This is a genomic window from Cupriavidus sp. IK-TO18, from assembly GCF_015549295.1.
GTDB lineage: Bacteria > Pseudomonadota > Gammaproteobacteria > Burkholderiales > Burkholderiaceae > Cupriavidus > Cupriavidus oxalaticus_A.
Genome location: NZ_JADGMP010000035.1, coordinates 1 through 56,734, shown reverse-complemented (window position 1 = coordinate 56,734; position 56,734 = coordinate 1). Strand labels below are relative to the sequence as shown.

Here is a 56,734-nt window from a genome sequence, read left to right as displayed (position 1 = left end):
GACACGCGCGAGAAGTTCCAGGCGCACCGTCTCACGCTGGCGCAGCACGAATGGGCCCGCTTCAAGGCCAACGATTCGCTGGAATGCCGCAACTGCCATGACTACCAGTCGATGGATTTCACGCGGCAGAGCCCGCGCGCGCAAGCCATGCACTCGACCTACCTGGCCAACAAGGAAAAGACCTGCATCGACTGCCACAAGGGGATCGCGCACCACCTGCCGGACGTATCCAAGGCCGAGGAGAAATGACGCGTGCTGCCACCCGCCGCCCGGCCCGGTTCGATCCCTCCCGCGCTGAGCGGTGAAGGGCTCGGGCTGTCGCGCGCCGGCCGCCCGGTGCTGCGCGGCATCGACCTGGCGCTGTCGCCCGGCTGCCTGCTGCAGGTACTGGGCGCCAATGGCAGCGGCAAGACCAGCCTGCTGCGCGTGCTGTGCGGCCTCGCCGTGCCGGACCAAGGCACGCTGCACTGGCACGGCCGGCCGCTGCGCGCCGGCGATCCTGCCTACCTGCAGGCGCTGGCCTATGTCGGCCATGCCAATGGCATCGACCCGGACCTGAGCCCGGCTGAAAACCTGCGCTTTGCCGCGCGCATGGCCGGCACCGACGCGGCCGGCACGGTCGCGAGTGCCCTGGCCGCGCAGGCGCTGGAGCGTGTCGCGCACACGCCGGTGCGCGCGCTGTCGCAAGGGCAGCGGCGGCGCGTGGCGCTGGCGCGCCTGTCGCTGGCGCGGCGCGCGCTGTGGCTGCTCGACGAACCGGTGGCAGCGCTGGATGCCGACGCCTGCGCGCGCTTCGACGCGCAGCTCGACGCGCACCTGGCAGCGGGCGGCATGGCCGTGATCGCCACCCACCAGCTGCTGCGCGCCGGCGGCACGGTGCTGCGGCTGGAGGCGATGGCATGACCCGCACCCTGGCCGCCATCGTCGCGCACGACGTGTCGCTGTCCTGGCGCCGGCGCGCCAGCCTGTTCGGCAGCGTGGTGTTCTTTGTCATCGCGGCGAGCCTGTTCCCGCTGGCGATCGGTCCCGAGCCGCAGCAGCTGCGCGCGCTGGCGCCCGGGATCCTGTGGGTCACGGCGCTGCTGGCGTCGATGCTGTCGCTGTCGCGGCTGTTCGCGCAGGAGCACGCCGATGGCAGCCTCGACCAGCTGCTGCTGTCGCCGCATCCGCTGGCGCTGCTGGTGCTGGCGAAGATCGCGGCGCACTGGCTGACCAGCGGGCTGCCGCTGTTGCTGCTGACACCGTTGCTGGCGCAGCAGTACGGGCTGCCATGGGGTGCATCGCTGCTGCTGTCGGCCTCGCTGCTGGTTGGCACGCCGGCGCTCTCCCTGATCGGCGCGGTGGGCGCCGCGCTGACGCTGGGCGTGCGCGGCGGCGCGGTGCTGCTGTGCATCCTGGTGCTGCCGCTGTGCGTGCCGGTGCTGGTGTTCGGCGCCAGCGCCGCGGCCGCGGCCGACGCCGGGCTCGACGTGGTGCCGCAGTTCTCGTTGCTGGGCGCGTGCCTGGCGCTGTCGCTGTTCCTGTGCCCGCTGGCCACTGCCGCGGGGCTACGCATCGCCATGGAGACACCGGCATGAGCCAGCCGCTGCCATCGCTGCCCACTGCCGGGGCGCCGCGGGCGCGTTTTGCCTGGACGGCATACGCGGCGCCAGTACGGTTCTATCCGCTGGCCGGACGCATGGCGCCGTGGTTCTTCGCCGCGGCGGCGGTGTTCGCCCTCGCCGGCTTGTATGTCGGCTTTGCCCTGGCGCCCACCGACGCGCAGCAGGGCGAGGTCTACCGCATCATCTTCATCCACGTGCCGGCGGCATGGATGTCGATGTTCATCTACCTGGTCATGGCCGGCTACTGCGCGCTGGCGCTGGTGCTGCGCACACGGCTGTCGTCGATGATGGCCTCGGCGCTGGCGCCCACCGGCGCGCTGTTCACGGCGCTGGCGCTCTGGACCGGTGCGCTGTGGGGCCAGCCGACCTGGGGCACGTGGTGGGTCTGGGATGCGCGGCTGACCTCCGAGCTGATCCTGCTGTTCCTGTACCTCGGCTTTATCGCACTGGAATCTGCCATCGACGAGCCGCGCCGCGCCGAGCGCGCCTGCGCGGTGCTGGCGCTGGTGGGCGTGGCCAATATCCCGGTGATCTACTTCTCGGTGCAGTGGTGGAACACGCTGCACCAGGGCGCTTCGGTCAGCCTGACGGCGGCGCCGTCGATGGCGGCCACCATGCTGGCGGGCATGCTGCTGATGACGCTGGCGTGCTGGATGTACACCATCGCCGTGGCGCTGGTGCGCGTGCGCTGCATCCTGCGCGAGCGCGGCGAAGTGCCGGTTACCGGAGAGACATCATGACCCATTCGCTGCTCCCGCAGGTGCTGCCATACGGGCACCATGGCCTTTTCATCGCCGGCGCGTTCGGCATGAGCGCGCTGCTGCTGGCGCTGGAACTGGTGCTGCTGGCGCGCCGCTGCCGCGCCAGCGCGCGACAGGCCAGCACGCGCCAATGACGCCGCGCCAGCGCCGCTTCGGCATGCTCGCCGCGGCCCTGGCCTGCGGCGGCATCGCGCTGGCGCTGGTGCTCAATGCCTTCCGCTCCAACCTGGTGTTCTTCTTCAGCCCCAGCCAGGTGGCCGCGCAGGAAGCGCCGGTGGCGCGCAGCTTCCGGCTTGGCGGACTGGTCGAACCCGGCTCGATCCGGCGCGAAGGCGACGGCATGACCGTGCGCTTCGTCGTCACCGACACCGCGCGGCAGGTGCCGGTGCGCTACCGCGGCCTGCTGCCCGACCTGTTCCGCGAGGGCAAGGGCGTGGTCGCGCGCGGCAAGCTGGAAGCCGACGGCACCTTCGTCGCCAGCGAGGTGCTGGCCAAGCACGACGAGAACTACATGCCGCCCGAAGCCGCCGATGCTCTCAGGCAGGCTGAACAGGTGAACCGCCGCATGGCCGGTGCGCCGACGCAGGGAGCGCGTCAATGATTGCCGAACTGGGGCACTTCGCGCTGATCGTCGCGCTGCTGGTCGCACTGGTGCAGGCGGCAGTGCCGCTGGCCGGCGCGGCAAGCGGCAGGCTGGCGTGGATGGCGGTGGCGCGGCCGGCGGCGCGCGTGCAATGCGTGCTGGTGGCATTGTCGTTCGCGGCGCTGGCATGGAGCTTCGCCGCCAGCAACTTCAGCGTGCGCTATGTCGCCGCCAACTCCAACAGCGCCCTGCCGCTTGCCTACCGCATTGCAGCGGTATGGGGCGGGCATGAAGGCTCGATGCTGCTGTGGACGCTGATGCTGGCGCTGTGGTCGCTGGCGGTGGCGCGCTACAGCCGGCAACTGCCACTTGCGGCGGTGGCGCGCGTGCTGGGCGTGATGGGGGCGATCAGCGCGGGCTTCCTGCTGTTCCTGCTGTTTGCCTCCAACCCCTTCATACGGTTGCTGCCGCCGGCGATGGCGGGGCGCGACCTCAATCCATTGCTGCAGGATCCCGGCATGGTCTTCCACCCGCCGCTGCTCTACATGGGCTATGTCGGTTTCTCGGTGACCTTTGCCTTTGCCGTGGCGGCGCTGCTGGCCGGGCGCGTCGACGCCGCCTGGGCGCGCTGGTCGCGGCCGTGGACCACGGTGGCGTGGGCGTTCCTGACGCTGGGCATCATGCTGGGCAGCGCGTGGGCATATTACGAGCTGGGCTGGGGCGGCTGGTGGTTCTGGGATCCGGTCGAGAACGCCTCGTTCATGCCATGGCTGGCGGGGACCGCACTGATGCATTCGCTGGCGGTCACGGAGAAGCGCGGCGCGTTCCGCGCGTGGACCGTGCTGCTCGCCATCTTCACGTTCTCGCTGAGCCTGCTCGGCACCTTCCTGGTCCGCTCCGGCGTGCTGACCTCGGTGCATGCGTTCGCGGTCGATCCCAGGCGCGGCATCTTCATCCTGGCGCTGCTCGGCCTGCTCACCGGCATCGCGCTGGCGCTGTACGCATGGCGCGCCCCGCGCTTGTCGTGCGTGTCGCGGCGGGCCGAGTTTGCCGCGGTCTCGCGCGAATCGCTGCTGCTGGCCAACAACGTGCTGCTGGCGGTGGCGGCGGCGACGGTGCTGCTCGGCACGCTCTACCCGTTGCTGGTCGATGTGCTGGGACTGGGCAAGATCTCGGTCGGCCCTGCCTACTTCGAACAGGTGTTCGTGCCGCTGATGGCTCCGGCGGTGCTGCTGATGGGCGCGGCGCCGCTGGCGCGCTGGCGCCATGGCAGCCTGCCCGACATGGCACGGCGGCTGCGCTGGGCCGGCATCGCCAGCGTGGCCATCGGCCTGGGGCTGCTGCTGGTGCTGCGCAACGCCTCCGCCATGACCGGGCTGGGGCTGCTGCTGGCGGCATGGTGCGTGCTGAGCGCGGTGGCGAGCCTGGCGGCCCGGCTGCGCCACCAGCAGGGGCGCAGGTTCAGCGCGCTGCGCCAGCTCGCGCCCAGCTACTGGGGCATGCTGCTGGCGCATGCCGGCGTCGGCATCTTCATCGCGGGCGTGACGCTGGTCACCGGGCAGGAAAGCCTGCGCGAACTGCCGATGCGCGCGGGCGATACCGTCAGCGTCGGCGGCTACGACTTCCGCTTCGCCGGCGTGAGGCAGGTCGCCGGTCCCAACTACGACGCGCTGCGCGGCACGCTGTCCGCATCGCGCGACGGCAAGCGCGTGGCGGTGCTCCATCCCGAGCGCCGCATCTACCGCAGCCAGGACATGCCGACCACCGAGGCCGCGATCGACAGCGGCCTGACGCGCGACCTGTATGTGGCGCTGGGCGAGAACGTGGCCAACAGCGTCGATGGCAGCGCCTGGGCCGTGCGCATCCACGTCAAGCCCTTTGTCGACTGGATCTGGGCCGGCTGCGTGCTGATGGCGCTGGGCGGATTGGTGGCCGCGTGCGACAAGCGCTACCGGCTGCGCCGCCGCGTCGCGGCCGAAGCCGCGCCCGCACCGGTGACTGAACCTGCCGCGCCCGCGCTGGCCTCCACGCGCGAGGAGACGCCGGCATGACCCGCTTCCTGCTGCCGCTCGCCGCCTTCCTCGCGCTCGCCGTTGCGCTGGCGGCGGGGCTGCGCCACGATCCGCGCGAGCTGCCCTCGCCGCTGGTAGGCAAGGCCGCGCCGGCCTTCACGCTGCCGCTGCTGGAACCGGAAGGCCGCACGCTGGCGTCCGCCGACATGCGCGGCAAGGTGTGGCTGCTGAACGTGTGGGCCTCGTGGTGCGCGGCCTGCCGCACCGAACATCCGGTGCTGGTCGACTTCGCCGCGCACGCGCCGGTGCCGCTGTACGGCCTGAACTACAAGGACGAGGCCGGCGCCGCACGCGACTGGCTGCAGCGGCTCGGCAACCCCTACACCGCATCGCTGGTCGACGCCGACGGGCGCGTGGGCATCGACTACGGCGTCTATGGCGTGCCCGAGACCTTTGTCATCGACCAGCAGGGCGTGGTGCGCTACCGCCAGGTCGGCCCGGTCACCCGCGAGGTGCTGGAGCAGAAGCTGATCCCGCTGATCGAGCGGCTGCAGCGCCAGGGAGGCGGCCATGCGTAGGCTGCGCGCTGCGCTTGCCCTGTGGCTATGCTGCCTGCCGCTGCTGGCGGCTGCCGCGCCGACCGAGGCCGAGCTCGATGCGCGCGTGCATGCGCTGTCCAATGAACTGCGCTGCCTGGTGTGCCAGAACCAGACGCTGGCCGATTCCAACGCCGACCTGGCCGTCGACCTGCGCCGCCAGATCCGCGAGCAGCTGCGCGGCGGCGCCAGCGACCAGGCGGTCAAGGACTACCTGGTGCAGCGCTATGGCGACTTCGTGCTGTACAAGCCGCCGCTGCGGCCGCTGACGTGGCTGTTGTGGTTTGGTCCGCTGCTGCTGGTTGCCGGCGTCGCATGGGCAATCGTGCGGGCTCGCGCGCGTCACTGCGGCACGGGCGCTGCACTTGACGACAGCGCGCGGCGCGACCTCGAAAGCCTGCTCAACGCCTCCGCCGATCCTGCCCGCCCCAGACAACCATGACGACCTTCTGGCTGCTCGCCGCCGCGCTGATCGCCGCCGCCATGGCCGGACTGCTGTGGCCGCTGCTGCGCCGCCACGCCATTACCGACCCTGGCACACCGGAGCGCACGCTGCTGGTCGACCTGTACCGCGACCAGTTGCGCGAACTCGACGCCGACCTGCGCACCGGCACGCTGAGCGCGGCCCGGCATGCCGAAGCCCGCGACGAACTCGGCCGCCGGCTGCTGGATGAAGCCGCGGACACCGCCACCGGCACACCCCGCGCGAGCACGTCTGCACTGCTCGCCGCGGCGTTGCTGGCGGCGTTGCCGAGTGCCGCCATCCTGCTCTATCTGCACCTGGGCAACCCCGTCGCTCTCTGGCGCGCCGGCGACATGCCTGAGGCCGGCGGCAGCCAGCACCAGCTCAGCGGCGCGCAGGTAGAAGGCATGGTCAACCAGCTGGCGCAGCGGCTTCACGAAGCGCCGGCCGATCCCGCAGGCTGGGCCATGCTGGCGCGCTCCTACAGCGTGCTGGAGCGGTATGCCGACGCGGCCGCGGCCTACGCCCGCGCAGTCGAGCTGGCGCCCGAGGTGGCATCGCTGCGCGCCGATTACGCCGACGTGCTGGCCAGCCTCAACAACGGCTCGCTGCAAGGCGCGCCCATGGCGGAGATCAGCCGGGCACTGGCGCTGGATCCGGATGACCCCAAGGCCCTGGCGCTGGCGGCCAGCGCTGCGGTGGAGCGCGGCGACAAGCAGGCGGCGATCGGCTACTGGGAGCACCTGCACCGGCTGCTGCCCCCGGACTCGCAGACCGCGGCGCGCGTGGCCGCCAACCTCGCCGCGGCGCGCGGCACGTCCGCCGCGCAGCCGGCGCAGATTACCGGCATGGTCACGCTCAGCGAAAAGGCCGGGCGCACGCCGCAGCCAGGCGACACCCTCTTCGTCTACGCCCTGCCCGCCGACGGCTCGCGCATGCCTCTGGCGGTGCTGCGCCGGCAGGCGCGCGACCTGCCGCTGACGTTCACGCTGGACGACGCGATGGCGATGCGGCCCGACCGCAAGCTGTCGGCACACACGCAGGTGGTGGTGGAGGCGCGCATTTCCGCGAGCGGGAATGCCATGCCGCAGTCGGGCGACCTGGTCGGGCGCAGCGGTCCGCTGGCAGTCGGCAGCGAAGGCGTGCGGATCGCCATCGACGCCGCCGTGCCATAGCACTCAGGCGGCCAGCGCCGTCCTCAGGTTGGCCAGCATGTCCGCGACCATTTCCTCCAGGCCGTACTGCGCCTTCCACCCCCAGTCAGCGCGCGCCACCGAATCGTCGATCGAATCCGGCCAGCCTTGCGCGATCGCCTGGCGGTAGTCGGGTTCGTAGCGGATCTCGAAGTCCGGCACATGCTTGCGGATCGCCGCGGCGATCTGCGCGGGCGTGAAGGTGGTGCCGGCGATGTTGTAGCTGCCGCGCTCGCCCAGCCGTTCCGCCGGCGCCTCCATTAGTTCGATGGTCGCGCGCAGCGCGTCGGGCATGTACATCATCGGCAGGGCCTCGTCTTCCTTCAGGAAGCACGTGTAGGGCTCGCCCTTCACGGCTGCATGGAAGATGTCGACCGCATAGTCCGTGGTGCCGCCGCCCGGCGGCGTCTTGTGCGAGATCAGTCCCGGATAGCGCACGCTGCGCACGTCGACGCCGTGGTTGGCGTGGTACCAGCGGCACCAGCCCTCGCCCGCCTGCTTGGAAATGCCATAGACGGTGGTCGGCTCCATCACGGTCTTCTGCGGCGTATCCACGGCTGGCGTGGTCGGTCCGAACGCAGCGATCGAGCTGGGCCAGAACACGCGCTCCAGCCCGGTCTGCCGCGCCAGCTCCAGCACGTTGAGCAGGCTCGTCATGTTCAGGTTCCATGCCCACTGCGGCGCCTTTTCGCCGGTGGCCGACAGCGCCGCCGCCAGCAGGTAGACCTGCGTGATGCCATGGCGCTCGACCACGGTCGCGAGTTCGCCGCGGTCGGTGGCGTTGAGCATCTCGTGCGTGATGTGCACGTGGCGGCCGGTCGGCACTACGTCGGAGGTGATGACGCTGGTACGGCCGTAGCGCTCGGCCAGCGCCAGTGCCAGCTCGGAGCCGATCTGGCCGTTGGCGCCGACGATCAGGATCCTGGGAGTGCTGTCGGCCATCAGATCAGCCCCAGTTCGCGGCCGGCCGCGCCGAACGCATCCAGCGCCGCCTGCAGCGCGGCCTCGTCATGCAGCGCGCTCATCTGCACGCGGATGCGGGCCTGGCCCTTGGGCACCACGGGGTAGAAGAAGCCCACCACGTACACGCCCAGTTCCAGCAGCCGCTGCGCGAGCTGCTGCGCCTTCTCCGCGTCGTAGACCATGATCGGAATGATGGGATGCTCGCCCGCCTTGACGTCGAAGCCCAGCTTGTCCAGCCCCGCGCGGAAGAACTTCGTGTTGCGCTCCAGCCGGTCGCGCAGCTCGGTGCTGCCTTCCAGGATATCGAGCACCGCGATCGATGCCCCGACGATGGCCGGCGCCACGGTATTGGAGAACAGGTACGGCCGCGAGCGCTGGCGCAGCAGCGCCACCACTTCCTGGCGCGCGCTGGTAAAGCCGCCGGACGCGCCGCCCAGCGCCTTGCCCAGCGTGCCGGTGATGATGTCGATCTTGCCGAACACGCCGCGCAACTCATGCGTGCCGCGCCCGCGCGCGCCCAGGAAGCCAGTGGCGTGGCATTCGTCGATGCCAAGCAGCGCGCCATGCTCGTCGCAGATCGCGCGCATCTCGTCCAGCCGCGCGATGGTGCCGTCCATCGAAAACGCGCCGTCGGTAAATACCAGCACGAAGCGCGCGCCGTCCGCGCGCGCCTGCGCCAGCTGCACGCGCAGGTCGTCGAGGTCGTTGTGCTGGTAGCGGTAGCGGCGCGCCTTGCTCAGGCGGATGCCGTCGATGATCGAGGCATGGTTGAGCGCATCGCTGATGACTGCATCCTCGGCTCCCAGCAGCGTCTCGAACAGCCCGCCGTTGGCATCGAACGCCGAACCATAAAGGATGGTGTCCTCGGTGCCCAGGAACGCCGACAGCCGCGCTTCCAGCGTCTTGTGCAGGTCTTGCGTGCCGCAGATAAAGCGCACCGAACTCAGCCCGAAGCCATGCGTGCGCAGCGCCTCGTGCGCGGCCTCGATCACGCGAGGGTGCGACGACAACCCAAGGTAGTTGTTGGCGCACAAATTGATCACCTCGCGGCCGTCGGTGGTGCGCACCCGCGCGCCCTGCGGCGTGGCGATCACGCGCTCCTGCTTGAACAGCCCGGCCTCGCGGATCGCGTCGAGTTCGGTGCGGATGGATGCGTAGAATGCCTCGGCATTCGACATGGCTGGCTCCCGGTGAGGTGCAGTGGTGTGCTGGGGATATGCTACGATTCGATCGATAAATCGAACGTGTTCTGTATATCGAACATTTTGCGCAATATAACGAACATTCATCCATGACGCAAGCCCCGGTCCAGACTCCGCAAGCCGAAGGCCCGCCGGCAGTCGGCCTGGCGCTGCAGGCATTGCGCCAGCAGCAGCGGCTGTCGCTCGACGAACTGTCCCGCCGCGCCGGCGTATCCAAGTCGATGCTGTCGCAGATCGAACGCAACCTGGCCAACCCGACCGTTGCGGTGCTGTGGCGGCTGGCCAATGCGCTGGGCGTGAGCCTGGCCGACTTCCTCGCTGGCGGCGCCGCCGAGCGTCCCGGCGCCGGTATCACCGTGCTGCAGCCGCACGCGATCCCGTCGCTGAAAAGCCCCGATACCCGCTGCGACCTGCGCATCCTTGGCCCGATCGAACTGGCCGGGCGCTTCGAGTGGTATGAACTGACCATCCAGGCCGGCGGCGTGCTGGCCTCCGAGCCGCACGAGGCCGGCACGCAGGAACACCTGACGGTATTGGGCGGGTCGATGACGGTGCGCGCCGGCGCCGACGAGAAGAAGCTGCGGCACGGCGAGACCGCGCGCTATGCGGCTGATGTCGCACATGCGATCTCCAATGGCGGCAAGACCACTGCCACCGCACTACTGGTTGTAGTGCATCCGGGGTAAGGCGGGCAAGGGAGGCCACGCCCCTACCTTCCCCCAACCCGGCCAGCGTTGTTCAGCGGGCGCCGAACAAGCGCTTCACACGCTCCCACAGTACGCCGAAGAACACTGCCACCGGATTCAGGCGCACGGCCTGGTTCCGTTCGGCGTCGGAGAGCGTCGGGTCCATCCTGCGCGATACCGATTTGCCGAAGTCGGCGATCATCCGCCGCACGAAGTCCCGCACCAGCCCCGAGCGCGAGAACTGGGCCAGCGGCCCTTGCAGCGAATACTGCAGATCGACCGCGACTTCGGTCCCGCCGGCGGACAAGGCCCTGAGCTGGTAAGCGATATCGCCCGCGGCCTTGGAATTGCTGAGCGAGTCCTGTCCCGCACCCTTCAGCACGCCGCGCTTGTTCGCATCATCGCGCTGCAGGCGCGCGGCCCCCTCGAACCTTGCCGACATAGGGCCGAACTTGATCGCGATATGGCCCCTTACCTTCTCCCCGGCCACTTCCGTCAGCACCGCGCCGGGCAGGCAGCCGGCCACGGCCGGCAAATCCGCCATGAAGGTCCATACCTCGTCCAGCGCGTAGGGCACGTTAAAGCCGCCTTCGATGCGCGACCAGCCCTTGCGGTCGGCCGAGCGCTCGGGCTCGGCGCTGCCCGCCGCAGCCAGGTGCGGCTGCGTGCCGAGCGCCTCGTCCGCGACCGTGAAGCCCGCAAACGCCAGCGGTGCGGCGGCCGCGCCGGCATGCCGCGCGATCACGCCGGCGGCCGCGCGGCGCGCGTCCAGCACCGAACGGATCGCGGCGACGATGCCCATATAGCCGGTGCAGCGGCACAGGTTGCCCGACAACTCATGCCGGATGGTGGCTTCGTCGGCATCGGGCAGGCGCAGCACGATATCGCGTGCGGTGGCCAGCATGCCGGGCGTGCAGTAGCCGCATTGCAGGGCGTGGTGCCGGTTGAAGGCGGCGCGCAGGTCGGCCATGACCGCGTCGTCCTCGTAGCCCTCCACCGTGACGATGTCGGCGCCCTGGCAGGCGGCGGCAAAGGTGATGCACGAGCGCACCGGCTTGCCATCCACCAGCACGGTGCAGGCGCCGCACACGCCATGCTCGCAGCCAAGGTGCGTGCCGGTCAGACGATGCGTGTCGCGCAGGTAGTCGCCCAGGTGCGTCCGGTCCGCGCACGCGCCGGACACCCGGCGGCCGTTGACGGTGAATTCGATGGTCTGCACGGGGTGCTCCTCAGTTCAGCAGTTGCGCGACGCAGCGCGTCACGACGGTTCGGTACAGCTTGCGGTCGATGGCGTCCTTGCCCGGCGCGGCTTGCGCGACGGCTTCGGCCACGGCGTCAGCCGTCAGGGCGGCCGCGCCCTGCGCCGCAACGGCGCGCGTCAGGCCGGGCAGCACCATGGGCGGGCCGTCCAGCGCGCCGAGCACGATGCGGGCAAAGCGGCGGCTGGCGTCGAAGTACGCGGCGCAGCTGGCCTCGGCGAATTCGCCGGTCTTGCGGCACAGCTTCTGGTAGCCCCAGCGGCTGTGCGCGGTCTTCGGCGGCACCCGCACCGCGGCGATCAGTTCGCCGTCGGCCAGCACCGTGGTGTAGGCGCCGAGCATGAACGACTCCATCGGCACTTCGCGCGTGCCGGCGGCGGACGCGATCTCGATATGCGCGCCCAGCGCGGTCATGGCCACGACCCAGTCGGCTGCAGGGTCCGCATGCGCGAGGCTGCCGCCAACGGTGCCGCGGTTGCGGATCGCCCGATAGGCGATGCCGCCGGCAACGGCCTGCAGCATGGTGCCGCGCAGCGGCTCGAACACGCCGTCCTCGATCTGCGCGTGGGTCACGCAGGCGCCGATGCGGATGCCGTCGGCGGTTGCGGTCACGTCGCGGAGTTCGCGCAGCGCCGACACGTCGACCACCGTATCGGGCCGGGTCAGGCGCAGGTTCAGCATCGGCCCGAGCGATTGCCCGCCGCCCATGGCCTTGGATACATCGGTGCCCGCGCCCAGCCGGGACAGCGCCTCCGGCAGCGAGCCGGGTGCGTGGTAGGAGAATGCAACGGCTTTCATCGGTCAGGCTGCCTTCCGGTTATGCGCATCGGCCTCGGCCGCTTCCAGCGCTTCCAGGATCTTGCGCGGCGTCAGCGGCGTCTCCTTCAGCTCGACGCCGAAATCGCGCAGCGCGTCGTTGACGGCATTGAAGATGGCCGCCGGCGGCGCGATCGCCCCGCCCTCGCCCATGCCCTTGGCGCCGAACTCCGTATGCGGCGACGGCGTCTCGAAATGATGGATGCGGATCGACGGGATCTCGGTCGGCCCCGGCAGCATGTAGTCGGCCAGCGTCGATGCCAGCGGCTGGCCGTTGCCGTCGTAGTGCATGGCTTCGAACATCGCGGTGCCGATGCCCTGCGCCACGCCGCCGTAGGTCTGCCCTTCCACCACCATCGGGTTGATCATGGTGCCGCAGTCCTCCACCACGACGTAGTCGAGGATCCCGACATGGCCGGAATCGATATCGACCTCTACCGCCACGGCATGCGTGGCGTAGGTGAAGCTGCCGGTATCGACGGCCGGCTTGAAGCCCATCGTCACTTCAAGACCTTGTGCGTCGACGTCCGGCGGCAGCAAATGCGGGTTGATGTACCAGGCGTTGGCGATGCGCGCGATATCGGCTGCGGTGCCCGCGTTCCCGGACGCCACGGCGCCATCACGGAACGCCACGGCATCCTGCGGCTGGCCGAGCATGTGCGCGCCGATCTTCAGCAGGCGGGGCAGCAGCGCCTTGCATGCGCGCGACACCGCACCGCCCGACATCACCAGCGAGCGCGACGCATATGTGCCCGTCGAGAATGGCGTCAGGCCGGTATCGCCGTGCACCACCTTGATCCGCGCGATATCGATGCCAAGGATCTCGTTGGCGATCTGCGCGAAGGTGGTCTCCATGCCCTGCCCGTGCGAATGCACGCCCACGCGCACCTCCAGCCCGCCGTCCGGCGTGATGCGTACCGTCGCCGAATCGAAGCCCGGGATCACCGGCGTGCCCCACGCGGCAAACACCGAGGTGCCGTGCGCCGATTGCTCGGTGTAGGTGCCAAAACCCACGCCGACATAGGTGCTGCCCTGCGGCCCCGCCTGCTTGCGCGCGCGGATCGCGGGCAGGCCGATCATCTCCATGGCCTTGCGTACGCTGGCCGGGTAATCGCCGCCGTCGAAATGCTTGTTGGTGACGTTGACATAGGGCATCGCTTCGGGCGGCACCAGGTTTTCGCAGCGCACCTCCCACGGTTCGCGTCCCACTTCGCGGGCGATGGCGTCGATCATCAGTTCCATCGCAAAGCAGACGCCGGTGCGCGCCACGCCGCGATAGGGCACGAAGCCCGGCTTGTTCGTCGCCACGCAAGTGGTCTCGCAACGGTAGCCGTCAAAGGCGTACGGCCCCGGCAGGTTGCCAATCGCCTGCCCGGGCTCCAGCCCGATGGTGAACGGCCACACCGAATAGGCGCCGCCATCGATCACGATCTTCGCATCGAGGGCCAGCAGGCGGCCGCGCGCATCGGCATACGCGGTCAGGTCGTAGTGATGCTCGCGCGAGTTCGCGCCGGCGGTCAGGTGCTCGCGCCGGTCCTCGATAAAGCGGAACGGGCGCTTGTACGTCAGCGCCAGCCACGCGACGCACAGCTCTTCCTGCTGCAGCACGCACTTGTAGCCGAAGGCGCCGCCCACGTCGGGCGAGATCACCCGCACGCGCTCCTGCTCCAGTCCCAGGCAATGCGCCAGGATCGTGCGGATCATGTGCGGCACCTGCGTCGCGCTATAGACCACCAACTGGTCGAACTGGTGGTCCCAGTAGGCCAGCACCGCCTTGCCTTCCATCGGCACCATGCACTGGCGCGCCAGGTCGATCTTGCGGCGCACCACGACCGTGGCCTCGTGCTGGCGCGCCTCGAAGTTCTTGTCGGCGGTCAGCGTCAGGAAGGTGTTGTCGCGCCAGTGCTCGTGCACGCGCACCTCGCCGGCGAGCTGGCGCGCCTGGGTCACGTCGGCCAGCGCGGGCAGTTCGTCGAACGACACGGCAACCTGCTCGGCAATGTCTTCGGCCTCGGCGCGCGTAGGTGCGAACGCCATCGCCACCGGCTCGCCGACGAAGCGCACCTTGCCGCTGGCCAGCGGTGGCTGCGCCGAGGGCTGGTAGGACGGAAAGGCCGAGTCGGCAACGATGTCGCTGGCCGCCGCCATGTCTTCACGCACGATCACCGCGGCGGCGTGATTGGACGGCTTGGTCACCGACAGCAGCCGGGCGTGCGCCACCGGGCTGCGCAGGAACGCCACTTCCTGCAGGTCCGGCATGGCGATATCCGCGACGAAGCGGCCCTTGCCGTGCAGGTGCCGCGCGTCCTCCTTGCGCGCCACGCGGGCGCCGACCCCCTGGCCGCGCGGGCTTTCCGGGTAATCCGGTTCCATCGACGATGTCATTGCCCTGTCCGTTCCGATGATAAGCGTGGTTTATTCAGCATACTGACCAAAATCCTATGGAAATGCGGGCGGCCCTGTCAATTGCGGCTTTACCGCATCCCGGCGGCCGCCCAGCGCCATTCAGGCGGCTATTCCCGCACGCCGATGGCGGCAAGCCCCTCGGCACGCGTGGCGACGGTTGCGTACTTCTGCGCCATGTCGAACAGGTTGGCCTCATGCGGCCCCAGCGCGCGGTCGCCCACGCAGTCGGACAGCACGAGCGGGCGGAAGCCGTACTGCATCGCATCGACCACGCTGGCGCGCACGCACCCGCTGGTCACGGCGCCGGCCACCACCAGCGTGCGCACGCCGCGCTGCGTCAGCCACGCCGCCAGCGACGTGCCGAAGAACGCCGACGGCACAGTCTTGCGCACCACCAGTTCGCCCGGCTGCGGCGCCAGTTCCGCCACGATGGCGCTGTTGAAGGCACGCTCCTTCAGCGTCAGCATGTTCGGCACCTTCATCGAGAAGACGTTGTGGTCGGCACCATCGTCGGCATAGACGATGCGGCTGTGCGCGACCGGCCAGCCTTCGCGCCGCGCCACCGCGAGCAGCGGCACGGTGCTGGCGATGGCGTCGCGGATATTGCCGCCGCCGAAGACCGCCGGATCGGCAAAGCCATTGACGAAGTCCACGATCAGCAGCCCGAAGGGCCCATCCATCTCCAGCGCATTGCCGAAGCCCTGGCGCTGGTACGCGCCGATTTCCTTGTGCATCACGACTTGTCCTCCGGGTAGCGGAAACCGTCGGTCACCTTGCCCGCCGTCACCACGTCGACGCCGTCCAGGCGCACGGTGCAGCGCCGCACCGGGATGTCGATATGGCAGGCCGTGGTGCGATGGCCGCCGGCCTCGTTGTTCGGGCCGAGCGAGAACAGGAAGTTGCCCTCGAACGCGCGCGCATCCATGCCGATGGTGGCCTCGCGGTCGTAGAGGCCCAGCGTCGACCAGTGCGCGCGCGGCTGCAGCCCCCAGCCGATATGCGAGATCGCGTACGCTTCCGGGTCATTGAACGACGCCATGTACTCGCTCAGCAGCTCGGCATGGAGCCCGCCTTCGATGCGCGTCGCAAAGCCCGCTTCGACCGTCAGGCGGATCGGTTCGGTGACGTAGGTCTTCTGCGGCAGCAGGATGTCGCCTTTGTCCAGCACGATGGTGCCGTGGGCGGCGCCTTCGTTCGGCCAGGTGAGCGCGAAGCCGCTGGGCCAATGGTCCCAGCGTCCGGGCTCGTCGACAAAGCCGTACTCGCTGATGGCAGGGAATTCACCCAGCGGGCAGCGCAGGTCGGTGCCGGCGGGCGAGACGACGTGCATTTCCTGCGCGCTTGCCAGCCGCTGCGAGGCCGCCTTCACCCGTTCGCGATCGGCCTCGCAGGGCACCATGCGGGCCAGCACCTCGGGCGGCTCGACGGCCAGCAGGATTTTGGTGCCGCCCTGCAGGATCTCGTGCTGCTCGGGCGAGAACAGCAGCGTCATCAGGTCCAGCACCAGGTCGCTCGCCTTCAGCGCGGCGATGGCGGCCGGGTTGCCGGTCAAAGGCGTGGTGCCGAGGTAGGCGAGCGCATCGCGGCTCAGCGCCTTTTCGCCGTTGACGGGCGGCAAGTCAAGCCGGTTGACGATGGCGCCCATCGACTGCGTGGCGGTAAGCGCCGTGGACAGCGTCTGCGGGTAGGTGGCGGCGCTGGTCAGGATGGTGACGGTCTGTCCCGGCTCCAGCCGGGACAGCCGCAGCACCTTGCGCCAGGCCTCGATCATCTGGTGGTCACTTACCGGCATGTCGGCTCCTTGCTCGCTGATTGCGCCAGCGGCGCGCCGAGAAAATCATCTAGCGCCGCGTAAAAGCCCGCTTCGTCGTCCCACGGGATCATGTGGCCGGCATTGGCGACGTGGCTCACCAGCACGCCGGGCAGCAGGGTGCGGATTTCCGCGACGTCTTCGGGCCGCACCACGTCGCCACGGCCCGCGGTCATCAACAGCGTGGGCACCCCGACCCGCGGCATGTCGGCGTGGATGTCGTCACGGTGGAAGTCCTCGAAGCTGCGCACCACCGCGTCTGCGTTGCAGGTGTGCAGCCATTCGGCGCGCAGGCGCAGTTGCGCGTCGGTCCAGGTCGGGCAGAAGCGGCGCATGCCTTCCAGATCGGTGCCTTCCCGGGACAGCCGGATCGAATCGACGTACCACGGCAGTTGCGAAGGATATGGGCGACGCCCGGGGCCCGAGACAGGCGGGTCGACCATCACCAGCCGCGCCAGCCCGTGCGGCTTTCCCGCCGCGGCACGCAGGCCGATCCGAGCGCCCATCGAATGGCCGACCACGCTGTAGCGTCGCAGGCCCAGCGCTTCGGCAAAGGCGACGACGTCGCGCGCCTGCGCATCGAGGCCATAGTCGAGCCCCGGCTCCGCCGACGACAGCCCGCGGCCGCGCACGTCGAGGATGTAGGTGTCAAAGCGCGTGCCGAACTGCTCGCCGACAAAGCCCCACGTGATCGCGGGGCTGGTGATCCCCGGCACGATAACGACCGCGTCGCGCTCGGCACGCCCGCCCTCATTGCCGCCGTAGCGCAGGTAATGCTGGCGGATGCCATTGGCATGAACCTGGCCTCCGTACTGGAAGGTACTCATGGCCGCTCCTCAGTATGCGCCGGACAGCAGCGCACCCGCGCCCGGCACGACCGGCTCGAGGTCGAGCGCACGCAGCATCGCGTAGGTGGTGGCAATGGCGGCGGTCAGCACCGGCTTGCCGGTCATCGCCTCGACCTTCGCCACGGCCGGCAGCGACGGCATCTGCACGCAGGCAGACAGCACGATCACGTCGGCATCCCGCGCGTTCATCTGCGCGACGATGCCCGGCAGCCGCGCGGGATCGTGCCGGGCGACTTCCAGGTTGTCGGGGATTTCCAGCGCGCGATAGTCCACGACTTCATAACCCTCGTTGCGGATGTAGTCCACGACCAGTTCGGTCAGCGGCTTCATGTAGGGCGCGACCACCGCAATGCGCTTCGCGCCCATCACCTTCAGCGCATCCACCAGCGCGCCGGCACTGGTGATGACTGGCGCGTCGCCGCCGTTCGCGGTGGTATGTGCCTTCAGTCGCTGTTCGGATTGCCGGTGGTAGCCACGGCCCATCGCCATGATCGCGACCAGGCAGGCGTAGCCGAGCACGTCAACGCGGGCATCGCTCAGTTCCACCGCGCAGCGGTCGGATTCGGCATCCATTGCCGCCAGTTCTTCCTTGACCACCTTCTTCATCCGCATGCGGCTTGAATGGAAGGTGAAGCGTTCCGGGCGGATCTGCTGGCGCGCCATCAGCATGGCGGGGATCTCGGTTTCCATCGTCGTGTTCGAGCTGGGGACGATCTGGCCGATACGAAAGACTTTTTGCATGGGGTTTCCAGGTTGTGCGATCAGAGCTTGAGCAGGCGTTGCGCGTTGCCGTGGCAGACCAGTGCGCGCGTGGTGCCGTCGAGCGGCGCGCTGTCGATGAACCGCGCAGCCACTTCGGTGGATTCATAGGGATAGTCGACCGAGAACATCACCGCCTCGGGTCCCAGTTCGGCGATGGCGCCCATCAGCGCGCCGTGCGAGCACACACCCGAGGTGGTGATGACGATATTGCGGCCGATGTACTCGGACGGCGCGCGCTCCAGCTTGACGCCGTGTGAATAGACCGCGAAGCGGCTGTCGAAACGCCAGCGCTGGTAAGGCAGGCCCTCGCCCATATGGCCGAGGATCAGCTTGAGGCGCGGGAACCGGTCGAACACGCCGCTGAACAACAGCCGCAGCGCGTGCGAGGCGGTTTCCACACCCCACCCCCACGCGGCCCCGGCCAGCTCCGGATGGCCGGCGAGCACTTGCGGCGACACGAAGGCATCGGTCGGATGCAGGTACATCGGCACGTCCAGCGCCTGCATGCGTTCCCAGAACGCGTCATACGCCGGGTCGTCGTAATAGCGGCCATGCGTATGGCCGTTCACCAGCGAGCCCTTGAAGCCGAGCTGCAGCACGGCGCGCTCCAGCTCGGCCGCTGCCTGTCCGGGATCCTGCATCGGCAGCGCGGCAAAGCCGGCATAGCGCGTCGGATGGCGGGCGATCTGCGCCGCCAGGAAGTCATTGCTTTCGCGCGCCCGTGCCAGCGCCAGTCCGGTATCGGCTTCGCCCTGCACGCCGGGTCCGGTTTGCGACAGCACGGTGATGTCGATGCCGCACCGGTCCATCTCGGCAAGCCGCTCCTCGTCGAAATCGGCAAGGCGGCGGCCAAGCCCGGCGAACACCGCCGGATCGATATGCTGTGTGAACCCTTTGGAATAAGCCTGGAAGCCGGGGGTCATGAAATGCTCTTCCAGGGCGATCTTCTTCACGTTGGTCATGCTGGTGGGGGCTCCTGATGAGTGGAATCGCTGCGTGCCGAGCTTGTCCCACGTGCGCAAACGCGTTGCCTCGTTAATTGCTCAGTACACTGATTAGTTTCGGATTCTAGTCAGCGGATTTTCAAAAGTCCAGACGCCGCGCGGAGGGTTAACACCTATAACGATGGCCGGGGGCGCTCAGTACACTGATTCCAGATGCTCAGTATGCTGACAATATGAAATAGCCATTTAATTCGGGCTTTCCGGCGCCTTCGCTAGACACCACGCGGCGCCGGTGTTGGCCCGCATTTTGCTCAGCATACTGCGTATCTCATCAGCATACTGACTGATGCACCGGCAGGATGCGGCGCTGCACATTGGCGGGTCATGGATGACCCTCACCACCGGCGCCGGCACCTCCGGGAAGCAAACAAACAATAGAGACAACGGCCTGACCAAGGAGCCCCCGCCATGACGATCAGCCTGACCCGCGCCAAAACACGCGCCGAAACGCGCGCCCCCGCCTCCGGCATGACCGCCGAAGAACGCAAGGTCATCCTTGCCTCATCCTTCGGCGCCCTGATGGAGTGGTACGACTTTTACATCTACGCGGCGCTGGCGGTGTACTTCGGCGCACTGTTCTTTCCGCCGGGCAATGAAACGGCCGCCTTCCTGGCCAGCCTGGCCACCTTCGGCGCCGGCTTCCTGATCCGGCCGGTGGGGGCGCTGCTGTTCGGCCGCCTGGGCGACCTGATCGGCCGCAAGTACACCTTCCTGGTCACCATCCTGCTGATGGGCGTGGCCACGGTGGGCGTGGGCGTGCTGCCGACGTACGGGCAGATCGGCATCACTGCCACGGTGCTGCTGGTACTGCTGCGCTTGCTGCAGGGCCTGGCGCTTGGCGGGGAAGTGGGCGGAGCGGTCACCTACGTCGCCGAGCACTCGCCAACAAGCAAGCGGGGCCTCTACACCAGCTCGCTGCAGACCACCGCCACGCTGGGGCTGCTGTCCTCGCTTTTCGTGGTCTACCTGCTCAAGACCTTCCTGACCGAGGCGGAGTTCCGCGCATGGGGCTGGCGTATCCCGTTTATCGTGTCGCTGGTGATGCTGGTGATCTCGGTCTATATCCGCGGCAAGCTGCATGAATCGCCTGTGTTCGCGCGCATGAAGGCGGGCAACGCCACCTCGAAGTCACCGATCCGCGAAAGTTTCACACAGTGGCAGAACCTGAAGTCGGTGCTGCTGCTGTTCGTGGTAGCCGCCGGGCTCGGCGCGATCTTCGGCACCGGCCACTTCTACAGCATGTTCTTCCTCAACAAGACGCTGCACGTGCCCATCGAAACCGTGCACAAGCTGATCGCGATCGCACTGGTGGTGGCCACGCCCTGCTACCTGTTCTTCGGCTGGCTGTCGGACCGCATCGGCCGCAAGTACATCATGATGGCGGCATGCCTGCTGGCTGCGCTGTGCACCCAGCCGGTGTTCAAGGGACTGACTCACTACGCCAATCCGGCGCTGGAGCAGTTCCAGCGGCAAGGCACGGTGCAGGTGACCGCCGGCGACTGCAAGGCGCGCCTGTTCGGCGAGCCGGTGTCGGCCTGCGACAAGATCCGCGGCTACCTGACCGACCTGGGCGTGGGCTACACCTTCGTGCCTGCCAGCGATCCGGCACAGGCGGAAGTGCGGATCGGCGAGCGCACGCTGCAGGGCTTCGACCGCGCCGGCATCAAGGGCGCGCTGATCGAGGCCGGCTGGCCGGAGCGCGCCGATCCCGCCAGCATGAATACGCCGATGGTGTTCATGCTGCTGCTGGTGCCGATCCTGTTCCTGGCCATGGTCTATGGTCCGATGGCCGCCTTCATGGTCGAGCTGTTCCCGGCCAGGGTGCGCTACACCTCGCTGTCGCTGCCCTTCCACCTTGGTGCGGGCTGGGTCGGCGGCATGCTGTCGTTCGTGGTCACGGCGATGAACGTGTCCAGCGGCGACGTGTACTTTGGCCTGTGGTATCCGGTGGTCATCGCCGGACTCGCCTTCGTCATCGGCATGGTGTTCGTGCCAGAGACGCGAGGCCGTGACCTGTCCACCTGAGCTGCTTCCCGGCGCAATTGCAGGGCGGAGAAATCCGCCCTTTTCATCGGCACATATTCAGCATGCTGACTTGTTTCCCGAGCGAGCACGGCGATGGCGCCCGCGTCGGGCGAATGCAGCCGTCGCCAACTTCCATCCCTTCGCGCAGACAACCTGGAGCCCCCATGTCCACCTCTCGCATCCTCCGCACCCTTGCCGCGTCATCCGCCCTGCTCGGCCTGGCGCAGGCCACGCCCGCCCTGGCCGACGCCAGCGGCGTGAAGATCGGCGTCATCACCGATATGTCCGGCTCCTATGCCGACCTGTCCGGCAAGGGCTCGGTCGTCGCCGCCCAGATGGCCGTCGAGGAGTTCGGCGGCAAGGCGCTGGGCAAGCCCGTCACGGTGCTGTCCGCCGATCACCAGAACAAGGCCGATATCGCCTCGTCGCTGGCGCGTCGATGGTTCGATACCGACGGCGTCGACATGGTGATCGACTTCCCCAACTCATCGACGGCGCTGGCGGTGCAGGAAGTCGCGCGCCAGAAGCAGAAGATCGACATCGTCTCCACCGGCGGCGCCATGGCGCTGACCAACCAGAACTGCTCGCCCACGGGGTTCCACTGGGCCTGGGACACTTACTCGGTGTCGTATCCGCTGGTCCGGCGCCTGATCGACCAGGGCCGCAACAGCTGGTACTACATCACGGTGGACTACGCCTTTGGCCAGTCGCTGGAAGCCGATTTCCGCAAGGCGGTGGATGCCGGCGGCGGCAAGAACGTGGGCAGCACGCGCCATCCGCTCAATGCCAGCGACTTCAGCAGCCCGGTGGTCGCGGCCTCGGCGTCCAGGGCCAAGGTAGTGGTGCTGGCCAATGCCGGCAATGACATGATCAACGGCGTCAAGGCCGCCGGCGAGTTCGGCCTGATCAAGGCGGGCCAGACGGTCATCACGCCGTCCACCTTCATCACCGATATCAAGAGCCTGGGCCTGCCCGCCGCGCAGGGCCTGACCTATGTCGATCCGTTCAGGCTCGACCTCGACGCGAAGTCGAAGGACTTCGTCGAGCGCTACTACAAGCGCCACAAGGCGTATCCCACGCACGGCCAGATCGGCGTCTATTCCGGCGTGCTGCACTACCTGAAGGCCGTGGAAGCCGCCAAGACCGTCGAGGGCCCCGCGGTGGCGGACAAGATGCGCGCGCTGCCCGTCAACGACGCCTTCGTGCGCAATGGCAAGGTCCGGATCGATGGCCGCATGGTGCACGACATGTACCTGGCCCAGGCCAAGACGCCGGCGGAATCGAAAGGCCCGTGGGACCTGGTCAAGTACATCGGCACGATCCCCGGCGACGAGGCCTTCCGCCCCCTCTCCGCCAGCGAATGCCCGCTGGTCAAGAAGTGAGCGCGCCAATGCCTGAGCAAGACGTGATCCTGCGCACGCAGGGGCTGACCAAGGCGTTCAAGGGCTTTACCGCCGTCAGCCATGTCAGCCTGTCGGTGCGGCGGGGCTCGATCCATGCGCTGATCGGGCCCAATGGCGCCGGGAAGACCACCTGCTTCAACCTGCTGACCAAGTTCCACGATCCCTCGTCGGGCTCCATCCATTTCAACGGTGCCGACATCACCGCGCTGCGCCCGGCGCAGATCGCCCGCATGGGCGTGATCCGTTCGTTCCAGATTTCCGCGGTGTTCCCGCAGCTGACCGTGCTGGAGAACGTGCGCATCGCGCTGCAGCGCAAGCTGGGCACGTCGTGGCATTTCTGGCGCGGCAGGCGCTCGCTGTCGCAGCTGGATGCGCGCGCCATGGAGCTGCTGGACGACGTGGGCCTGGCCGGCTTCGCGCACCTGGGCACGGCCGAACTGGCCTATGGCCGCAAGCGCGCGCTGGAGCTGGCCACCACGCTTGCCACGGATCCCGAGCTGATGCTGCTGGACGAGCCCACGCAGGGCATGGGCCATGAGGACGTCGAGACGGTGACCGCGCTGATCAAGCGCGTGTCGGCGGGACGGACCGTGCTGATGGTGGAGCACAACATGAGCGTGGTGTCGTCGATCGTCGATCGCATCACGGTGCTGCAGCGCGGCGCCGTGCTGGCCGAGGGCACGTATGACGAGATCTCGCGCAATCCGCAGGTGAAGGAAGCCTATATGGGAACCACGGAAGACCAGCAGGAGGCCGCATGACCGCAACCGCCACCCCAGCCCTGGAACTGCGGGGCCTGCATGCCTGGTATGGCGAATCGCACATCCTGCACGGCGTCGACCTGTCGGTCCAGCCGGGCGAAGTGGTGACGCTGCTGGGCCGCAACGGCGCGGGACGCACCACCACGCTGCGCGCCATCATGGGCCTGGCCGGCACGCGCAAGGGGTCGGTACGCGTATTCGGCAAGGAAACTATCGGCATGAAGACGCACCGCATCGCGCCGCTGGGGCTGGGGTATTGCCCGGAGGAGCGCGCCATCTTCGCCAGCCTGTCGTGCGAAGAGAACCTGATGCTGCCGCCGGCTTTCGAGGCAGGGCCGGGCGCGACGGGGCTGCGCGAGCCCATGTCCGTTGCAGAGATCTACGAAATGTTCCCCAACCTGCATGAGCGGCGCAAGAGCCAGGGCACGCGCATGTCGGGCGGCGAGCAGCAGATGCTGGCGGTGGCGCGCATCCTGCGCACCGGCGCCAGCGTACTGCTGCTCGACGAGATCTCCGAAGGGCTGGCGCCGGTGATCGTGCAGAAGCTGGCGAAGATGATCGCCACGCTGCGCCGCCGCGGCTACACCATCGTCATGGTGGAGCAGAACTTCCGCTTCGCGGCACCTCTGGCGGACCGCTTCTTCGTGATGGAGCACGGCCGCATCGTCGAGGCCTTCGGTGCCGGAGAACTGGAACGGAAGATGCCCGCGCTCAATGCCCTGCTGGGCGTGTAAGGAGACCTTGTCATGGAATTGTTTGGAGTGCCCCTGCCCGCGCTGCTGAGCCAGCTGCTGCTGGGGCTGGTCAACGGATCGTTCTACGCGATCCTGAGCCTGGGGCTGGCAGTGATCTTCGGCCTGCTCAACGTCATCAACTTCGCGCATGGCGCGTTGTTCATGCTCGGCGCTGTGCTGGCCTGGATGGGACTGAACTACCTCGGCATCAACTACTGGGTGATGCTGCTGCTGGCGCCGCTGGTGGCCGGCGCGCTCGGCGTGGTTCTGGAGCGCACCATGCTGCGCCACCTGTACCGCTTCGACCACCTGTATGGGCTGCTGCTGACGCTAGGCATCTGCCTGCTGATCGAAGGCTTGCTGCGCTCGGTCTACGGAGTTTCCGGCCTGCCCTACCCTACGCCGCAAGCGCTGACCGGTGTCAGCCAGCTCGGTTTCATGGTGCTGCCCAACTACCGTGCCTGGGTCGTGGTGGCTTCGCTGGCAGTGTGCTTTGCCACCTGGTACATGATCGAGAAGACCCGGCTGGGCGCGTACCTGCGCGCCGGCACCGAGAATCCGCGCATGGTCGAGGCCTTTGGCGTCAACGTGCCGCTGCTGGTGACGCTGACCTATGCCTTCGGCGTGGGCCTGGCGGCGCTCGCCGGCGTGCTCGCCGCCCCGGTGATGCAGGTGTCGCCGCTGATGGGGCAGAACCTGATCATCACGGTGTTCGCGGTGGTGGTGATCGGCGGCATGGGCTCGATCCTCGGCTCGATCTTTACCGGCCTGGGGCTGGGTGTGTTCGAAGGCATTACCAAGGTCTACTACCCCGAAGCTTCCGCGACCGTTGTCTTCGTCGCCATGGTCTGCGTGCTGCTGGTGCGGCCGGCCGGTTTGTTTGGAAAGGAGAAATGATGGCAAGCCCCACTTACGCAACGCGGCCGCTGCTCGCGTACGGACTGGTGCTGGCAGCACTGCTGCTCGCGCCCTGGCTGGGCGCCTACCCGGTGCTGGTGATGAAGCTGCTGTGCTTCGCGCTGTTCGCCTGCGCCTTCAACCTGCTGCTGGGCTATACCGGGCTGGTGTCGTTCGGCCATGCCGCCTTCTTCGGCGGCGCGGCCTACGCCTGCGGCTACGCGATGAAGTCGCTGCAGCTCACGCCGGAACTGGCGCTGCTGGGCGGCACCGCCTTCGGCGCCCTGCTGGGGCTCGTGTTCGGCGCGCTGGCGATCCGCCGCCAGGGCATCTACTTCGCCATGATCACGCTGGCGCTGGCGCAGATGTTCTACTTCTTCTGCCTGCAGGCACCGGTCACCGGCGGCGAAGACGGCATGCAGGCGGTGCCGCGCGGCGAGCTGTTCGGCGTGTTGCCGCTGGCGTCCGACCACACCATGTACTACGTCGTGCTGGCGATCACCGTGGCTGCCTTCCTCGGGATCATGCGCATCGTCAACTCGCCCTTCGGGCAGATCCTGCGGGCGATCAAGGAGAACGAGCCGCGCGCGGTCTCGCTGGGCTATGACGCGGACCGGTTCAAGCTGCTGGCGTTCGTGCTGTCCTCGGCGCTGGCGGGGCTGGCGGGGGCGCTCAAGACGCTGGTGCTGGGCTTCGCCACGCTGACCGATGTCCACTGGATGATGTCGGGCTCCGTGATCCTGATGACCCTGGTCGGCGGCATGGGCACCCTGTCCGGCCCGCTGGTCGGCGCGCTGGTCATCGTCGCGCTGGAGAACAAGCTGGGGGATGCGGGCAACGCGCTGGCGGCGATGACCGGGATCGGCTGGTTCGATACGTTGGGCGAGTCGGTGAGCATGGTGACAGGGCTGATCTTTGTGGTCTGTGTGCTGACATTCCGCCGCGGCATCATGGGCGAGATCCTGGCGCGGTCGCAGGCACGTCCGACGCTGCAGCACAATGCCGCGGCTACGCCAGGGACGGCACGCACCAGCCAGGGTTAACGAGGATATTTCGCGCCCAAAACATCAGTACACTGATCTCATATATTCAGCATACTGACAAATTAGATTCACGGAGATGACCATGGCATGGATTCACATCGATGCGGCCGACACGCTGCAGAACGACGAGGTGATGCCGCTGACGCTGGGCGATCGCCAGCTTGCCGTCTATCGCAGCGATGACGCGTACTTTGTCACCGACAACGTCTGCACGCACCAGTACGCGCTGCTGTCGGACGGCTACCTGGAAGACGGCTGCATCGAATGCCCGCTGCACCAGGCCCGCTTCGACATCCGCACCGGCAAGGCGATGTGCGCGCCCGCCACCGGCGATATCCGCACCTACCCGGTCAAGATCGAAGACAGCCGGGTGTGGGTCGAGCTGTAAGGGAGCCGGTCATGACACAGCACACGCCCATCCTGATCGTCGGCGCCGGCCAGGCCGGGGCCATGGCCGCCGCCGCGCTGCGCGGCCTTGGCTATGGCGGCCGCATCGTCATGGCAGGCGGCGAACGGCACGCGCCATACGAGCGCCCGCCGCTGTCCAAGTCCGTGCTCGCCGACGCCGGACAGGACGGCAAGATCGGCGTGCACCCCGCCAGCTTCTATGCCGACCAGGGCATCGAGCTGCGGCTCGGCACCTGCGTCACCGCGCTCGATGCCGCGCGGCAAGTCGCGCACCTGGCCGACGGCAGCGCCATCGGCTATGGCGCCTGCCTGCTCGCCACCGGCGGCAATGCCCGCGCGCTGCCCGCGCTGCCGCCCGGCACGCCCCATGTGCATTACCTGCGCTCGCTGGATGACGCGGCGCGCCTGCGCGACGCCATGCAGCGCGCAGGCGAACTTGCGGTGATCGGCGGCGGCTTCCTTGGCCTGGAGACCGCTTCGACCGCTGCAGGCATGGGCCTGAAGGTCACGCTGGTCGAGAGCGCGGACCGCCTGCTGGGTCGCGCGCTGCCGCCGGAGCTTGGCGCATGGCTGGCGGATCGGGTGCGGGCGCAAGCCGTGACCCTGCGTCTTGGTTGCGGCATCGCTCACTGCGATGTCCAGGGCGATGGCGTGCAAATGCGGTTCGACGACGGCTCCGCGCTGCCCGCTCCGCTGGTGGTGGTCGCGATTGGCCTGATACCGGAAGTGGCGCTCGCCGCCGGCGCTGGCCTGGCGCTGCATCCGCAGAATGGCGGCATCCAGGTCGACGAACAGTGCCGCACCAGCGCGCCGTCAATCTATGCCGCTGGCGACTGCTGCAGCCAGTACCAGCCGCTGTTCGGCGCCGAGATGCGGCTCGAGTCCTGGCAAAGCGCCAATGAACAGGCGCGCATCGCGGCGGCGGCGATGCTGGGCGTGGCGGCGGAGCCCGCGGCGCTACCGTGGTTCTGGACCGACCAGTTCGGATGCAACGTGCAGATGCTCGGCGCCGCGCATCCGGATATCCGCTATGCCTGGCGCGGTATCGCGGCCCACGATGCCGCCGCCCCGAAGTTCATGCTGCTCGGCACCCGCCACGGCCGCCTGCGCCATGCCATTGCCGTGAATGCCGGCGGCGACCTGCGCCAGCTGCGCGCACTGGTCGGACACGACGTCTCGGCGCATCTGGCACGCCTGTGCGACGACACATTGCCGCTGCGGCAGGTCGTCCGCGAACGGCAGGCGGAAGCAGACAGCTCCATCACACTCTGAGAGGACTCCCACATGTACCAGACACAAGCGGTGATCCAGCACACGCTGGGCAAGAAGAACCCGGGACTGGATGAATGCCGATGGCCCGAGGACGGACTGCACTACATCCCGGACTGGGTCTACACCAGCCAGGCCGTCCATGACCTGGAGCTGCAGAAGATCTTCCGCGGCCGCTCATGGAACTATGTCGCGCTAGAAGCCGAGATCCCGAACGCCGGCGACTTCAAGCGCTCGTATGTCGGCGCGACGCCGGTGGTCGTGTCGCGCGCCGAGGACGGCTCGATCCATGTCTTCGAGAACCGGTGCGCGCACCGCGGCGCGGAGTTCTGCCGCCACAGCCAGGGCAATGCCAAGGAATTCGTCTGCCCTTACCACCAGTGGTCCTACGATCTCAAGGGCAACCTGCAGGGCGTTCCGTTCAAGCGCGGCGTCAACCGCGCCGGCGGCATGCCCCGGGATTTCCGCAACGAAGACCACGGGCTGGTAAAGCTGCACGTGGCGACGCGCAACGGCGTGATCTTCGCCTCCTACGCAGCTGACATGGAAAGCCTGGAAGACTACATGACGCCGGAAATCCTGAAGGATTTCGACGTGGTCTTCAACGGCAAGCCGCTCAAGGTGCTCGGCTACTACAAGAACGAACTGCCGTGCAACTGGAAGATGTACCACGAGAACCTGAAGGACCCTTACCACGCCACGCTGCTGCACTCCTTCCTGGTGGTGTTCGGCCTGCTGGTGGCGGGCAACGAGTCGGCAATGATCGCCGACCCCGTGCACGGCCGCCACGGCACCATGGCATCGGCCAAGAAGGAGGACAAGTACGCGGCCGTCAGCGACGAGAACAAGAAGGAGATGCGCTCGTACCACGAAGGCATGCGCCTGGAGGACGAGCGCTTCCTGGAGTACGTGCGCGAGTTCGACTCGCCGTGGTCGGTGACGATGCAGACGATCTGGCCGAACCTGATCGTGCAGCGCGAGATGAACACGCTGGGCGTGCGCCAGATCGTGCCCAATGGCCCGGACAGCATGCTGATGCTGTGGACCATGTTCGGCTACGAGGACGATACCGAGGAAATGACGCAGCACCGCCTGCGCCAGGGCAACCTGATGGGCCCCGCCGGCTTCCTCGGTCTGGAGGACAACGAGGCGATGAAGTTCGTGCAGGAAGGCGTGCGCCGCTCCAGCAGCGACCTCAACGTGCTCAAGCTTGACGCGCAGCAGGTCGGCACGTCCAGTTCCCTGATCTCCGAATCCGCGATCCGCGCGATGTACCAGTACTACCGCGGCGTGATGGGGTTCTGAGGGCGGCCTGACGGGAATCCAAAAGCATATGAAACCGATGAACTACTCCCTCTATCGCGAGAGCACCCTCGGCACCGCGCGCGCGATCGAACTGCGGCTGGAGATCGATGCCTTCCACGCGGACTATTGCGCGGCACTGGACGCCGGCGTGGTCGAGCGCTGGCCGGGCTTCTTCACCGACGATGCGCTTTACCGCATCACCGCGCGCGAGAACGCCGAACGCAACCTGCCCGTCGGGCTGGTCTATGCCGAAGGCATCGGCATGATGCGCGACCGCGCCGCGGCGATCGCCAGTACGCAGATGTTCGCGCCGCGCTACAACCTGCACCTGGTGACCAATACGCGGGTCAGCGATGAAACCGCCGACGGCGACATCGTGGCGCAGGCCAACTTCATGCTGTTGCAGACGCTGGTGGAGGGGCCCACCACGATCCATCTCGCTGGCACCTATCACGACCGCTTCCGCCGCCAGGGCGGCAGGCTGCTGCTGCGCGAGCGCCAGGTGGTGTACGACACCACCATCATTGCGAACGACCTGGTCTATCCGGTCTGAGGCAGCTGACAGGTCAAACCGGCGATGGTGGTCTCCCCTCTGCCGCAAGCGGGAGAGGGGAGCAAACCGACGCCCGCCGTTGTTGCTTACTTCATTACATGCTCCGCAGCACCGTGCGGCTGTACTGGTTGTTGGCTTCCACCAGCGTCGCCAGCAATTCCATGAACACCTCCCGCTGCGCCGGCTTCAATGGAGCCAGCATGCGTTCCTGCGCGCGCGCCATGTCGGCGCGCAGCGACGTGACCACGCTCTTGCCTTCGCGCGTCAGGTGGACATGGCGCGTGCGCCGGTCCGCGGGGTTCTCGCGGCGCTCGACCAGGCCGCGGTCTTCCAGCCGGCGTACCACGTCCATCGTCGTGGTCCGGTCCAGTCCCACTTCCTGTCCAAGCGAAGTCTGGTCCAGTCCCGGCAGCACCGACAACACGGTCAGGATGGCGTACTGCACCGGCGTGATATTGGGCGCCTTGCACTCCTCGAAGAACATCGCCACGTGGATCTGATGAAGCCGCCGCACAAGAAACCCGGGACGTGCCCAGAGCAACTCCTTGGCGGGATCCGCTTCCGGCACCGCAGTTGCCGTACTGCCGTTTTCACTCGTTGCGCTGCGCTTTGCTCTCGGAGACATCGCCTTCACCATTTTGTATGCACACTGACAGTATATATGAGGCACGGTGAAGACGACTCGCCCTGAACGGGCCAACAGCGCGTCGCGTGGATGGCCCGAAGCGCCGGCGCCTCAGCGCGCGCCAGCGGCGCTGAGAATGCGCTCGATCTGCGCATGGCCGCGCTGGCGCGCATGCTGCAGCGGGGTGACGCCCTCGCCGTCGGCGAGATTCACATTGGCGCGCGCCTGCACCAGCAGGCGTACGATCTCGGTATGCGCGGCGCCGCCGTTGCCGAGGATGATGGCCTCGAGCAGCGCCGTCCATTTCAGCCGGTTGACATGGTCGACGTCCACGCCCGCCGCGATCAGCATGCGCACGGTCTCGACATGCCCGCGCTCGGCGGCGGGAATCAGCGCGGTGCCGCCGTAGCGGTTGGTGCTGCGCAGGTCTGCGCCGTGGGCCAGCGCCATGCGCAGGATCTCGTTGTGGCCGCGCGCGCCGGCGTAGAGGTAGGGGCTGTCCTGGATCGCATCCTTGGCATTGACGTCGGCGCCGGCCTCGATCAACGCCTTTGCCGCCTGCACCTGGTTGTGATGCGTGGCGACCAGCAGCGCGGTACGTCCCTGCGCGTCGCGGGCGTCGATGGTAGCGCCGCTGGCAAGCAGCGCCCGCACGCGTGCGGCGTCGCCGCTGGCAGCGGCGGCATGGAGTTCGGTGGCCGGCAAAGCGCCGGCCGCGGAGGAAACGTGGGTCAGCATGGCAATGACAAAGGCAAGGCAGAGGAGCAGGCGCGCGGCCAGCATGCAGGAACTCCGTGCGAAATGAGAATGAGAAGATAGCGGCCATGGTCGCGCAGCAGGAGCGGCCTGGCCGCGCATTCTGTCACGCCGGCACCGCGCGCCGGAAGTTAAGGTTCTGAATGGGATCCAGTGCCAAAGCGAATGGCTGGCCGCGTGTGTCACTGGCCAAGCCCACGCCACCGGCATGGCCATCACACTGTCATCGTCGCTGGCCGATAATGGCTCCGACACCGGTGCCCGCGAGGCAACTTGTAACGGCAAGTACTGGCAAGGAACCGTGCGCCACCGGTGCCGTCAAACAAGCTAGCCGCTTGAGACCGGACATGCCACCGGGCACCGCGCTGCAGCATTCGTGCCGCAACGCAGCACGCACGGCCGCACGTGCCAGGGTCTCCACGGCGCGCTTCTTCGCGCGGGCGCCGCGTGCGCCCTGCAGACTCCCAGCAAACGCCCCCTCTAGCCAAGGAGATGAACGTGCTGAGCCCGCATGAATTTGCCACGCTATTGCTATTGAGTGACGGCCCCGACTCCCTCGATTCGAGCGATTCCCGCCAGATAGATCCCACCGACCTGAAGGCCCTGGTCGAAAAACAATTGGTCCAGCTGGAAGTCCTGCACGGTTGCCGGCAGGAACCGCGCATCACCAGCCACGGCTATTCGATGCTGAAAGCCATGGGACGCTGAGGCGTCCCGCCCATCACCCAACCGGCTGACCCACATGGACGTGCGCCCTGCCGCCGGTATTGTCGGGACAGCCCATTCCGACACCGCGCGCCGCCGCTTCCTGCAAGAACTTGCGGGCCTGCTCGCGCTCGTCGGCGCCGGCACCGCAGGAGCGCAGGCGCCGGCAGCGTGCCTGCTCACCCCCGAGGCAACCGAAGGACCCTTTTACCTTGACGACGCGCTGCTGCGCGCCGACATCCGCGACGGCCGCCCCGGCCAGCCGCTGCGGCTGCGGCTGCGCGTGGTCGAGGCACGGCGCGGCTGCGCGCCCGTCCAGGGCGCGCTGGTCAGCGTGTGGCACTGCGACGCCAGTGGCAGCTACAGCGGCGAGAGCGCCACCAATCGCCAAACCCGCTACCTGCGCGGCGTGCAGCCCACCGGCGCCGACGGCGTGGCGACGTTCACCACGATCTATCCCGGCTGGTATCCGTCGCGCGCCATCCATATCCACTTCAAGGTGCTGCTGGCGCACGCGGAAGTCCTGACCAGCCAGCTGTATTTCGACGATGCGCTCAGCCGCCAGGTGCTAGGCAGCCACCCTGCCTACCGCGCGCATGGCGTGCCGACGCGCCCAACCACAGGGGATCCGATTGCCGGCAGCAGACCCAGCACTGTGCGCGTGAACCAGCCCGGGGAAGCCGGCGGCGCGCTCGAGGGGGAGTTCACGATAGGGATTGTGCGCGCCTGAATCTTGCGGCAATGCCGCATCGGCGTCCGCGCTGCAACGCCAAAGTGAGCCAGCCCTCACCGCCCGGGTAATCCCTACATTGTGGTTCTCTGTCCATTTCCTACCATGAAGGGAATCAAGGGCCACCCTGCGCAGCGCGAGCGCAGCCTCCTGGTCCAGCGCTTTCCCGATTTTCCCGACTTTTCCGGTGTTCAAGACAGTGGCGAGCTGCCTCGGCCCATGGCCGGCGCTCGCGGTCATCCACCCACACATGGAGGCAATCATGGCATCCAGGACGAGGAAAACGCAGGCGAAGCAGGCTGCTGCGGAGACTGGCGGCGGGGGTGGCGTCTCGCGGCGCGGCTTTCTCGGCGGCGCCGCCGGGGCAGCTGCCGGCGCTGCGGCAATGGGATTCCCCGCGGTCGTCAAGGCACAGGGCCCGATCACCATGCGCTGGCAGAGCACATGGCCGACCAAGGACATCTTCCACGAGTTTGCCGGCGATTTCGTCGCCAAGGTGAACAATATGTCGGGCGGCGACCTGAAGATCGAACTGCTGCCCGCCGGCGCGGTGGTCAAGGCGTTCGACCTGATCGATGCCGTCAGCAAGGGCACCCTCGACGGCGGCCACGGCGTGATCGCGTACTGGTACGGCAAGAACTCCGCCCTGGCGCTGTGGGGCTCCGGCCCCGCCTGGGGCATGGATCCGAACATGCTGCTGGCCTGGCACAAGTACGGCGGCGGCAAGCAGCTGCAGGAAGAGATCTACCGCAGCCTGAACCTCGACGTGGTCTCGTTCCTGTACGGGCCGATGCCGACGCAGCCGCTGGGCTGGTTCAAGAAGCCAATCACCAAGCCGGAGGATTTCAAGGGACTGAAGTTCCGCACGGTCGGTCTGTCGATCGATATCTTCACCGGGCTGGGCGCCGCCGTGAACGCGCTGCCCGGCGCCGAGATCGTGCCGGCCATGGACCGCGGCCTGCTCGACGCCGCCGAATTCAACAATGCCAGCTCCGACCGCGCGCTGGGCTTCCAGGACGTGTCCAAGGTCTGCATGCTGCGCAGCTTCCACCAGGCCTCGGAGCAGTTCGAAATCCTGTTCAACAGGAAGCGCTATGACGCGCTGCCCGCCAAGATGAAGGCGCTGATCGCCAACGCGGTGGAAGCGGCCTCGGCGGATATGTCGATGAAGGCGATCGACCGCTATTCCAAGGACTACCAGGCGCTGCAGGCGCAAGGCGTGAAGTTCTACGCCACGCCCAACTCGGTGCTGCAGGCACAGCTCAAGGTCTGGGACGAGATCGTGGCGCGCAAGGAAAAGGAAAACCCGATGTTCAAGAAGGTCAACGACTCGATGAAGGCCTTCGCGCAACGCGCCACCCGCTGGCAGAACGACACCAACGTCGACTTCCGGCTGGCGACAAGCCACTACTTTTCCAAGCGCAGCTGAGCGGCGCCGGGGCACCATCGTGCAACGCCTGCTGTTCGGCATCGACCGGGTCAGCACCTTCGTCGGCCAGGCCGGCTCGTGGCTGATCATCGCGCTTACGCTGATGATCAGCTACGAGGTGTTCTCGCGCTACGCGCTCGGCGCTCCGCACGCGTGGGTGTTCGATGCCAGCAACATGATGTACGGCACACTGTTCATGCTGGCCGGCGCCTACACGCTGGCCAAGCGCGGGCACGTGCGCGGCGATATCCTGTATGGCTTCCTGTCGCCGCGCATGCAGGCGGCGATCGACCTGGTGCTGTACCTGGCCTTCTTCTTTCCCGGTGTGATCGCGCTGGCCTGGGCCGGCATCGACTTCTTCGAGGTCTCGCTGGCGCAGAACGAACACTCATCGATCGCCGCCGACGGCCCGCCGATCTACCCGTTCAAGGCAGTCATCCCGATTGCCGGCGCGCTGTTGCTGTTGCAGGGAGTGGCCGAGACTATCCGCTGCATCCTGTGCCTGCGGCGCGGGCAATGGCCGCCGCGCGAAGGCGATGTCGAGGAAGTGGACGTCGACAAGCTTAAGGAAATGGTGCAAGGCACGCCGACCGCCGAGCTGGTTGACACGCCCCCGCCACCCCACCGCGAGGACGCCGCGCGATGAGAAAGGAACTCTGGTTCGGCGTGACGCTGATGGCGCTGATTGTCGGCGCCGTGATCTGGTTCATGCCCGCGCCCGGCGACTGGACCAACGGGCATCTCGGCCTGCTGATGCTGGCGCTGATCGTGGTGGCGATCATGCTGGGCTTTCCCACCGCGTTCACGCTGATGGGCATGGGCGTGCTGTTCTCATGGCTGGCCTATCGCCACGCCAACCCCGAGATCGCGGTGCAGCAGACGCTGGACCTGATGGTGCAGCGGGCCTATGCCGTCATGACCAATGACGTGCTGATCTCGATCCCGCTCTTTGTCTTCATGGGCTACCTGGTCGAGCGCTCCAACCTGATCGAGAAGCTCTTCCGCAGCCTGCACCTGGCGCTGGCCTGGATTCCCGGCTCGCTGGCGGTGGCCACGCTGGTGACGTGCGCGATCTTCGCGACCGCCACCGGCATTGTCGGCGCGGTGGTCACGCTGATGGGCCTGCTGGCATTTCCCGCGATGCTGCGCGCCGGCTACAGCACGGCGCTGTCGGCCGGCGCGGTCACTGCCGGCGGATGCCTGGGCATCCTGATCCCGCCGTCGGTGCTGCTGATCGTGTATGGCGCCACGGCGGGCGTCTCGGTGGTGCAGCTCTATGCCGGCGCGTTCTTCCCGGGGCTGATGCTGACCGGCCTCTACATCCTGTACATCCTGCTCATCGCCAAGCTCAGGCCGCAAATGGCGCCGCCGCTGCCCGAAGACGAACGTGCGGTGCCGCTGCCGGCACTGGCCGGCACGCTGCAGGCTGGCGGCGCGGTGCGCGCACTGCCCGCCTTCGGCGCCGGCATGCTGCGCGCACTCAAGGGCCCGCGCAATGCAGACGTATCCACCGCGGCGTTCGCGCGCCAATTGGGCATCGTCTTGCTGCCCGCGCTGGCCGTGGCAGTGATCATGGGCACGTTGTACGAGGCCATCACCGCGCCCGCCGCCAGCGTCGCCGCCGAAGCGCCGCTGGCGCTGGGCGGTGCCGAGGAAAGCAGCGCGCCGCTCGATGAGCTGCAGGCGCCGCCGGAGGAAACTCCGATCCCACCGGGGACCGTGCCGGCACCGGCGGCGGATACGACCGCCGCCGCGGCTTCCGCGCCGCAGGATGTACAGCCGGCGCCCGCAGCGGCCGCGGCATCACCCGCGCCGCGCTGGTTCTGGGTCACGCTAGGTGTGGTCGTGGTGCTGATGGTCTATTTCTACTGGCGCTTCAGCTTTGCCCGGCTGGAGATCTTCAAGATGCTGCTGTCGTCGTTCTTCCCGCTGGCGCTGCTGATCCTGGCGGTGCTGGGCTCGATCGTTTTCGGGCTGGCCACGCCGACAGAAGCGGCCGCGGTGGGATCGCTGGGCGGCGCGTTGCTGGCAGCCGCCTATCGCCAGCTCAATTTCCGCGTGGTCAAGGAATCGGTACTTCTGACGGCCAAGACCAGCGCCATGGTGTGCTGGCTGTTCGTGGGCTCGTCGATCTTCTCGGCGGCGTTCGCGCTGCTGGGGGGGCAGGCGCTGGTCGAGCAATGGGTGCTGTCGCTGAACCTGTCGCCGGTGCAGTTCATGATCCTGGCCCAGATCATCATCTTCCTGCTCGGGTGGCCGCTGGAATGGACCGAGATCATCATCATCTTCATGCCGATCTTCATCCCGCTGCTGGATAACTTCGGCATCGATCCGCTGTTCTTCGGCCTGCTGGTGGCGCTGAACCTGCAGACCGCGTTCCTGTCGCCGCCGGTGGCAATGGCCGCGTTCTACCTGAAGGGCGTGGCGCCGCCGCACGTGACGCTGAACCAAATCTTCCTCGGCATGCTGCCATTCATGGGCATCCAGCTGATCGCGCTGGCAATGCTGTACGTCTTCCCCGGCATCGGCCTCTGGCTGCCCACGGTGCTGTACCGCTGAAGCCGGGGGGGCGCCGCGGCGCCTATACTGGTTGGCAATGCCGAACGCAACGCCAGCCGATAGCGCGCTCGCCACCCTTCCGCTCGATACCGCATTCCGCACCGACATCCCCGGGCGGCTGGACCGCCTGCCTTGGTCGCGCTGGCACTGGCGCGTCACCATGGCGCTGGGCATTGCCTGGGTGCTCGACGGGCTCGAAGTCACGCTGGTGGGTTCGGTCGGCGCCGTGCTGGAGCGTCCGGACACGCTGGGGCTAAGCGCGACGCAGGTCGGCTGGACCGGCTCGCTCTACATCCTCGGCGCGGTCATCGGCGCGCTGGTCTTCGGCCGCATGGCCGACCGGCTCGGGCGCAAGCGGCTGTTCCTGGCCACGCTGGCGGTCTATATGCTTGCGACGCTGGCCACCGCGTTCGCGCCGGGCTTTGCCTTCTTTGCCGCTTGCCGCTTCCTGACCGGGCTGGGCATAGGCGGCGAATACGCGGCAATCAATTCCGCCATCGACGAACTGATCCCCGCGCGCGTGCGCGGGCGCGTCAACCTGGCGATCAACGGCAGCTTCTGGCTCGGCGCGGCATTGGGCGCGGGCCTGAGCCTGCTGCTGCTCGATGCGCGCGTGCTTGGGCCGGTATGGGGCTGGCGCGCTTGCTTTGCGCTGGGCGCGCTGCTGGCAGTGGCGATCGTGCTGGTGCGCCGGCACGTGCCCGAGAGTCCGCGCTGGCTGGCCACGCACGGACGTCTGGAGGAAGCCGAGCGCGTGGTCGCCACGATCGAAGCCGAGGTGCGCGCGAGCCATGGGCCGCTGCCGCCGGTTGCTTCCGATTGCGCCGCGGTCGCGATGCGCCCGCGCGCTGCCCCCGGCGTGGGCGAGGTCTTGCGCCTGCTGCTGCGGCGCTATCGCCAGCGCAGCACGATCACGCTGGCGCTGATGGTGGCGCAGGCGTTCTTCTACAACGCCATCTTCTTTACCTATGCGCTGGTGCTGACGCGCTTCTACCACGTGCCGGAAGCGAGTGTGGCGCTCTACATCTTCCCGTTCGCGCTGGGCAATGCCGCCGGGCCCTTCCTGCTGGGCCCCCTGTTCGACCATATCGGACGCCGGCGCATGATTGCCGCGACCTATGTGCTTGCCGGCATCGGGCTGGCGCTGACCGGCTGGGCCTTTGTCGAAGGCTGGCTCGATGCGCGCGCGCAGGCGTTGTGCTGGTCGGCCGTGTTCTTCCTGGCTTCGGCGGCAGCGAGTTCCGCCTATCTCACCGCCAGCGAAGTGTTCCCGCTGGAAATGCGTGCCCTCGCGATCTCGGTGTTCTACGCCCTCGGCACGGGCACCGGTGGCTTTATCGCGCCATTGTTGCTGGGTGCGTTGATCGAGAGCGGCAGCCGCGAGGCGGTGGCAGCGGGCTATGGCCTCGGTGCGGCACTCGTCACCATCGCTGGCCTGTTGGCGTTGCGTTATGGCATCGATGCCGAACGGCGTCCGCTGGAACAAGTCGCGCCGCCGCTTGCTGCGGATGATCACCCGCAACGGTAAGCCAGCGCTTAGTCAGCGCCTGTCCGAAAGTCTGCAGCCCGCGCCAGACAACGTTCCCGGCCCCTGCGCGCGCCCGTCGCGTCTTGCTGTCGCAACTGCCATTATGAAGGCCGTATTAAGCAGGACTAGGACCTCCCCTTACACATTCTTACAGCAAGCCAAGGGGCAACTGACTAGCCTTAACTCACGCGCGGCGGCCTGAGTGCATGAATCTTAGCGTCAACAGGCTGCCACCTCGTGGCCATCGCCTTGCTGCTCGCAGCAGCGATCGGCCATTGTTCAACGCTGCCCGAAACAGACCGGGCAAATCCACGGACCGGACCGAGGTCCGATGCAAAGTGCGCCGCAGCGGCTGACTGCCTCAGCGCGCGTGCTGCAGACAACAAGCTGAATTGGGGACTAGCAGGCCCGGGCATCGCGCGACAGCTCTTGCGCGACGCCACGCGCTTGCCTGCGAATTTGCTCGTCCGGCATGCGTTGCGTGCAGCCGGAAGGGACGCTTTTGACTTGCTTGCCGGAGAACAACGACCATGGCCGACCAGCGCAACAACCCACCTCCGCCTTCCACACACCCGCCGCGTAACACGCTGGCCCCCGCATCGCAGCGCCAGCCGCACGGTGACGGGGTGGTCCAGCGCCAGCAGCCGGTCGCCATACCGCTGTGGCATATCGTGCCGCGCATGGCCGGCTATGGCGTGGTGCTGTTCATTGTGTGGGCGGTGCTGACGATTATGTTTCCGAATGTGTTTACGCGTTCGTCGGAGCGTGCCGTGATCAATAGTCCCGTCAGCCTGGTGACCTCGCCGGTCGAAGGCATCGTCATGCAGCAGAAGGTGGCAGCGGGCCAGAGCTTCACCGCCAACCAGCCGCTGATGGTGGTGCAGAACCCGAACATCGACCGCTCGCTGCTGGTCGAGCTGACCGGCAAGAAGCTCGATACGCAGCAGCGCTACGATTCCGCGCGGGCGCGGCTGGAATCGAACCGCCGGCTGATGGGCGCCACCGAGCAGGACCTGCAGCGCTACAACAGCGCCGCGCAGCGCGAGCATGCGACGCGCGTGCGTGCGCTGCAGGCGCGGCTGGCGTCGGCCACCGCGCAGGAGGACCAGCAGCAGGAGGTCGTCAACCGCAACCAGAACATGCAGTGGGCAGGCGCGGTGAGCGAGGCCTACACCAATGCATCGCGCTACCAGTTGTCGATGCTTACCAACGCCAAGGCCGCGGTGAAAGCCGAACTGGACAGCGCCGTCGGCGAAAGCGAAGCGTCGCGCAACAAGGTCTATGCCTCGTCGGCGGACGGCCCCAGCGCTTCTCTGTCGCAGCGGCGCCAGGCGCTGAGCGCCGAATCCGCGCAGCTGACCGCCGAACTGGAGCAACTCGAGGCGTACGGCAAGTCAGTCGACGAGCTGCTCGCCACCGAGCAGCAGCGCATCGACCGGCTGTCCAACCTTGAGATCCGCTCGACCGAGGCCGGCACCATCGAAGACCTGATCGCGCAACCCGGCATGCGCGTGGCAGCGGGCGCCACGCTGGCACGCGCCAGCAACTGCGCGCAGACGCGCGTGGTGGCGGTATTCCCGCGCAGCCTCAGCGACAACCTGTTGCCGGGGGCGCGCCTGAACGTGCATGTCGACGGACTGCCGGCGGCGCTGCCGGCATCGGTGGCGGAGGTCCTGCCGCGCGCGCCCGACGGCGACCAGGCGCGCTACTTCGTGCCGTTCCCGCCGATCGAGAAGAACGAGATCTACGTCATCGCCAAGCTCGACCGGCCGCTGGGCAAGCTGCCGGACAAGCCGAATGCGGCCGCATCGGCGACCACGGCCAGCGCGGGCGGTACCGCACCGGCGACCTCGGGCCACTGCGGCATGGGCCGCTGGGCACGCGTGACGCTTGATCAAAGCTGGCTGGGGCAGCTGCGGGCATCGCTGACTTGAGCCACCGACCTGAACGGGCCTGAACGGACACCACGGAGACGAGCATGATCCGACCACCGTTGCCTCCACCGCGCATGCGCCGGCTAGCCGCTGCACTGTTGCTGCCGGCAGCGCTCGCACTCGCCCCGGCCGCCGCGCATGCGCAGGCGTCGCAGCAAACCCTGCTGGCCGAAGGCTGCAAGGTACTGGCCGAGCGTGTCGGCCGTGAAGCCGGCAACGGCCCGGTCTTCCTCGCCAGCTATGAGCCCGCACCGGGCGGCGAGCCGCTGGTGCCGGCGCTGCGCAACGCCGCCTTCGTCTACGACAACGCGCTGGCCGGCATCGCGCTGGTGGCGTGCAAGCGTCCCGCCGAAGCGCGCCGCATCGCCGACGCCGTGCTGCAGGCGAGCCGGCAGGACCGCCACTATCGCGACGCACGGCTGCGCAACGCCTATCGCGCCGGCCCGCTGCCCGCAGGGCCGGCACCGTTGCCCGGCTGGTGGGACGAGCCCAGCAAGCGCTGGTTCGAGGACGCCTACCAGGCCGGCACCGCCACCGGCAACGTCGCCTGGGCCGCCCTGCTGCTGCTCGCCGTGCACGAAGCCACGCGCGACGCACGCTACCTGGACGGCGCCGCTGCGCTGATGGGCTGGGTCCACGCGAGCGTGCCCGATACCGGTGCGCCCGCGGCCTATACCGGCGGTTTCTTCGGCCACGAGCCCAGGCAGATCCGCCAGGGCTGGAAATCGACCGAGCACAACGTCGATACCTATGCCGCCTTCAGCTGGCTCGCCAGCCTGCGCAACGACCCGCGCTGGCGCGACGGCGCGGCGCTGTCGCGCGGCTTTGTCAATGCCATGTGGCAGCCGCGCGAGGGCCGCTTCGTGATCGGCACCAAGGACGACGGCCGCGGCCTCAATGCCGGCCCGTCCGCACTCGATGCCGTGCTGTGGCCGCTGATCGCCCTGCCCGATACGCCGCGGGACTGGTACCGCGCGCTGGGCTGGGTCGATGCACGCCATCGCGCCGGCGCGGGTTACGGCTTCAAGGCCAGCCCGGACGGCATCTGGACCGAAGGCACCGGCCAGGCCGCGCTGGTGCTGCAGGCCGCTGGCCGCGCGCAACAGGCGCAGCCGTTGTGGCCGCTGCTGCTGTCGCAGCGCGCTCCCTCGGGCATGCTCTACGCCACGCCCGATGCGCGCATCAGCACGGGGCTGTCGATCGGGCCCACGTCGACCACCGAAGACTTCCACTACTTCCACCTGCCGCATCTTGGCGCCACCGCGTGGGCCGTGCTCGCGGCAGCGCGCTGGAATCCGTTCCGCCCCGGCGGCTGCCTGGACCCGTCGTGCCCGCCGCCTGCCATCGCCGCGGCCAATACCGGCACCACCAACGCCACCAACACCAACGCCCCCGGCAAGGACTGACGATGTTCACCCTCTTTCTCGAGAACCAGTCGCTGCTGGCCATCAACGGCGGCGTGCTGCTGGCGATGGTGCTGCTGACGCTGCTGTGCCGCCAGGAGCGGCCGGCTGACCGCATGCTGTTCGGCGGCATCACCTTCCTGCTGCTGATGGTCTACGTGACCTGGCGCGTGCGCGAGACGCTGCCCCCATGGCAGCCGACCTTCGCCAGCGCATGGGCGCATGTGTTCTTCGCCTTCGAGTGCATGACGCTGGCCTACACGCTGCTGTCGATCGTGGTGCTCAGCCGCAACAGCAACCACTCGCCCGCGGCCGACGCCGGCGAATCCGCGCTGCGCCGCGCCGCACACGTGCCGCGCGTGGACATCTTCATCGCCACCTACAACGAAGGACTGGACATCCTGGAGAAGACCATCGTTTCGGCGCTGGCGATCGACTATCCCGATTTTCGCGTCTGGGTGCTCGACGACACGCGCCGCGACTGGCTGCGTGAATTCTGCGGCCGCGTCGGCGCCTACTACGTGACCCGCCCGGACAATGCGCACGCCAAGGCCGGCAATCTCAACAACGGCCTGCGCCACAGCGCCGAAGCCGGCGGCGCGCCGTACATCCTGGTGCTCGACGCCGACTTCGCGCCCCACCGCAACATCCTGCTGCGCACCGTGGGCCTGTTCGACAACCCGCGCGTGGGCGTGGTGCAGACCCCCCAGTTCTACTACAACGCTGACCCGATCCAGTACAACCTGCGCGCCACCGAGTGCTGGGTCGACGAGCAGCGCGCGTTCTTCGACGTGATGCAGCCGGCCAAGGACGCGTGGGGCACCGCGTTCTGCATCGGCACCTCGTTCGTGGTGAGGCGCGACCTGATCGAACACATCGGCGGCTTCCCGACCGGCACCGTGACCGAAGACATCCACCTCACCTACCGGCTGCTGCGGCACGGCTATATCACGCGCTGGCTCAACGAGCGGCTCAGCGTGGGACTGTCCGCCGAAGGGCTGCCCGAGTACATCAGCCAGCGCAGCCGCTGGGGGCTGGGCACGGTGCAGGTGGCGCTGACCTCCGACGGGCCGCTGCGCGGTCCCGGCTACACCGCGGTGCAGCGGCTGCACTACGTGCACGGGCTGCTGCACTGGATGTCGCGGCCGTTCACGCTGATGCTGCTGGCGGGGCCGCTGCTGTACTGGTATTTCGGCGTCTCCACGCTGTACGGCGAGCCGCTGCAATTCCTCGCCTACGGCCTGCCCGCGCTGGTGGCGTACTGGGCCTACAGCATCTGGATCACCGGCCAGCGCGCGCTGCCGATCTTTACCGAAGTCACGCAGATCGTCGCGTCGCTGGCGGTGACAGTGTCGCTGGTCAGCGCGATGTTCAAGCCGTTCGGGCGGCCGTTCAAGGTCACCAACAAGGGACTGGACCGTTCGAAGCTGGTGATCCACGGCAAGTTCGCGGCGCTGTACGCGAGCCTGCTGGCGTTATCGGCGCTGGGACTGGGGCGCGCGCTGGTGGTCGATGCCGATGCGCAGGGGCTGGCCTTCAATACGATATGGACGGGCGTGGCGCTGATGCTCTACCTGGCTTCGTTCCTGGTCTGCGTGGAGCTGCCGCGGCCGCGCAAGGAAGAGCGTTTCCCGCATCGCGCCGCGGCCTTGCTGCGCGTGGACGGGCGCGAATACCGCGTCACCACGCACGACCTGTCCTGCAACGGCGTGGCCGTGACGACGCCGCTGGCCGCCGCCTTCCACCCTGGCGCCGAAGGCGCGCTGTGGCTGGCGCAGACCGGCTGGATTCCATGTCGCGTGGTACGGCGCGATAACCAGTTGCTTGGCATCGCGCTGCATGCCGACATGGCGGCGCGTCACAGCCTGATCCGCCTGCTGTTCAGCGATCCCGCGCACAACATTGCCCGCCAGGGCCAGCCGCGGCTGGCGATCTCGCGCTTCATGCGGCGCGCGCTGCTGGGCTAAACAAAGACTGCCTTTCCCTGACTCTCCGGAAACCCTTCATGCGAAGCCTGAGCCGCCACTCCTCCCCTGCACAACGCTTGCTGCCCCGCGCCTCGGTGTTGGCGCTGTCACTGGCGCTCGCAGCCTGCACGCTGGAGCCGCAATACCAGCGGCCCGACGCGCCGATCCCTTCGGCGTTTCCGGATGGCGCCGCCTACCGCACGCCGCAGGCCGCCGCCGGCCAGCCTGGCCAGCGTGCTCAGGCGGTACAGCCGCCCGGGCCTTCCGCCGCCGATCTCGGCTGGCGCGATGTCTTCCTCGACCCGCAGTTGCGCCAGCTGATCGAACTCGCGCTGGCGAACAACCGCGACCTGCGCATAGCCACGCTTTCCATCGACGAAGCCCGCGCGCTCTACCAGATCGAACGCGCGGCGCAGTTCCCGACGGTGGAGGCCAATGCCGGCATGGCGTCGCAGCGCCTGCCGTCGCGGGTGCGTGCGCCGGGCCAGTCGCAGCAGATCACCACCTACAACGCCGGCATCGGCTTCACCGCATTCGAACTCGATTTCTTCGGCCGGGTGCGCAGCCTCAAGCATGCGGCGCTGGAGCAATACCTGGCCACCGAGGAAGCGCGCCGCAGCGCGCAGATTGCGCTGGTGGCGGAGGTTGCCAACGCCTACCTGACGCTGCGCGCCGACCGCGAGCTGCTGCGGCTGTCGCAGGACACGCTGAAGACGCAGCAGGAAGCGGCCGAAATGGTGCGGCGCGGGCGCCAGGCGGGCGCGATGGCGCAGCTGGACCAGCATCGCGTGCAAACCCAGGTGCAGACGGCGCAGGTCGGCGTGGAACAGTACACGCGGCAGGTGGCGCAGGACGAGAACGCGCTGACACTGCTGGTCGGCACCCAGTTGCCGAAGTCGATCGCCGAGGGCGGCAACCCGGCCGCTGGCGCGGCGGCAGACCCGCTCGAGCCGCGCACGCTGATGCAAGAGTTCCCGGAGGGGCTGCCATCGAGCCTTCTGACGCGGCGCCCCGACATCCTCGACGCCGAGCACCAGCTCAAGGCCGCCAACGCCAATATCGGCGCCGCACGCGCGGCGTTCTTCCCGCGCATCTCGCTGACTGGCGCGCTGGGCGTGGCCAGCACCAGCCTGGCGGGGCTGTTCTCCGGCGGCATGGCCTGGCTGTTCGCGCCGCAGCTGACGGTGCCGATCTTTGATGGCGGGCGCAATCGTGCCGGGCTGGATGCCGCCAACGTGCGCAAGGACATCAACGTGGCCAACTACGAGAAGACCATCCAGACCGCCTTCCGCGAAGTGGCCGACAGCATGGCGGCGCGCGCGACCTACGAGCGCCAGGTCAAGGCGCAGGAAGCGCTGGTGCGCGAAGGCAGCGAGACGCGGCGGCTGTCGGAGATGCGCTTCAAGAACGGGGTCGATGACTACTTCGGCGTCTTCGATGCGCAGCGCCAGCTCTATGCCGCGCAACAGTCGCTGGTCACGTACAAGCTGGCGGGGCTGACCAGCCGGGTATCGCTGTACAAGGCGCTCGGCGGCGGCTGGCGGGAGGTAACGGACAACGGGGGCAATGGCGCCCGCCCTGCGCCACCCGGACCGGCGGCACCGGCCGCGCCGCGGGCGCCGGCTGCGGCAGCGCCACGCCCGGCGCAAGCACCGGTCCCGGTAGCTGCAGCGCCACGTGCGGCGCAGGCGCAGGCGCAGGCACCGGCAGCCGCACCGGCCCCTGCACCGGCCCCTGCACCGGCCCCTGCACCAGCACCAGCACCAGCACCAGCACCTGCTCCAGCACCAGCACCTGCTCCAGCACCTGCAGCGCCACGCTGAACGGCACGGCGGCAGATTGGCAGAGTTGCCGGGGCGCTGCCCCCGACTACGCGCGCAAGGCGGTGCATAGCCATCGAGCGCGGGCGCGGGCCGGAACAACTGTACAGCGCCGCGCACCAAAACCTGTATATGGCGCCCTGGAGGAACTTGCCGCATGATGCGGCTGCATCGCGCACCAGACGCGAGCGTTCCCCCAGGACTCCAATTGCCGCACACCACCTCCGGAAAAAGCTCGACCCTTATTGCTGTCCTGGCCCTGACCGGCTCGATGGCCTCGCTATGCGTCGGCACGTCGTTCGCCAAGCATCTGTTCGACGCGCTCGGCGCGCAAGGCACCACGGCGCTTCGCGTCAGCTTCTCGGCCCTGATCCTGCTGTGTGTATGGCGGCCGTGGCGCATCCCCCTGACGCGCGCCAATGCGGAGGCGATCACGCTGTATGGCGCGGCGCTGGGCGCGACCAACCTGCTGTTCTACATGTCGCTGCGCACGGTACCGCTGGGGCTGGCGATTGCCATCGAGTTCACCGGGCCGCTGGCAGTGGCGGTGCTGTCGTCACGGCGCGCCATCGACTTCCTGTGGATTGCGTGCGCGGTAACGGGCCTGCTGCTGTTGCTGCCGATTGGCGAGGCGGCCGGCACGCTCGATCCGGTCGGCATCGGCTACGCGCTGGCCGCCGGCGTGGGCTGGGCGCTCTATATCGTATTCGGGCAGAAGGCCGGCAACGCGCACGGCGGCCAGGCTACCTCGCTGGGACTGACCATGGCAGCGCTGGTGGTGCTGCCGTTCGGGGTGGCGCACGCCGGCAGCGCGCTGCTCAGCCCGCCGCTGCTGCTGGCGGGGCTGGCGGTGGGCGTGCTGTCCAGTGCGATTCCCTATTCGCTGGAAATGGTGGCGCTCAAGCGCCTGCACCGGCGCACCTTCGGCATCCTGCTGAGCATGGAGCCGGCCATGGGCGCGCTGGCGGGGCTGGTGTTCCTGCATGAACAGCTGAGCCCGCTGCAGTGGCTGGCGATCGCCAGCATCATCACCGCTTCGGTCGGTTGCACGGCGACTTCGCGCGGCAAGCGCGATGCCGGCTGAGCCTGGCGTAGCGCTCAGTACGCGCCGAACCAGTCCGCCGGCAGCCGCTGGCCGCTGCCCGCTTCCTCCCGCAGCGTCATCGAGACTTCGTGCAGGAAGCTGTCCTCCGGATTGCGCCGGCTGCTGAAGCCCAGGCCCCGCAGGATCGCCAGCATGCGGCGGTTCTCGCTGAGCACGTCGCCGCGCATGGCGCGCAAGCCAGCCGCGCGGGCATGGTCGCGCAGCCGCGTGATCAGGCGCCGGCCCAGGCCCTGCCCTTGCCAGCCATCGGCGACGACCACCGCAAATTCGGCGACACGGCCGGTCACGACGTATTCGGCGCTGGCGACGATCGCCGGCGTCCCTTGCGCGTCGGGCGCGACTACCACCAGCGCCACGCTGCCCGGCGCGGGCCGGGCCAGCCCGTCGACGACCTGGTCGACCACCCGCCCACCGGTCAGGAAGCGGAAGTAGCGGCTTTCACGCGACAGGCCATCGATCATGGCGCGCAGCGCGCCGCGATCCTGCTCGTGCGTGCGGCGCACCATCACCTGCCCACCCCGGCCCACCGGCCAGCTTTCTGCCAGTGGTTCGCTGGCTGCGTGCGCTGTCGTCGATCGGCTCCTGCCTGTCATGCCATACCCCTGAATACACTATTCGTAGCCAGAGTATAGGCAATAACCTGACTTTTGCAAATGAAGTCAGCATGCTAAGCTTCCGGCATGATGAACGCCACCGCGTCTGACCTCCGCCAATGCTCGATCGCCGCCACGCTTTCGCTGGTCGGTGAAAAGTGGACGATTCTTATCCTGCGGGACGTATTCCACGGCGTCACGCGCTTCGACGAGTTCCTGCGGCGGCTCGAATGCTCTCCGGCCGTGCTGTCCGCACGGCTCAAGACGCTGACCGAAGCCGGCCTGCTGCGTAAGGTCAGCTACCGCGAGCCCGGCGAACGCGAGCGCTTCGAGTACCGCCCCACGCGCGCCGCCGTCGAGTTGTTGCCGGTGTTGATCGGCCTGATGCAATGGGGCGACAGGCACATGACGTCCTGCGGCGAAGGCCCGGTCCAGATCCGCTCGCAGTCCAGCGGCAAGCTGGTGCGCGCGGCGCTGGTCGACGAGGACAATGTGCTGGTGTCTCCGCGCGACATGCAGGTCGTTCCCGTTGCTCCACGCCGCACCGAAGGCAAGCAATAACCCGCTGCCGTCCCTTGCTGCGCCGCACCGGCGCGGCACACCGCACTGCACCATGACTGTGCCGGCGGTCCGCCAACCGCCCCAGCACAGCGCATCGGGGCTTGCCGCCGGCGCCACTGCGCGCTCCAAACCCCCATTCACCGTCACTTCGCGTTCTGGCACACCCCTTGCGTAATGTGGTCCGGGCCCGTCAACGGCGACCGGCCCATCCCACACAGCGCAGCGGCTATCCCATGTAGCGGCTGTCAGGACAACGGCGTCCCCTGAACTGGCTCATCAGACCATCGATGTGCCGGCTCGCGGGACGCCATTTGTTTTTTTTGGAGCAAGTGACGATGACCGGCAAAGCCACCCGCATCGAGCTGCTGAGCTTGAGCACCCCGCAGATGCGCGCCTTCCACCTGACCTGGATGGCGTTCTTCGTCTGTTTCTTCGCGTGGTTTGCCTGCGCGCCGCTGATGCCGGTGCTCAAGGGCGAGTTCGGCCTGACCCCGGGCCAGATCGCCAACATCAACATCGCGGCGGTGGCCGTGACCATTCTGGTGCGCCTGGTGATCGGGCCGATGTGCGACCGCTTCGGCCCGCGCAAGACCTATACCGGCCTGCTGGCGCTGGGCGCGCTGCCCGTGCTGGGCGTGGCGCTGGCGCAGAACTACGAGACCTTCCTGGTGTTCCGCCTGCTGATCGGCGCGGTCGGCGCCAGCTTCGTCATCACGCAGTACCACACCTCGGTGATGTTTGCGCCCAACGTGGTCGGTACCGCCAACGCGGCCGCGGCCGGCTGGGGCAACGCCGGCGGCGGCGCCGCGCAGGCCATCATGCCGCTGCTGCTGGCCGCCGTGCTGATGATGGGTGCGGATCACGCCTTCGGCTGGCGCATCGCGCTGCTGGTGCCGGGCGTGCTGATGCTGGCGATGGCAGTGGTCTATTACCGCTTCACCCAGGATTGCCCGGAAGGCAACTACTCGGACCTGCGCGCTCAAGGCATCGCTATCAGCGGCAAGGATGGCGGCAAGGGCGGTGGCTGGGCCAGCTTCCGCGCCGCCAGCGCCAACTACCGTGTGTGGCTGCTGTTCATCACCTACGGCGCGTGCTTCGGCGTGGAAATCTTCATCCACAACATCGCCGCCATGTACTACGTCGACCAGTTCGGCCTGAGCCTGAAGGCCGCAGGAATGGCCGCGGCAAGTTTTGGCCTGCTGGCGCTGTTCGCCCGCGCACTGGGCGGCTGGCTGTCGGACAAGGCGGCGCGCCGCCGCGGGCTGGATGCGCGTACCACGCTGCTGTTCGTGCTGATCCTGGGCGAAGGCCTGGGCCTGCTGTGGTTCGCACAGGCCGGCAACGTGGCCATGGCCGTGGTCGCGATGCTGATGTTCGGCCTGTTCACCCACATGGCCTGCGGCGCGACCTACGCCCTGGTGCCCTTTATCGATCGCAAGGCGCTGGGCGGCGTGGCCGGGATCATCGGTGCCGGCGGCAACGTCGGCGCGGTGGCCGCGGGCTTCATGCTCAAGGGCCTGGGCAACGTGCAGCAGACGCTGACGGTGCTGGGCGTGCTGGCCACCATCGCCGCCGTCTGCGCCATCGCCATCCGTTTCAGCGCCGAGCACAAGGCCCGCGAACAGGCGCTGTACGACAGCGCGCTGGCCAACTGAATTTGGTATCGCCCCACAGCACTGCAAGCACTACAAGCACCACAAGCACCACAAGCAGCAAAGACTGACTACCGGACAAGGAAAGCATCATGAAACTGATCATCGTCGGCCACGGCATGGTAGGTCACAAGTTCCTGGAATCGCTGGCGGAAGCCGGCGCAGACAACCTGGAAGTGACCGTCCTGTGCGAAGAACCGCGTCCCGCCTACGATCGCGTGCACCTGTCCGAGTTCTTCTCCGGCAAGTCGGCCGAAGACCTGTCGCTGGTGCCGGCGGGCTTCTTCGAGCAGCACAACAATATGCTGCTGCGCCTGAACGCCCGTGCGGTGGAGATCGATCGCGCCGCGCGCACGGTCAAGGTCTCCACCGGCGAGACCCTGTCCTATGACAAGCTGATCCTCGCCACCGGCTCCTACCCGTTCGTGCCGCCGGTGCCGGGCAAGGACCGCAAGGACTGCTTCGTCTATCGCACCATCGAAGACCTGGAAGCGATGCAGGAATGCGGCGCGCGCTCGAAGACCGGCGTGGTCGTCGGCGGCGGTCTGCTCGGCCTGGAGTGCGCCAAGGCGCTGCGCGACATGGGCCTGCAGACGCATGTGGTGGAATTCGCGCCGCGCCTGATGGCGGTTCAGGTCGACGAAGGCGGCGGCCGCATGCTGCGCCAGAAGATTGCTGGCCTGGGCGTGACCGCGCACACCGGCAAGAACACCGTCGAGATCGTCGACGGCGAGGACGGCACGCATCGCATGGTGTTCGCCGACGGCACGCATCTGGACACCGACATGATCGTGTTCTCGGCCGGCATCCGCCCGCGCGACGAGCTGGCGCGCGCCAGCGGCCTGGAAGTCGGTGCGCGCGGCGGCATCTCGGTCGACAACAACTGCCGCACCTCCGACCCGGACATCTACGCCATCGGCGAATGCGCGCTGTGGGACGGCAAGATCTACGGCCTGGTGGCCCCGGGCTACGACATGGCCCGCGTGGCCGCGCGCCACCTGCGCGGCGAGGCGGCCGAGTTCGGCGGCGCCGACATGAGCACCAAGCTCAAGCTGATGGGCGTGGACGTGGCCAGCATCGGCGACCCGCACGGCACAGTGCCGGGCGCGCGCATCTACCAGTTCAGCGACGACCGCAAGGAGGTCTACAAGAAGCTGGTGGTGTCCGATTGCGGCAAGTACCTGCTCGGCGGCGTGCTGATCGGCGATGCCAGCGAGTACGGCACGCTGCTGCAGATGATGCTCAACAAGATCGAGCTGCCGGAGTCGCCGGAATTCCTGATCCTGCCCGACAGCAGCGGCAAGGCCAAGCCGGCGCTGGGCGCCGACGCCCTGCCTGACACCGCGCAGATCTGCTCGTGCAACAACGTCTCCAAGGGCGAGATCTGCGGCGCCGTGTGCGATGGCGCCACCAGCATCGGCGCGCTCAAGAGCTGCACCAAGGCCGGCACCGCCTGCGGCGGCTGCGTGCCGCTGGTCACGCAGATCATGAAGGCCGAGATGAAGAAGCAAGGGATGGCGGTCAACAACCACATCTGCGAGCACTTCCCGTTCTCGCGCCAGGAGCTCTACCACCTGGTGCGCGTGGGCAAGTTCAAGACCTTCGACGCGCTGCTGGAAGCGCACGGCAGCGGCATGGGCTGTGACATCTGCAAGCCGGCGGTGGGCAGCATCCTGGCTTCGTGCTGGAACGAATTCGTGCTGAAGGAAGAGCACGCCAGCCTGCAGGACTCCAACGACTACTACCTGGCCAACATCCAGAAGGACGGCACCTACTCGGTGGTGCCGCGCATGCCGGGCGGCGAAGTCACGCCCGAGGGCCTGATCGCCGTCGGCCAGGTGGCCAAGAAGTACGGCCTGTACACGAAGATCACGGGCGGCCAGCGCGTCGACCTGTTCGGCGCGCGCGCCGAGGAGCTGCCCTTTATCTGGGAAGAGCTGATCGCCGCGGGCTTTGAATCGGGCCATGCCTATGGCAAGGCGCTGCGCACGGTGAAGTCGTGCGTGGGCTCGACCTGGTGCCGTTATGGCGTGGGCGACTCGGTCGGCCTCGCCGTCGAGCTGGAGAACCGCTACAAGGGCCTGCGCGCGCCGCACAAGATCAAGTTCGGCGTATCGGGCTGCACGCGCGAATGCGCCGAGGCGCAGGGCAAGGACGTCGGCGTGATCGCTACGGAAAAGGGCTGGAACCTGTACGTGTGCGGCAACGGCGGCATGAAGCCGCGCCACGCCGAACTGCTGGCCAGCGACCTCGACCACGACACGCTGGTGCGCTACATCGACCGTTTCCTGATGTTCTACGTGCGCACCGCCGACCGCCTGCAGCGCACCAGCGTCTGGCGCGACAACCTCGAAGGCGGCCTGGACTACCTGAAGGCCGTGGTGCTGGACGACAAGCTCGGCATCGCCGCCGAGCTGGAGACCGAGATGCAGCACGTGGTCGACACCTACGAAGACGAGTGGAAGAAGGCCGTGACCGATCCCGAGACGCGCAAGCGCTTCCGCCATTTCGTCAACAGCGACCGCCGCGACGACAACCTGGTCTTCATCGAAGAGCGCGGCCAGATCCGCCCGGCCACGCCGGAGGAACGGAAATTGCAGCGCTCCCGGCTGGGCCACATTCCCGTGGTCGCCGTGCCCGCAAAAGCAGCCTGATCGTGCAAGCATTCAAGGAGAACGTGATGAGCCATCCCCACCATCCCGACACCTGGACCGCGGTCTGCACCGTTCGCGACATCGTGCCCAATACTGGTGTATGCGCGCTGGTCGACGACAAGCAGATCGCCGTGTTCCGCATCGGCCGTGGCGAAGAGGTCTATGCCATCGATAACTTCGATCCCAACTCGCAGGCAGCGGTGCTGTCGCGCGGGCTGGTTGGCAACCTGGGCGAGCGCCTGGTGGTGGCCTCGCCCATCTACAAGCACCACTTCGACCTGCGCACCGGCGAATGCCTGGAAGCGCCGGAGCAGTCGGTCAACGCCTATGGCGCGCGCGTCTACGACGGCAAGGTGTGGGTTGCCGCCAGCGTGGCAATGCGCGAGGCCGAGGAAGAACTGGCCGCCTGATCCGCCCTTTATCCAACTTCTTGGTCGCGCCCCCCGATGCTCACCACCGCCTTCACGCCCAGCCCCGGAGATGCCGGCATGACGCCGTCCGATTCCACCCAGGCCCGTCCGCGCCTGGTCGTCGTCGGCAACGGCATGGCCGGCATGCGCACCGTCGAGGAGCTGCTCAAGCTCGCCCCGGACCTGTACGACATCACGGTGTTCGGCGCCGAGCCGCATGGCAACTACAACCGCATCCTGCTGTCGCCGGTGCTGGCTGGCGAGAAGACGGTGGCGGACATCATGCTCAACACGCGCGAGTGGTATGACGAGAACGGCATCGAGCTGCTCGCCGGCGACCCCGTGGTGTCGATCGATCGCCCGCGCCGCGTGGTGCGCTCGGCCTCGGGACGCGAGGTGCGCTATGACCGCCTGCTGCTGGCCACCGGCTCCAAGCCGTTCATCATCCCGGTGCCGGGACACCAGCTCGAAGGCGTGATCGCGTTCCGCGACATCCAGGACGTCGAGACCATGCTGCATGCCGCGCGCAATCACCGCCACGCGGTCGTGATCGGCGGCGGGCTGCTCGGACTGGAAGCTGCCAACGGCCTGCTGCGCCAGGGCATGGACGTGACCGTGGTGCACCTGGCCGACAGCCTGATGGAACGCCAGCTCGACAAGCCCGCCGCGACGCTGCTCCAGGGCGCGCTGGAACGCAAGGGCCTGCGCTTCCTGCTGGGCGCGCAGACCGCGGAGATCCTCGGTACCGAGCGCGTCACCGGCGTGCGCTTCAAGGACGGCAGCGAAATCCCCGCCGACCTGGTGGTGATGACCGCGGGCGTGCGCCCCAATATCGAACTCGCCGCCGGCGCGGGCCTGCACTGCGAACGCGCCATCGTCGTCGACGACACGCTGCAGACCTATGATCCGCGCATCTATGCCGTCGGCGAGTGTGTCCAGCATCGCCAGGCCACCTTCGGGCTGGTCGCGCCGATCTGGGATCAGGCGCGCGTGTGCGCCGCCCATCTCGCCGGCGCCGGCCATCGCCGCTACGTGCAGCAGGCCACCGCGACTAAACTGAAAGTGACCGGCGTCGACCTGTATTCCGCCGGCGATTTCATCGGTGCGGAAGGCTCCGAAGACCTGGTGCTGCGCGACGCGCGCCGCGGCGTCTACAAGCGCTTGGTGCTGCAGGACGGCTGCCTGGTCGGCGCCGTGCTGTACGGCGACGTGCAGGACGGGCCGTGGTATTTCGACATGATCCAGCGCCGCACGCCGGTGGGCGCGCTGCGCCAGCGCCTGCTGTTCGGCAAGGCGCAGTGCGAAGCGCTCGCTGCCTGAGCCTTACCAAAGCCATATAACGCCCCCGCACGGAGAACGCGTGAACCTGTCCGACATCCCGGTTGTATCTGCAACCCTGACCACTACCACCGCCACGACCTGCCCGTACTGCGGCGTCGGCTGCGGCGTGCGTGCCACGGTGCGCGCCGACGGCCAGGTCGAGATCGAGGGTGACGCACAGCATCCGTCCAACCAGGGCCGGCTCTGCGTCAAGGGCTCGGCACTGGGCGAGACCGTGGACCTGGAAGGCCGCCTGCTCCATCCCAAGCTGCGCGATGCCGACGGCCAGCTGCAGCCGGTGTCGTGGGACCGTGCGCTCGATACCGTGGCGCAGGGCTTCAGCGACATCATCCGCCGCCACGGCCCCGACTCGGTCGCGCTCTATGTCTCGGGCCAGTTGCTGACTGAGGACTACTACGTTGCCAACAAGCTGATGAAGGGGTTCATCGGCAGCGCCAATATCGACACCAACTCGCGCCTGTGCATGTCGTCGGCCGTTGCCGGCCACAAGCGCGCCTTTGGCGAAGACCTGGTGCCGGGCAGCTATGAAGACCTGGAACTAGCCGACCTGGTCGTGCTGGTGGGTTCCAATACCGCGTGGTGCCACCCCATCCTGTTCCAGCGCCTGAGCAAAGCCAAGGAAGCCCGCCCCGAGATGAAGATCGTGGCGATCGACCCGCGCCGCACCGCCACCTGCGAGCTGGCCGACCTGCACCTGGCGGTTCGTCCCGGTACCGACGTCTGGCTGTTCAATGGCCTGCTCAGCTACCTCGCGCGCGAAGGCCATACCGATGCGGCCTTCATCTCCGCAAGCACCGCGGGACTGGATGAAGCGCTGCAGGCGGCCGCCGTCGATTGCTCCGACCCGGCCGCCGTGGCCCGCGCCTGCAAGCTCGGCGTGCAGGACGTGCTGGACTTCTATGCGCTGTTCGCCGGCACGGAAAAGACCGTGACCGCGTTCTCGCAAGGCGTCAACCAGTCTTCCGCTGGCACCGACAAGGTCAACAGCATCATCAATTGCCACCTGCTGACCGGCCGCATCGGCCGGCCCGGCATGGGCCCGTTCTCGCTGACCGGTCAGCCCAATGCCATGGGCGGGCGCGAGGTCGGCGGCCTGGCCAACATGCTGGCCGCGCATATGGAGCTGGCCAATCCGCTGCATCGCGATGTGGTGCAGAGCTTCTGGCAGTCGCCAGTAATGGCGGACCGCACCGGCCTGAAAGCGGTGGAGCTCTTCGAAGCGATCGAAGCCGGCCGCGTCAAGGCGGTCTGGGTGATCGCCACCAATCCCGTCGTCAGCCTGCCAGATGCCGACCAGGTGCGCCGCGCACTCGCCAGGTGCGAACTGGTGGTGGCCAGCGACATCATCGAACGCACCGATACCAACGCGGCCGCGCACGTGCTGCTGCCCGCGCTGGGCTGGGGTGAAAAGGACGGCACCGTCACCAACTCGGAACGCCGCATTTCGCGCCAGCGCGCCTTCCTGGCCGCGCCGGGCGAAGCGCGCGCCGACTGGCACATCCTCTGCGACGTGGCACGCCGCATGGGCTTCAATGGGTTCGACTATGCCGGGCCGCACGAGATCTTCGACGAGCACGCGCGGCTGAGCGCCTGGCGCAACGACGACGCGCCGCGCGTTTTCGACATCGGCGGACTGGCTGGCCTGGACAAGACCAGCTACGACAGCCTGGAGCCGATTCAATGGCCGGTGCCAGCCAATGGCGGATCCGACTCGCAGCGCCTGTTCGGCGATGGCCGCTATGCGCACGCCGACGGCCTGGCCCGCTTCGTCGCCACGCCGACGCGCGCACCCGCCAATGCACCGGACGACGATTTCCCGCTGATCCTCAACACCGGCCGCGTGCGTGACCAGTGGCACACCATGACGCGCACCGGCAAGTCGGCACGGCTCGCAGACCACCTGCCCGAGCCCTTTGTCGACATGCACCCGCAGGATGCGCTGCTGTGCGGTGTGGGCGAAGGCAAGCTGGCGCGTGTCAGCACCCGCTGGGGCGCGATGGTGGCGCGCGTGCGTCATGGCGGCGGCATCCCGCGCGGCAGCGTATTCGTGCCGATTCACTGGAATGGCCAGTTCAGTTCCGATGCGCGCGTTGGCGCGCTGGTCAATCCGGTGGTCGATCCGGTTTCGGGCGAGCCGGAGTTCAAGCACACGCCAGTGCGGGTCGAGCCGTTTGGTGTCAGCTGGCACGGGTTCGTGCTGAGCCGGCGAGAACTGCCTGCGGAGGCGCTGACCTACTGGACCCGCGTGCAGGGCCGTCAATTCCAGCGCTATGAGTTTGCTGGCCGCGAAGTCGTCTCCGAGCGTGCCACCTGGGCGCGCGAGTTGCTCGGCGTGCAAGATCCGGAAGCGGACTGGCTCGAATACGAGGACCGTACTGCGGGCGTTTATCACGCTGGCTATGTCGTCAACGACAAGCTCGAAGCCTGCGTCTATGTGTCGACCCGGCCCGAGTTGCCGTCGCGGTCGTGGCTGTCAGGCTTGTTCGGTCGCGAGCGGCTGGAAGATGCGGATCGTATCGGATTGCTACTCGGCCAGCCGATGGAAAAAGGTGCTGATGCCGGGCCGACGGTTTGCTCGTGCTTTGGCGTGGGGCGTAACACCATCTGCGATGCAGTGCGGAAGCACGATCTGAAGACGCCGGCTGAGATCACCGCCTGCGTCAAGGCTGGTGGCAACTGTGGGTCTTGCGTGCCTGAGCTTAAGAAGTTGTTGGTGGAGATACGGGTGGTTGAGGTGGCATGAGGGGTTTTGGATTGCGGCTGGTGACATGCTGGCGGCGGCTTTTAGCGCCCGCTGTCGCTGTTGATGACATGCTCTCGGCCGTTGAACCGTCTGGTTCCGCCCTCCTGGGCGGGTCACTTTTTGCCCGAGCGGCAAAAAGTAACCAAAAAGCGCGTTTACGGCCCTGCGGGCGGCCGCTCTTATCGTAGTGTTCCGGGGCTTTCGTACGGGGCTTTGCTTCGTTGCAGGGCAGGACTGCCTGACGCCGTGGTGCGCCACGGTGGCCTGGGATAAAAGCGATGTTTGAACGAGCCCAGAGCTGGGCATGGCCCCTGCTGCCGGCGGCGACGTAGGAACGCCTACGGCTGCGCTGCGCGCCGGCCCTAAGGTGGCGGGCTGCGCCCACGTCCTCGGCCCAGATTCGGCCCCGGCGTCTTTCACGACGGCGCTGTGCGAGCGCAGCGATGCACTCCGTGCCCGATCCCCCGACCTACGATACCGAGCCCGCGCAGCGCAGCCGTAGGCGTCCCCGCGTTGACGTCGGCAGCAGGCGGCCTACGCCCGGCATGGGGATCGTTCAATAGTGGGTCGACGCAGCCACCAGCCACATCGAACGGAAATCACCACCGCCCGAACCACCGACGCCGGTGAATTGATAGCCAGCCGCTCAGGCGACGCGTTTTTTGGTTACTTTTTGGCGCTCGGACAAAAAGTGACCCGCCCAGCAGGGCGGAACCAGGCGCTTCAACGGCCGACAGCTGTCACCAGCAACGCCAGCATGGCGCCAACCACCTTGTAGCAAAAATCAAAACTCAAAAAGCAAAAACCCCTCGCAGCACACGCTGTCGAGGGGTTTTGCACAATAAGAGCCTGG

Annotated in this window: 51 protein-coding genes (1 of these 51 cut by a window edge); 38 read left to right on the top strand and 13 right to left on the bottom strand. The window is 67.8% G+C overall.

Going from position 1 to position 56,734, the window contains the following annotated elements; genetic code table 11:
* The 10 genes in view from IPF36_RS27275 to ccmI are tightly spaced (at most 33 nt apart) and all read left to right on the top strand, a layout consistent with a single transcriptional unit that may run on beyond the window.
* Nucleotides 1-249, top strand: partial view of a cytochrome c3 family protein gene (locus IPF36_RS27275; RefSeq protein ID WP_116319902.1) — the final stretch only. The gene continues 339 nt to the left of window position 1, outside the view; the window shows 249 of its 588 coding nt (coding positions 340-588); its start codon lies beyond the left edge, outside the window; the stop codon is at nt 247-249.
* Between the two features lie 33 nt (nt 250-282).
* Nucleotides 283-903 carry a cytochrome c biogenesis heme-transporting ATPase CcmA gene (gene ccmA / locus IPF36_RS27270; protein WP_195431635.1) on the top strand — a complete coding sequence of 207 codons (621 nt, stop codon included), beginning with the start codon at nt 283-285 and terminating at the stop codon, nt 901-903.
* Nucleotides 900-1,577, top strand: a complete 678-nt coding sequence (gene ccmB / locus IPF36_RS27265) for a heme exporter protein CcmB (RefSeq protein ID WP_135703709.1) — start codon at nt 900-902, stop codon at nt 1,575-1,577. The genes ccmA and ccmB overlap by 4 nt, the downstream gene beginning before the upstream one ends.
* Nucleotides 1,574-2,344 carry a heme ABC transporter permease gene (locus IPF36_RS27260; protein WP_135703708.1) on the top strand — a complete coding sequence of 257 codons (771 nt, stop codon included), beginning with the start codon at nt 1,574-1,576 and terminating at the stop codon, nt 2,342-2,344. The genes ccmB and IPF36_RS27260 overlap by 4 nt, the downstream gene beginning before the upstream one ends.
* The gene (gene ccmD / locus IPF36_RS27255) at nt 2,341-2,499 is read left to right on the top strand and encodes a heme exporter protein CcmD (RefSeq protein ID WP_133095344.1); all 159 of its coding nucleotides are present in this window, start codon (nt 2,341-2,343) and stop codon (nt 2,497-2,499) included. The genes IPF36_RS27260 and ccmD overlap by 4 nt, the downstream gene beginning before the upstream one ends.
* A complete protein-coding gene (ccmE, locus tag IPF36_RS27250; RefSeq protein ID WP_133095345.1) occupies nt 2,496-2,966 on the top strand; it encodes a cytochrome c maturation protein CcmE in 471 nt (156 codons plus the stop codon). Before ccmD ends, ccmE begins: the two co-directional genes overlap by 4 nt.
* Nucleotides 2,963-4,999 carry a heme lyase CcmF/NrfE family subunit gene (locus IPF36_RS27245; protein WP_195431470.1) on the top strand — a complete coding sequence of 679 codons (2,037 nt, stop codon included), beginning with the start codon at nt 2,963-2,965 and terminating at the stop codon, nt 4,997-4,999. The genes ccmE and IPF36_RS27245 overlap by 4 nt, the downstream gene beginning before the upstream one ends.
* Nucleotides 4,996-5,538: a DsbE family thiol:disulfide interchange protein gene (locus IPF36_RS27240; RefSeq protein WP_133095347.1), complete on the top strand. Its 543-nt coding sequence runs from the start codon at nt 4,996-4,998 to the stop codon at nt 5,536-5,538. Before IPF36_RS27245 ends, IPF36_RS27240 begins: the two co-directional genes overlap by 4 nt.
* Nucleotides 5,531-5,998: a cytochrome c-type biogenesis protein gene (locus tag IPF36_RS27235; protein ID WP_135703705.1), complete on the top strand. Its 468-nt coding sequence runs from the start codon at nt 5,531-5,533 to the stop codon at nt 5,996-5,998. Before IPF36_RS27240 ends, IPF36_RS27235 begins: the two co-directional genes overlap by 8 nt.
* On the top strand, nt 5,995-7,194 hold the full coding sequence (ccmI, locus tag IPF36_RS27230) for a c-type cytochrome biogenesis protein CcmI (RefSeq protein WP_195431468.1): 1,200 nt from the start codon (nt 5,995-5,997) through the stop codon (nt 7,192-7,194). The genes IPF36_RS27235 and ccmI overlap by 4 nt, the downstream gene beginning before the upstream one ends.
* 3 nt (nt 7,195-7,197) lie before the next feature.
* On the opposite strand, the gene IPF36_RS27225 is transcribed toward ccmI, so the two are convergent.
* Entirely contained in the window at nt 7,198-8,154 is a 957-nt protein-coding gene (locus IPF36_RS27225) for an L-threonine 3-dehydrogenase (RefSeq protein ID WP_135703703.1), read from the bottom strand.
* Nucleotides 8,154-9,353, bottom strand: coding sequence for a glycine C-acetyltransferase (gene kbl, locus IPF36_RS27220; RefSeq protein WP_135703702.1), 1,200 nt, complete (start codon nt 9,351-9,353; stop codon nt 8,154-8,156). The genes IPF36_RS27225 and kbl overlap by 1 nt, the downstream gene beginning before the upstream one ends.
* A 113-nt stretch (nt 9,354-9,466) precedes the next feature.
* Between kbl and IPF36_RS27215 the strand changes: the two genes are divergently transcribed.
* Complete coding sequence (locus tag IPF36_RS27215; protein ID WP_133095352.1) at nt 9,467-10,063, top strand: helix-turn-helix domain-containing protein; 597 nt, start codon at nt 9,467-9,469, stop codon at nt 10,061-10,063.
* A gap of 52 nt (nt 10,064-10,115) precedes the next feature.
* Here IPF36_RS27215 and IPF36_RS27210 read toward each other — a convergent pair whose 3' ends face one another.
* From IPF36_RS27210 to IPF36_RS27175, 8 genes are all read right to left on the bottom strand, one after another.
* A complete protein-coding gene (locus IPF36_RS27210) occupies nt 10,116-11,282 on the bottom strand; it encodes a 2Fe-2S iron-sulfur cluster-binding protein (RefSeq protein ID WP_135703701.1) in 1,167 nt (388 codons plus the stop codon).
* Between the two features lie 10 nt (nt 11,283-11,292).
* The gene (locus IPF36_RS27205) at nt 11,293-12,120 is read right to left on the bottom strand and encodes a xanthine dehydrogenase family protein subunit M (protein WP_195431467.1); all 828 of its coding nucleotides are present in this window, start codon (nt 12,118-12,120) and stop codon (nt 11,293-11,295) included.
* Nucleotides 12,121-12,123: 3 nt separating this feature from the next.
* Nucleotides 12,124-14,523 (bottom strand): xanthine dehydrogenase family protein molybdopterin-binding subunit, encoded by a 2,400-nt coding sequence (locus tag IPF36_RS27200; protein ID WP_195431465.1) that lies wholly within the window; start codon nt 14,521-14,523, stop codon nt 12,124-12,126.
* Nucleotides 14,524-14,651: 128 nt separating this feature from the next.
* A complete protein-coding gene (locus tag IPF36_RS27195) occupies nt 14,652-15,278 on the bottom strand; it encodes an N-carbamoylsarcosine amidohydrolase (protein WP_135704017.1) in 627 nt (208 codons plus the stop codon).
* Nucleotides 15,278-16,336 (bottom strand): 2,5-dihydroxypyridine 5,6-dioxygenase, encoded by a 1,059-nt coding sequence (locus IPF36_RS27190; protein ID WP_135703698.1) that lies wholly within the window; start codon nt 16,334-16,336, stop codon nt 15,278-15,280. The genes IPF36_RS27195 and IPF36_RS27190 overlap by 1 nt, the downstream gene beginning before the upstream one ends.
* Nucleotides 16,327-17,181: an alpha/beta fold hydrolase gene (locus IPF36_RS27185; RefSeq protein ID WP_195431462.1), complete on the bottom strand. Its 855-nt coding sequence runs from the start codon at nt 17,179-17,181 to the stop codon at nt 16,327-16,329. The genes IPF36_RS27190 and IPF36_RS27185 overlap by 10 nt, the downstream gene beginning before the upstream one ends.
* 9 nt (nt 17,182-17,190) lie before the next feature.
* The gene (locus tag IPF36_RS27180; RefSeq protein ID WP_195431460.1) at nt 17,191-17,943 is read right to left on the bottom strand and encodes an Asp/Glu racemase; all 753 of its coding nucleotides are present in this window, start codon (nt 17,941-17,943) and stop codon (nt 17,191-17,193) included.
* A gap of 20 nt (nt 17,944-17,963) precedes the next feature.
* A complete protein-coding gene (locus IPF36_RS27175; protein ID WP_135703695.1) occupies nt 17,964-18,926 on the bottom strand; it encodes an amidohydrolase family protein in 963 nt (320 codons plus the stop codon).
* Between the two features lie 450 nt (nt 18,927-19,376).
* On the opposite strand from IPF36_RS27175, the gene IPF36_RS27170 reads away from it, so the two are divergent.
* The 10 genes from IPF36_RS27170 to IPF36_RS27125 all read left to right on the top strand — a co-directional run bounded on the left by IPF36_RS27170 (nt 19,377) and on the right by IPF36_RS27125 (nt 29,366).
* The gene (locus IPF36_RS27170) at nt 19,377-20,993 is read left to right on the top strand and encodes an MFS transporter (protein WP_135703694.1); all 1,617 of its coding nucleotides are present in this window, start codon (nt 19,377-19,379) and stop codon (nt 20,991-20,993) included.
* A gap of 164 nt (nt 20,994-21,157) precedes the next feature.
* Nucleotides 21,158-22,375: an ABC transporter substrate-binding protein gene (locus IPF36_RS27165; protein WP_135703693.1), complete on the top strand. Its 1,218-nt coding sequence runs from the start codon at nt 21,158-21,160 to the stop codon at nt 22,373-22,375.
* Between the two features lie 8 nt (nt 22,376-22,383).
* A complete protein-coding gene (locus tag IPF36_RS27160; RefSeq protein WP_135703692.1) occupies nt 22,384-23,157 on the top strand; it encodes an ABC transporter ATP-binding protein in 774 nt (257 codons plus the stop codon).
* Nucleotides 23,154-23,891 carry an ABC transporter ATP-binding protein gene (locus IPF36_RS27155; RefSeq protein WP_133095363.1) on the top strand — a complete coding sequence of 246 codons (738 nt, stop codon included), beginning with the start codon at nt 23,154-23,156 and terminating at the stop codon, nt 23,889-23,891. Before IPF36_RS27160 ends, IPF36_RS27155 begins: the two co-directional genes overlap by 4 nt.
* Before the next feature lie 12 nt (nt 23,892-23,903).
* Complete coding sequence (locus tag IPF36_RS27150) at nt 23,904-24,788, top strand: branched-chain amino acid ABC transporter permease (protein WP_133095364.1); 885 nt, start codon at nt 23,904-23,906, stop codon at nt 24,786-24,788.
* Entirely contained in the window at nt 24,788-25,831 is a 1,044-nt protein-coding gene (locus tag IPF36_RS27145) for a branched-chain amino acid ABC transporter permease (RefSeq protein WP_135704016.1), read from the top strand. The genes IPF36_RS27150 and IPF36_RS27145 overlap by 1 nt, the downstream gene beginning before the upstream one ends.
* Nucleotides 25,832-25,913: 82 nt before the next feature.
* The gene (locus IPF36_RS27140) at nt 25,914-26,219 is read left to right on the top strand and encodes a non-heme iron oxygenase ferredoxin subunit (RefSeq protein WP_133095365.1); all 306 of its coding nucleotides are present in this window, start codon (nt 25,914-25,916) and stop codon (nt 26,217-26,219) included.
* A gap of 11 nt (nt 26,220-26,230) precedes the next feature.
* On the top strand, nt 26,231-27,511 hold the full coding sequence (locus IPF36_RS27135; RefSeq protein ID WP_195431458.1) for an NAD(P)/FAD-dependent oxidoreductase: 1,281 nt from the start codon (nt 26,231-26,233) through the stop codon (nt 27,509-27,511).
* 12 nt (nt 27,512-27,523) lie between these two features.
* On the top strand, nt 27,524-28,813 hold the full coding sequence (locus IPF36_RS27130; protein ID WP_195431456.1) for an aromatic ring-hydroxylating dioxygenase subunit alpha: 1,290 nt from the start codon (nt 27,524-27,526) through the stop codon (nt 28,811-28,813).
* Nucleotides 28,814-28,850: 37 nt separating this feature from the next.
* On the top strand, nt 28,851-29,366 hold the full coding sequence (locus tag IPF36_RS27125; protein ID WP_195431450.1) for an aromatic-ring-hydroxylating dioxygenase subunit beta: 516 nt from the start codon (nt 28,851-28,853) through the stop codon (nt 29,364-29,366).
* Nucleotides 29,367-29,460: 94 nt separating this feature from the next.
* On the opposite strand, the gene IPF36_RS27120 is transcribed toward IPF36_RS27125, so the two are convergent.
* Both IPF36_RS27120 and IPF36_RS27115 read right to left on the bottom strand, forming a co-directional pair.
* On the bottom strand, nt 29,461-29,991 hold the full coding sequence (locus tag IPF36_RS27120; RefSeq protein WP_133095369.1) for a MarR family winged helix-turn-helix transcriptional regulator: 531 nt from the start codon (nt 29,989-29,991) through the stop codon (nt 29,461-29,463).
* A gap of 111 nt (nt 29,992-30,102) precedes the next feature.
* Complete coding sequence (locus IPF36_RS27115; protein WP_133095370.1) at nt 30,103-30,774, bottom strand: ankyrin repeat domain-containing protein; 672 nt, start codon at nt 30,772-30,774, stop codon at nt 30,103-30,105.
* A gap of 471 nt (nt 30,775-31,245) precedes the next feature.
* On the opposite strand from IPF36_RS27115, the gene IPF36_RS27110 reads away from it, so the two are divergent.
* The 11 genes from IPF36_RS27110 to IPF36_RS27060 all read left to right on the top strand — a co-directional run bounded on the left by IPF36_RS27110 (nt 31,246) and on the right by IPF36_RS27060 (nt 45,906).
* Nucleotides 31,246-31,455, top strand: coding sequence for a hypothetical protein (locus IPF36_RS27110; RefSeq protein WP_133095371.1), 210 nt, complete (start codon nt 31,246-31,248; stop codon nt 31,453-31,455).
* A gap of 34 nt (nt 31,456-31,489) precedes the next feature.
* Nucleotides 31,490-32,182, top strand: coding sequence for an intradiol ring-cleavage dioxygenase (locus tag IPF36_RS27105; RefSeq protein WP_135703688.1), 693 nt, complete (start codon nt 31,490-31,492; stop codon nt 32,180-32,182).
* 385 nt (nt 32,183-32,567) lie between these two features.
* Complete coding sequence (locus tag IPF36_RS27100) at nt 32,568-33,611, top strand: TRAP transporter substrate-binding protein (RefSeq protein WP_133095408.1); 1,044 nt, start codon at nt 32,568-32,570, stop codon at nt 33,609-33,611.
* Between the two features lie 19 nt (nt 33,612-33,630).
* Nucleotides 33,631-34,257 (top strand): TRAP transporter small permease subunit, encoded by a 627-nt coding sequence (locus IPF36_RS27095; protein ID WP_133095373.1) that lies wholly within the window; start codon nt 33,631-33,633, stop codon nt 34,255-34,257.
* Nucleotides 34,254-36,170, top strand: coding sequence for a TRAP transporter large permease subunit (locus tag IPF36_RS27090; protein ID WP_135703687.1), 1,917 nt, complete (start codon nt 34,254-34,256; stop codon nt 36,168-36,170). Before IPF36_RS27095 ends, IPF36_RS27090 begins: the two co-directional genes overlap by 4 nt.
* A 37-nt stretch (nt 36,171-36,207) precedes the next feature.
* Nucleotides 36,208-37,698, top strand: a complete 1,491-nt coding sequence (locus tag IPF36_RS27085; protein ID WP_135703686.1) for an MFS transporter — start codon at nt 36,208-36,210, stop codon at nt 37,696-37,698.
* A gap of 530 nt (nt 37,699-38,228) precedes the next feature.
* Nucleotides 38,229-39,632, top strand: coding sequence for an HlyD family secretion protein (locus IPF36_RS27080; RefSeq protein ID WP_135703685.1), 1,404 nt, complete (start codon nt 38,229-38,231; stop codon nt 39,630-39,632).
* A gap of 44 nt (nt 39,633-39,676) precedes the next feature.
* A complete protein-coding gene (locus tag IPF36_RS27075) occupies nt 39,677-41,038 on the top strand; it encodes a hypothetical protein (RefSeq protein ID WP_218959729.1) in 1,362 nt (453 codons plus the stop codon).
* Nucleotides 41,039-41,040: 2 nt separating this feature from the next.
* Nucleotides 41,041-43,002: a glycosyltransferase family 2 protein gene (locus tag IPF36_RS27070; protein WP_135703684.1), complete on the top strand. Its 1,962-nt coding sequence runs from the start codon at nt 41,041-41,043 to the stop codon at nt 43,000-43,002.
* Between the two features lie 38 nt (nt 43,003-43,040).
* Nucleotides 43,041-44,825 carry an efflux transporter outer membrane subunit gene (locus IPF36_RS27065; RefSeq protein ID WP_195431449.1) on the top strand — a complete coding sequence of 595 codons (1,785 nt, stop codon included), beginning with the start codon at nt 43,041-43,043 and terminating at the stop codon, nt 44,823-44,825.
* Nucleotides 44,826-45,030: 205 nt separating this feature from the next.
* Nucleotides 45,031-45,906 (top strand): DMT family transporter, encoded by an 876-nt coding sequence (locus IPF36_RS27060; RefSeq protein WP_135703682.1) that lies wholly within the window; start codon nt 45,031-45,033, stop codon nt 45,904-45,906.
* Nucleotides 45,907-45,920: 14 nt separating this feature from the next.
* Here the strand turns inward: IPF36_RS27060 and IPF36_RS27055 are convergent, their stop codons facing one another.
* Nucleotides 45,921-46,520 (bottom strand): GNAT family N-acetyltransferase, encoded by a 600-nt coding sequence (locus tag IPF36_RS27055; RefSeq protein ID WP_133095380.1) that lies wholly within the window; start codon nt 46,518-46,520, stop codon nt 45,921-45,923.
* Between the two features lie 90 nt (nt 46,521-46,610).
* Here IPF36_RS27055 and IPF36_RS27050 point away from each other — a divergent pair, with 90 nt between their 5' ends.
* The 6 genes from IPF36_RS27050 (at nt 46,611) to IPF36_RS27025 (ending at nt 55,881) form a co-directional block, all read left to right on the top strand.
* Complete coding sequence (locus IPF36_RS27050) at nt 46,611-47,081, top strand: helix-turn-helix domain-containing protein (RefSeq protein ID WP_133095410.1); 471 nt, start codon at nt 46,611-46,613, stop codon at nt 47,079-47,081.
* A 335-nt stretch (nt 47,082-47,416) separates the two neighbouring features.
* Nucleotides 47,417-48,736: a NarK family nitrate/nitrite MFS transporter gene (locus tag IPF36_RS27045; protein ID WP_133095381.1), complete on the top strand. Its 1,320-nt coding sequence runs from the start codon at nt 47,417-47,419 to the stop codon at nt 48,734-48,736.
* A gap of 89 nt (nt 48,737-48,825) precedes the next feature.
* On the top strand, nt 48,826-51,387 hold the full coding sequence (gene nirB, locus IPF36_RS27040) for a nitrite reductase large subunit NirB (protein ID WP_133095382.1): 2,562 nt from the start codon (nt 48,826-48,828) through the stop codon (nt 51,385-51,387).
* Between the two features lie 26 nt (nt 51,388-51,413).
* Nucleotides 51,414-51,797, top strand: a complete 384-nt coding sequence (gene nirD / locus IPF36_RS27035; RefSeq protein ID WP_133095411.1) for a nitrite reductase small subunit NirD — start codon at nt 51,414-51,416, stop codon at nt 51,795-51,797.
* A 78-nt stretch (nt 51,798-51,875) separates the two neighbouring features.
* Nucleotides 51,876-53,117 carry an NAD(P)/FAD-dependent oxidoreductase gene (locus IPF36_RS27030; RefSeq protein ID WP_133095383.1) on the top strand — a complete coding sequence of 414 codons (1,242 nt, stop codon included), beginning with the start codon at nt 51,876-51,878 and terminating at the stop codon, nt 53,115-53,117.
* A gap of 40 nt (nt 53,118-53,157) precedes the next feature.
* Nucleotides 53,158-55,881, top strand: coding sequence for a nitrate reductase (locus tag IPF36_RS27025; RefSeq protein ID WP_133095384.1), 2,724 nt, complete (start codon nt 53,158-53,160; stop codon nt 55,879-55,881).
* Nucleotides 55,882-56,734: the final 853 nt, after the last annotated feature.

Coding starts and splice junctions, on each gene's coding strand:
- IPF36_RS27205 (WP_195431467.1), bottom strand. CDS start 12,120: ATGAAAGCCGTTGCATTCTCCTACCACGCACCCGGCTCGCTGCCGGAG.
- IPF36_RS27120 (WP_133095369.1), bottom strand. CDS start 29,991: ATGTCTCCGAGAGCAAAGCGCAGCGCAACGAGTGAAAACGGCAGTACG.
- IPF36_RS27215 (WP_133095352.1), top strand. CDS start 9,467: ATGACGCAAGCCCCGGTCCAGACTCCGCAAGCCGAAGGCCCGCCGGCA.
- IPF36_RS27225 (WP_135703703.1), bottom strand. CDS start 8,154: ATGGCCGACAGCACTCCCAGGATCCTGATCGTCGGCGCCAACGGCCAG.
- ccmI (WP_195431468.1), top strand. CDS start 5,995: ATGACGACCTTCTGGCTGCTCGCCGCCGCGCTGATCGCCGCCGCCATG.
- ccmB (WP_135703709.1), top strand. CDS start 900: ATGACCCGCACCCTGGCCGCCATCGTCGCGCACGACGTGTCGCTGTCC.
- IPF36_RS27135 (WP_195431458.1), top strand. CDS start 26,231: ATGACACAGCACACGCCCATCCTGATCGTCGGCGCCGGCCAGGCCGGG.
- nirB (WP_133095382.1), top strand. CDS start 48,826: ATGAAACTGATCATCGTCGGCCACGGCATGGTAGGTCACAAGTTCCTG.
- IPF36_RS27090 (WP_135703687.1), top strand. CDS start 34,254: ATGAGAAAGGAACTCTGGTTCGGCGTGACGCTGATGGCGCTGATTGTC.
- IPF36_RS27145 (WP_135704016.1), top strand. CDS start 24,788: ATGGCAAGCCCCACTTACGCAACGCGGCCGCTGCTCGCGTACGGACTG.
- IPF36_RS27185 (WP_195431462.1), bottom strand. CDS start 17,181: ATGAGTACCTTCCAGTACGGAGGCCAGGTTCATGCCAATGGCATCCGC.
- IPF36_RS27180 (WP_195431460.1), bottom strand. CDS start 17,943: ATGCAAAAAGTCTTTCGTATCGGCCAGATCGTCCCCAGCTCGAACACG.
- IPF36_RS27065 (WP_195431449.1), top strand. CDS start 43,041: ATGCGAAGCCTGAGCCGCCACTCCTCCCCTGCACAACGCTTGCTGCCC.
- nirD (WP_133095411.1), top strand. CDS start 51,414: ATGAGCCATCCCCACCATCCCGACACCTGGACCGCGGTCTGCACCGTT.
- IPF36_RS27125 (WP_195431450.1), top strand. CDS start 28,851: ATGAACTACTCCCTCTATCGCGAGAGCACCCTCGGCACCGCGCGCGCG.
- IPF36_RS27190 (WP_135703698.1), bottom strand. CDS start 16,336: ATGCCGGTAAGTGACCACCAGATGATCGAGGCCTGGCGCAAGGTGCTG.
- IPF36_RS27055 (WP_133095380.1), bottom strand. CDS start 46,520: ATGACAGGCAGGAGCCGATCGACGACAGCGCACGCAGCCAGCGAACCA.
- ccmE (WP_133095345.1), top strand. CDS start 2,496: ATGACGCCGCGCCAGCGCCGCTTCGGCATGCTCGCCGCGGCCCTGGCC.
- kbl (WP_135703702.1), bottom strand. CDS start 9,353: ATGTCGAATGCCGAGGCATTCTACGCATCCATCCGCACCGAACTCGAC.
- IPF36_RS27155 (WP_133095363.1), top strand. CDS start 23,154: ATGACCGCAACCGCCACCCCAGCCCTGGAACTGCGGGGCCTGCATGCC.
- IPF36_RS27130 (WP_195431456.1), top strand. CDS start 27,524: ATGTACCAGACACAAGCGGTGATCCAGCACACGCTGGGCAAGAAGAAC.
- IPF36_RS27115 (WP_133095370.1), bottom strand. CDS start 30,774: ATGCTGGCCGCGCGCCTGCTCCTCTGCCTTGCCTTTGTCATTGCCATG.
- IPF36_RS27085 (WP_135703686.1), top strand. CDS start 36,208: ATGCCGAACGCAACGCCAGCCGATAGCGCGCTCGCCACCCTTCCGCTC.
- IPF36_RS27235 (WP_135703705.1), top strand. CDS start 5,531: ATGCGTAGGCTGCGCGCTGCGCTTGCCCTGTGGCTATGCTGCCTGCCG.
- IPF36_RS27165 (WP_135703693.1), top strand. CDS start 21,158: ATGTCCACCTCTCGCATCCTCCGCACCCTTGCCGCGTCATCCGCCCTG.
- IPF36_RS27100 (WP_133095408.1), top strand. CDS start 32,568: ATGGGATTCCCCGCGGTCGTCAAGGCACAGGGCCCGATCACCATGCGC.
- IPF36_RS27245 (WP_195431470.1), top strand. CDS start 2,963: ATGATTGCCGAACTGGGGCACTTCGCGCTGATCGTCGCGCTGCTGGTC.
- IPF36_RS27170 (WP_135703694.1), top strand. CDS start 19,377: ATGACGATCAGCCTGACCCGCGCCAAAACACGCGCCGAAACGCGCGCC.
- IPF36_RS27050 (WP_133095410.1), top strand. CDS start 46,611: ATGAACGCCACCGCGTCTGACCTCCGCCAATGCTCGATCGCCGCCACG.
- IPF36_RS27175 (WP_135703695.1), bottom strand. CDS start 18,926: ATGACCAACGTGAAGAAGATCGCCCTGGAAGAGCATTTCATGACCCCC.
- IPF36_RS27030 (WP_133095383.1), top strand. CDS start 51,876: ATGACGCCGTCCGATTCCACCCAGGCCCGTCCGCGCCTGGTCGTCGTC.
- IPF36_RS27150 (WP_133095364.1), top strand. CDS start 23,904: ATGGAATTGTTTGGAGTGCCCCTGCCCGCGCTGCTGAGCCAGCTGCTG.
- IPF36_RS27260 (WP_135703708.1), top strand. CDS start 1,574: ATGAGCCAGCCGCTGCCATCGCTGCCCACTGCCGGGGCGCCGCGGGCG.
- IPF36_RS27200 (WP_195431465.1), bottom strand. CDS start 14,523: ATGACATCGTCGATGGAACCGGATTACCCGGAAAGCCCGCGCGGCCAG.
- IPF36_RS27140 (WP_133095365.1), top strand. CDS start 25,914: ATGGCATGGATTCACATCGATGCGGCCGACACGCTGCAGAACGACGAG.
- IPF36_RS27070 (WP_135703684.1), top strand. CDS start 41,041: ATGTTCACCCTCTTTCTCGAGAACCAGTCGCTGCTGGCCATCAACGGC.
- IPF36_RS27105 (WP_135703688.1), top strand. CDS start 31,490: ATGGACGTGCGCCCTGCCGCCGGTATTGTCGGGACAGCCCATTCCGAC.
- IPF36_RS27080 (WP_135703685.1), top strand. CDS start 38,229: ATGGCCGACCAGCGCAACAACCCACCTCCGCCTTCCACACACCCGCCG.
- IPF36_RS27045 (WP_133095381.1), top strand. CDS start 47,417: ATGACCGGCAAAGCCACCCGCATCGAGCTGCTGAGCTTGAGCACCCCG.
- IPF36_RS27240 (WP_133095347.1), top strand. CDS start 4,996: ATGACCCGCTTCCTGCTGCCGCTCGCCGCCTTCCTCGCGCTCGCCGTT.
- IPF36_RS27195 (WP_135704017.1), bottom strand. CDS start 15,278: ATGCACAAGGAAATCGGCGCGTACCAGCGCCAGGGCTTCGGCAATGCG.
- IPF36_RS27160 (WP_135703692.1), top strand. CDS start 22,384: ATGCCTGAGCAAGACGTGATCCTGCGCACGCAGGGGCTGACCAAGGCG.
- ccmD (WP_133095344.1), top strand. CDS start 2,341: ATGACCCATTCGCTGCTCCCGCAGGTGCTGCCATACGGGCACCATGGC.
- IPF36_RS27075 (WP_218959729.1), top strand. CDS start 39,677: ATGATCCGACCACCGTTGCCTCCACCGCGCATGCGCCGGCTAGCCGCT.